Origin of the sequence: Streptomyces sp. NPDC059477 (assembly GCF_042749375.1) — a bacterium.
GTDB lineage: Bacteria > Actinomycetota > Actinomycetes > Streptomycetales > Streptomycetaceae > Streptomyces.
The window spans coordinates 1-53,147 of sequence record NZ_JBHYUG010000057.1 but is presented as its reverse complement, the minus strand read 5'-3'; the positions used below and the strand labels follow the sequence as shown (position 1 = coordinate 53,147).

Here is a 53,147-nt window from a genome sequence, read left to right as displayed (position 1 = left end):
GCAGGGGGGTGTGCGCCGGGGCAGCCGGGCGGAGCCGGGCGGCTGAGGGCCTCTGCTAGGCAGCCGAGCGAGGCCGCCCAGGCGGGGGGTGTGTGCTGGGGCGGCCGGGCGGAGCCGCGCGGCTGAGGGCCTCTGCTAGACAGCGGAGCGAGGCCGCCCAGGCAGGGGGCCTGTGCTGGGGCAGCCGGGCGGAGCCGCGCGACTGAGGGCCTGAGCTGGGCAGCCGAGCGAGGCCGCCCAGGCAGGGGGCGTGTGCTGGGCAGCCGGGCGAGGTCGCCCAGGTCGGGCCTGCGGACGAGGCCGAAGGCCGACCGGGGCGGACATCCATATCCGACCCCGAAGGACCGACCACGGCGGACATCCACAACGACACCGAAGGACCGACCAGGGCGGACATCTATAGCCGGCGCCGAAGGGCCAGCCGGGGCGGGCGTACGCGGTCGGGCCGGGGGCCCGCCGGGGGCGGACGCGAAGCGGCCCGCTGACGGGTGGCCGCCGACGGCGGGTGGGCCCCACGGGCGACGGTCACCGGTGATCTGGGTGGAAACGGGCGGGCGGGGTGGGAAAATCACTCCGGAAGCGCCGCAGGCTCCCGCTGGGCCCCCCGAGCCCGCAACCACGCCGTCATCTCCTCCGGCGGCATCGCGGCAGCGACCAGCCACCCCTGCACCGCATCACACCCGAGATCCCGCAGCCGCTCCCACGTCTCGTCGTCCTCCACCCCCTCCGCGACGACCAGCAGCCCCAGCGAATGCGCGAGATCGACCGTGCACCGCACGATCTCCGCGTCCTCGGTGTCCACCGCGAGCCGCGCCACGAACGACCGGTCGATCTTCAGCTCGCTCACCGGCAGCCGCCGCAGATGCACCAGCGACGAGTACCCCGTACCGAAGTCGTCCAGCGACATCTTCACCCCGTGCCCGGTCAGCCCGGCGAGGGTGTCCGCGGCCCGCTGCGGGTCCTCCAGGAGCACATGCTCCGTTATCTCCAGCTGGAGCGCCCCCGCGGGCACCCCGTGCCGGGCGAGGCGGGCGGCGACGGACCCGGCGAAGCCCGGCGTGTGCACATCGCGCGGCGAGACATTCACCGCGACCGGCACGAACAGCCCCTGCGCCCGCCACCGCGCGACCTGCGCGAGCGCGGTGTCCAGCACGTACTCCGTCAGATGCGGCATCAGCCCCGAGGACTCCGCGATGGCGATGAACTCGTCCGGCGGCACCTTCCCGCGCTCCGGGTGCACCCACCGCACGAGCGCCTCAAGCCCGGCGACCTCGCCGTCGAAGCGCACCTTGGGCTGGTAGTGGAGCCGCACCTCGTGGGCGTCCAGCGCGCGCCGCAGATCGGCCAGCAGCCCGAGCCGGTCCGGGGTGTTGGAGTCCCGCTTGGACTCGTAGACCTCCACGCCCGTACGGTCCCGCTTCGCCTGGTACATCGCGACATCCGCGCGCCGCAGCAGCCCCTCGGCGTCGAGCGCGTGATCGGGGAAGACGGCGACCCCGGCGCTGGCCTCCAGGACCAGGGTGAGTCCGTCGAGGTCGAGCGGGGAGCTGAGTTCGGCGACGATGGAACGGGCGATCCGGGTCGCGGACGTCGTCGAGTCGGCGACCGGCAGCAGGACGGCGAACTCGTCACCGCCGAGCCGCGCGACCTCCGCCCCGCGCGGCAGCGCCTTGCGCACCCGGTCGGCGGTCTGGAGCAGCAGCCGGTCCCCGGCGAGATGCCCGAGCGTGTCATTGACCGAACGGAACCGGTCGAGGTCGATCAGCATCAGGGCCGCGCGGGCGCCGATGCGTTCGGCGTCGTCCAGCGCGGTCCAGATGCGCTCCAGCAGCCACTGCCGGTTGGGCAGCCCGGTGAGCGGGTCGCGCAGTTGTTCCTCGGCGCGGGCGCGGGCCATCCACAAGGTGGAGTCGAGGGCGATGAGGGGCATCGCGAACAGCGGCAGCAGGATCGGCTTGGCGATGGCGATGACGCAGATCAGCGGCGCGATCCCGAGCAGGGCGAGGGCCACCAGGCCGTGTCTGATCAGGGTGGTCCGGGCGACGGTGGGCAGTTTCCCGGCGCGCGGGGTGTGCAGGTACCACAGCAGGGCGCGGGTGACGGCGAGATAGGCGAGCGCCACGAGGATCACGTCGGTGGCGGTGTAGAGGGTCCAGGTCTCGGGCAGCCAGGGCCGCTCCACCGAGGGCACCGGGCCGAAGAAGGACCGCAGCAGGGCGGCGGCGCCGATGCCGAGGATGTCGACCGCCCCGTTGAGCACGCCCTGCCGCCAGCGGTGGTGCCGGGCTATGCCGACCAGTACGACGACGGTGAGGCTGACCAGGCCGGCGGGCAGCCAGCCGTACAGCAGCAGTACGGCGAGGGTGAGGGCGGCGCCGGAACCGGTGCCGCCGCTCCAGCGGGCGCGGCCGAGCAGCACCAGATGGCCGACGACGATCCCGGTCAGCACCGCCAGCGACCAGCCGACCGCGCCGGACGGGAACAGCGCCTGGTGGGTGGTGAAGGCCCGGTAGAAGCCGGCGCCGAGGGCGAAGGCCGCCGCGGCGACGATCGCGGCGGGCAACGCGGGCCAGGACTGGTGCCGTTCGCCGTCGCCGTGACCGTCGGCCAGGGTGGCGCTGTGCAGGGCGGGCAGCGGCACGGTGACCGGCGCGCCCGCCGGAGTTCGCGCCCCCTCCCGCCCCGGTACGCCGGTGCGGGACAGCGCCGTCAGGCCCCCTCGCCAGACGCCGGCCAGTCGGCGCAGCCATGACTCCCGGGCGGCGCTCTCGGTCGGTTCCATTCCCGTCCCTCTCACGGCCGGCGGTGCCCACGCCACGCGGCCCGATGCCCGACATCCACCCACGGCACCGCGTCGAAAAGCCCTTTCCCCGGCTCCTGAACAGCACGGGGACTGCCCCGACCGCAGCTGGGCACGGCAGGCGCACATCTCAACAGTAGGCCGCGGAAGGCTTCCTCGGGCAGCGGTCGTCGACGGTTGCCCGAATGCGCCCCGGCCACCCTTATGCGTCTGATATGCGCCGAACGGGTGGCCTTCGACCGCTCTTTCGTGGACGCGCCGGGCCCGTCCCTCAGTCGCCGCTCGGCGCCTCCTCGACCGGAAGCGCGGCTTCCGACGCGGCCTCGGGCCCTTGTTCGAGCAGGATGGCGAACCCGTCCTCGTCCAGCACCGGCACCTTCAGCTGCATCGCCTTGTCATACTTCGATCCCGGATTGTCCCCTACGACGACGAATGCCGTCTTCTTCGAAACCGAACCGGTCACCTTTGCTCCACGCCGCTGGAGTTCCTCCTTCGCCCCGTCCCGCGTGTGGTGCTCCAGGGTGCCGGTCACCACCACCGTGAGCCCCTCCAGCGGACGCGGGCCCTCGTCCTCGGCGGAGCGCTCCTCCTCCATCCGGACGCCCGCGGCCTTCCACTTGCGCAGGATCTCGCGGTGCCAGTCCTCGGCGAACCACTCCTTGAGCGAGGCGGCGATGATCTCGCCCACACCATTGGTGTCGGCCAGCTCCTTCTCACTGGCCAGCTCGATTCTCTCGATCGAGCCGAACTCACGTGCGAGAGCCGCGGCGGCCACCGGGCCGACATGACGGATCGACAGCCCGGTCAGGAGCCGGGCCAGCGGGCGCTCCTTGGCGGCGGCGATGTTCTCCAGCATCGCGAGCGCGTTCTTCTTCGCCTCGCCCTGCTGGTTGGCGAAGACCGTGGCGATCTTCTCCTCGCCGGTCTTCGGGTCCCGCTTGGGCAGCCCGCTGTCCTGGTCCAGGACGTACGCCTTGATGGGCAGCAACTGCTCCACGGTCAGGTCGAACAGATCGCCCTCGTCGGCCAGCGGCGGGTCCGCCGGCTCCAGCGGCTTGGTGAGGGCGGCGGCGGCGACATAGCCGAAGTGCTCGATGTCCAGCGCCTTGCGGCCCGCGAGATAGAACAGCCGCTCCCGCAACTGCGCCGGGCACCCCTGCGCGTTCGGACAGCGCAGGTCGATGTCGCCCTCCTTCATCGGCCGCAGCGGCGTACCGCACTCGGGGCACTCGGCGGGCATCACGAACTCGCGCTCGCTGCCGTCGCGCAGATCGGCCACCGGACCGAGGATCTCGGGGATCACGTCACCGGCCTTGCGCAGCACCACCGTGTCCCCGATGAGCACGCCCTTGGCCTTGACCACCTCCTGGTTGTGCAGGGTGGCGAACTCGACCTCGGAACCGGCCACCGTCACCGGCTCCACCTGCGCGTACGGCGTGACCCGGCCGGTGCGGCCGACACCCACCCGGATGTTGAGCAGCTTGGTGTTGACCTCCTCCGGCGCGTACTTGTACGCGATCGCCCAGCGTGGCGCGCGGGCCGTGGAGCCGAGCCGTCCCTGGAGCCGGATCTCGTCCAGCTTGACGACCACACCGTCGATCTCGTGCTCCACCGAGTGGCGGTTCTCGCCGTAGTAGGCGATGAACGCCCGTACGGCGTCGAGGTCGTCGACCGCCCTGTTGTGCGGGGAGGTGGGCAGGCCCCAGGTCTTGAGCAGGGCGTACGCCTCCGAGAGCCGGTTGAGGCCGTCGAAGCCGGTGAGGGCGCCGATGCCGTGCACCACCATGTGCAGCGGGCGGGACGCGGTGACGCGCGGGTCCTTCTGGCGCAGCGAACCGGCCGCCGCGTTGCGCGGGTTGGCGAACGGCTTGTCACCGGCCTCCACCAGACGGGCGTTGAGCGCCGCGAACGCGTCCATCGGGAAGTAGACCTCGCCGCGGATCTCCACCAGGTCGGGGACCCGCTCGCCGTGCAGCCGCTCCGGGATGTCGGCGATCGTACGGACGTTGGGGGTGATGTCCTCGCCCGTGCGGCCGTCGCCGCGGGTCGCCGCGCGGGTGAGCCTGCCGTGCTCGTAGGTGAGATTGACCGCGAGGCCGTCGACCTTCAGCTCGCACAGGAAGTGGTACTCCTGCTCGCCCAGCTCGCGCGCGATGCGGTCCGCCCAGGCGGCCAGCTCCTCGTCGTTGAAGGTGTTGTCGAGCGACAGCATCCGCTCGCGGTGCTCGACGGCCGTGAACTCCGTCTCGTAGGACCCCGCGACCTTCTGGGTCGGGGAGTCGGGCGTACGCAGCTCCGGGTACCGCTCCTCCAGCGCCTCCAGGGTCTTCAGGAGCTGGTCGAACTCCGCGTCGCTGACGACGGGGGCGTCCTTCACGTAGTACCGGAAGCGGTGCTCCTCGACCTGCTCCGAGAGCTGGGCGTGCTGATCGCGTGCCTCGGCGGGCACCGCCGTCGTCTCCGCTTGCTTGTCGCCGGCCACCGTTTGGTCCTCCCGTTACTCTGGGTTGTCCGCGAGGGATCTCGCAGCCTGGACGCAGTGGGCGAGGGCCTTGCGCGCGTACTCGGGGGAAGCGCCCGCGAGGCCGCACGTCGGCGTGACCGTGACGGCATCCGCGAGCAGCCCCGGATGCAGCCCCAGCCTGCGCCACAGCGTCCTGACACCCATGACGCTACCGGCAGGGTCTGACAATGGGCCGTCCGTGCTCGGCACGACACCCGTGAACAGCCGGGTACCGGCCTCCACGGCCTCACCGATCACCTCGTCGTCACGCTCGGTGAGCAGCGAGAAGTCGAAGGAGACGCCCGTCGCCCCGGCCCTGCGCAGCAGCGCGAAGGGGACGTCCGGCGCGCAGGAGTGGACGACGACCGAGCCGGCCGGGCCGTCGGCGCCGTCGGGGTGCGCCCCGATCACCTCGCGCAAGGTGGCCTCCACGACCTGCCGGTCGACCGACCGGTGGGTCCGGTAGCCGCTGGCGGACCGCACGTGCCCGCGCAGCACCGGGGTGAGTGACGGCTCGTCGAGCTGGAGCACCAGCCGGGCGCCGGGGATACGACGCCGGATCTCCGCCAGATGCAGCCGCAGGCCCTCGGTGAGGGAGGCGGCGAGGTCGCGGCAGGCACCGGGGTCGGAGAGGACCGCCTCACCGCTGCGCAGCTCCAGTGCGGCGGCGAGGGTCCAGGGGCCGACCGCCTGGACCTTGAGCGGGCCCCGGTGGTCCTGCGTGCACTCCTCCAGCGCGTCCAGGTCCTCGCCGAGCCAGGAGCGGGCCCGCCTGGTGTCCCGTCCGGGCCGGTCACCGAGGCGCCAGCCGCTGGGCTCCACGCGCGCGTACAGCTCGACCAGGAGTCCTGCGGTGCGGCCGATCATGTCCGCGCCCGGGCCTCGGGCGGGCAGCTCGGGAAGGTACGGGAAGTCCTCGAAGGTACCGGTGACGGTCTTGGCGGCCTCTCGGGCGTCACCGCCGGGCATCGAACCGACGCCGGTTGCTCCGCCGTAGCGGGGAGTGTTGTCGCTCACCCCCGAAGCGTACGTAACCCTCCGGGCAGCGACCGCCACCTCTTCGCACCGGCCCGGACGACGCCCCCGGAACCCCGGTCACCGTCCTGGGGGCTCCGCCCCCAGACCCCCGGGCCTATGCCCACCCAGCGACCCGTCTCGGTCGGGCAAGAGGTGAGCGAGCACCCTCAAAGCGCGCCCCCTACCGCCCCGGCCGGATCGTCACGTCGTTCATCTCCGCGTCCCTCGGCAGGTCCAGTGCCGTCAGGATCGTCGTCGCGACCGACTCCGGGTCGATCCAGGCGGTGGGGTCGTACTCCTTGCCCTCCTGCTGATGGGTGCGGGCCTGCATGGGCGTCGCCGTGCGGCCGGGGTACACCGAGGTGACCCGCACCCCGTTCCCGTGCTCCTCGTGCCGCAGGGAGTCGGCGAGGGCCTTCAGGCCGTGCTTGGAGGCGGCGTACGCGGACCAGTCGGCAGCGGCCCGCAGCCCCGCGCCCGAGTTGACGAAGAGGACATGGCCACGGGCGGCCCGCAGCTGGGGCAGGAAGAGGCGGGTCAGCTCGGCGGGCGCGACGAGGTTGACGTCGAGCTGGTGGCGCCAGGCCTTGGGCGTGAGGTCGCCGACCGCGCCGAGGTCGATCACTCCGGCGATGTGCAGAAGGGAGTCCACCCGGTCGGGCAGCGACTGATGGGAGAACGCCCAGCTGAGCCGGGAGGGCTCGGCGAGGTCACCGACCAGGGTCCGGGCACCCGGGAACGCCGCCGCGAGCTGCTTGGCGCGACCCGCGTCGCGCGCGTGCAGCACGACATCGTCCCCGCGCGCGTGCAGCCGCCGGGCGACGGCCGCGCCGATACCGGAACCGGCCCCGGTGATCACATGTGTAGCCATGCCGTCATGCTCGCATCACCCCGAGGGGGTGTCAGACGACGCCCCGGCTCTCCTCCAGGTACGCCAGCGCCCCCACCGGCTCCTGGGCGAAGAACACCAGGTCCGACAGGGGAACCGGCAGGAATCCGTCGTCCTCCATGCGCCGGAACTGCTCCTTGAGCCCGTCGTAGAAACCGGCGGTGTTGAGCAGGACGACCGGCTTGTCGGTGCGCCGGTGCTTCTTCAGCTCCAGGATCTCGGTGGCCTCGTCGAGCGTGCCGGTGCCGCCGACCATGACCACCACCGCGTCCGCCTTGTCCAGGAGCAGCTTCTTGCGCTCGGCGAGGTCCCGGGCGATCACCATCTCGTCCGCGCCGGCCCGCGCCTTGGCCGCCAGGAACTCCACCGAGACCCCCACCAGGCGCCCGCCCGTCTCCTGGACCCCGTCGGCGACCACCTTCATCAGACCCGTGTCCGAACCGCCCCACACCAGCGTGTGCCCGCCCTTGCCCATCAGTTCCGCGAACTCCCGCGCGGGGCGGGTGTAGCGGTCGGCGAGATCGGCGGCGGAGAGGAAGACACAGATATTCACGGGAACACCGTACGAGGGAAGAAGCGGGGCCCGCCACGCGCTTTCCGTCATATGACCGACGGACACAGGATCACCATCGAGCCCAGCGAGCAGCGGGTACGGGCGGTGCACGGCGACCAGGTGCTCGCCGAGAGCGACCGCGCCCTCGTACTCCACGAAACCGGCTGTCCCCCGCGCTACTACATCCCGGCCGAGGACGTCCGCCTGGACCTCCTCGCCCCCTCCGAGACCCACACCCACTGCCCCTTCAAGGGCACGGCGTCCTACTGGTCGCTGCCGGACGCTCCCGATCTGGTGTGGTCGTATCCCGAGCCCAAGACCGGCGTGGCGCAGATCAAGGACCATCTGTGCTTCTACCGGGTCGAGGTGGATCGGACCCCGTAGATCAGACCGCCGCCGTCGCGCGCGTGGTGGCCGCGATCGTCGCCGAGCCCACCACGCGCGTGCCGTCGTACAGCACGATCGCCTGGCCGGGGGCCACCCCGCGCACGGGCTCGGTGAAGCGGACGCGCAGCTCCTCGCCGTCCACGACCTCCGCGCGGACCTCCGTCTCGCCGCCGTGGGCGCGGAGCTGGGCCGTGTAGGTGCCGGGGCCGGCGGGGGGCGTGCCGCACCAGCGGGGGCGGACGGCGGTGAGGGCGGTGACGTCGAGGGCGGCGGCCGGGCCGACCGTGACGGTGTTGTCGACCGGGGAGATGTCCAGGACGTAGCGCGGCTTGCCGTCGGGGGCCGGGGTGCCCAGGCGCAGGCCCTTGCGCTGGCCGATGGTGAAGCCGTAGGCGCCCTCATGGGTGCCGAGGCGGTTGCCGGACTCGTCCACGATGTCGCCCTCCGCCTTGCCCAGGCGGCCGGCGAGGAAGCCCTGGGTGTCGCCGTCGGCGATGAAGCAGATGTCGTGCGAGTCGGGCTTCTTGGCGACGGCCAGGCCGCGCCGCTCGGCCTCCGCGCGGATCTCGTCCTTGGTGGTGACGGTGTCGCCGAGCGGGAACAGCGCGTGCGCGAGCTGCCGGTCGTCCAGCACCCCGAGGACGTACGACTGGTCCTTGGCCATGTCCGAGGCGCGGTGCAGTTCACGGCTGCCGTCGGCGTTGACGATCACCTGGGCGTAGTGGCCGGTGCACACCGCGTCGAAGCCGAGGGCGAGGGCCTTGTCCAGCAGCGCCGCGAACTTGATCTTCTCGTTGCAGCGCAGGCACGGATTGGGTGTACGGCCCGCCTCGTACTCGGCGATGAAGTCCTCCACCACGTCCTCGCGGAAGCGGTCGGCGAGGTCCCAGACGTAGAACGGGATGCCGATGACGTCCGCCGCGCGGCGGGCGTCCCGGGAGTCCTCGATGGTGCAGCAGCCCCGCGCGCCCGTGCGGAAGGACTGCGGGTTCGCGGAGAGCGCGAGATGGACGCCGGTCACGTCGTGCCCCGCTTCGGCGGCACGGGCAGCGGCGACGGCGGAATCGACACCGCCGGACATGGCGGCGAGGACGCGAAGGGGACGGGAGCGCAGCGAGGTGTCAGTCATAACCCCTCAAGGGTAAGGGGGCGCGGGAACCAGGGCCCGCGAGTATCCGTTCTCGATCACATGAGGGAGCACATGGAGGAGCGCGTGGAGGAGACAAGGCCTCCCGGCTCCGGCGGGGGGATCGGCCGGCGGTCACTGTTCATCGGCGGTGCGGCGGTGGCGGTCGGCGCGGGCGCGTGGGCGGCGCACGACCAGTTGTCGCGCCTGTGGTGGCAGGTGCCCGGGGTGGAGAAGCCGCGGGTGGAGGGGGCGGTGGACTTCCAGGGGGCGCGCTGGGTGGCGGCGTCCTCGGCGAACTGGCGGCGCGCGGACCGCCCCGGCGACTACGCGGTGGACATGGTGATCGTCCATGTCACGCAGGGCAGCTACGCGAGTGCGGTGCGGGTCTTCCAGGACCCGGGGCACGGCGCGGCGGCGCACTACATCGTGAGCCAGGAGGGCGAGGTCACCCAGATGATCCGCGAGCTGGACGTGGCCTACCACGCGGGCAACCGGGACTACAACGAACGCAGTGTCGGCATCGAGCACGAGGGCTTCGTGGACCGCCCGGAGGACCTCACGGACGCGATGTACGAGGCGTCCGCGCTCCTGACCGCCGGAATATGCCGCCGCTACGACATACCCGTCGACCGCGAGCACATCATCGGCCACGTGGAGGTCCCGGGCACGGACCACACGGACCCGGGCCCCCACTGGGACTGGGACCGCTATCTGACCCTGGTGAGAAACGCCGTCACAGCGACACTGACACCGACACCGACACCTTCGGAGACGCCCTGAGCGCCAACCCCCCAGCGGGCCGCCACGGGGAATCGCCCTGTGCCCCACCCCCCTAGGGGCGCGGGGAACTGCGCGACCAGCCACGACGGCGCGGCAGTCCCCCACCACCGGCACCGCCTACCACCCACAACCTCAGCTGAGCCCCGCCGCCCGAGCCCGCTCCACAGCCGGCCCAATGGCCTTCGCCACAGCCTCCACATCCGCCCCCGTGGACGTATGCCCGAGAGAGAACCGCAACGTCCCCCGGGCCAGCTCCGCGTCCACCCCCGTGGCCAGCAGCACATGGCTGGGCTGCGCCACCCCCGCCGTACACGCGGACCCGGTGGAGCACTGGATCCCCTGCGCGTCCAGCAGCAACAGCAGCGAGTCCCCCTCGCACCCCGGAAAGGTGAAATGCGCGTTGGCGGGCAGCCGCCCCCCGGGCGCCGGATCCCCCCCGAGGATCGCGTCGGGCACAGCCGTGCGCACCGCGTCGACCAACTGGTCCCGCAGCGCGCCGATCTCGCGCGCGAACCCCTCCCGGTGCGCGGCGGCCAGCCGCCCGGCGACGGCGAAGGAGGCGACGGCGGGCACATCGAGCGTGCCGGAGCGCACATGCCGCTCCTGGCCACCCCCGTGCAGCACGGGTACGGGGGTGTACTCGCGGCCGAGCAGCAGCGCGCCGATGCCGTACGGCCCGCCGATCTTGTGCCCGGAGACGGTCATCGCGGCGAGTCCGGAGCCGGCGAAGTCGACCGGGACCTGCCCGAACGCCTGCACGGCGTCGGAGTGCAGCGGGATTCCGAACTCGGCGGCCACGTCGGCGAGTTCCCGGACCGGCAGCACGGTGCCGATCTCGTTGTTGGCCCACATGACCGTGGCGAGGGCGACGTCGTCCGGGTTGCGGGCGATGGCCTCACGCAGCGCGCCCGGGTGCACGCGCCCGTAGGCGTCGACCGGGAGGTACTCGACGGTCGCCCCCTCGTGCTCGCCGAGCCAGTGCACGGCGTCGAGGACGGCGTGATGCTCGACGGGGCTGGCGAGGACCCGGGTGCGGGCCGGGTCGGCGTCGCGGCGCGCCCAGTACAGGCCCTTCACGGCGAGATTGTCGGCCTCGGTGCCGCCCGAGGTGAGGACGACCTCGCTGGGGCGGGCGCCGAGCGCCTCCGCGAGGGTCTCCCGGGATTCCTCGACCGTACGCCGGGCCGCGCGGCCGGACGCGTGGAGGGACGAGGCATTGCCCGTGATGCCCAGCTGGGCGGTGAGTGCCTCTGCCGCCTCCGGGAGCATCGGAGTGGTCGCGGCGTGGTCGAGATAAGCCATGGTGTGCCGATTCTACGGCGCGGGGGCGGGCCCACGACGAGGGGGCCGACGGGTCCCGGCCGCCGCGCCCCTGGGTGATTCCGGAGAACAGTGGTCGACCGCACGGCATGGGTCACCCCCTCGGCGTCCGGCAGGCCCGGACGCGGAGGACCCGCCGGGCACTGCTGGACGCGGCCCTGGAGCTGCCGGCGGAACAGCACCTGAGCAGCCTCGGCCTGTGCGAGGTCACCCGTGCCGTGGGCGTCGCCCCGACGGCCTTCCAGGAGAACGCTTCGTCGTGACGGTCGACCTGATCGCCCGTCACGTCGCCGAGCACCCCGCTCACGTCCGTTTCCTCGCGCGCGAGCAGCACGGCGGGGTACGTCCGGTGCGCGAGGCGATCCGCTCCCGGCCGACCCGCCGAGCGCCGCCGCCCCCGTGATTCAGCCCGTCCACACCCGCGCCAGCTGCCGTGACTGCGCCACCAGCCGGTCCGCGCTGTCCCAGACCTCGGCGTCCTCCTCCAGGAAACCGCCGGCCAGATTGCGGGTGGTGATGGACACCCGCAGCGGGCCGGGAGCGGGACGGCAGCGGACGTGCACGGTCAGCTCGACCGTGGGGACCCAGCCCTTGATGCCCAGTTCGAAGGCGGTCGGCGGGAGGGCGTCCACCGCCAGCAGCAGGGACAGCGGGTCGGCGTCACGGCCGTCGGCCAGCCCGAACCAGGCGCGCATCTCCCCCTTGCCGGACGGCTGCCCCAGCACCCAGCCCAGCGTCGACGGGTCCAGCTTGATCATCAGACGGTCGGTGATCGCCGAGTTGCCCGGCAGGGGCGAGGGCGCGTCCTGGGGGCCGAGGCACTGCTCGACCGGCGGGATCGCGGGCGGCTTCGCCGACGTACGGACGTCGTCCGGGAGTCCGTCGAGGTCACCGTAAGAGGCCAGGACCCGGATCCGTTCGATCTCGCGGCCCTGGTCGTCGTACTGGAAGAGGGACGCCTGGCCGGTGGAGAGGGTGCGGCCGGAGCGGATCAGCTCCGTGCGGATCACGGCGGGGCCCGGCTGCGAGGCCGTCAGATAGTGCGCGGAGACGGTGAACGGATCGGGGTGCGGCAGGGCGTCCGCGAGGGCACGGCCCAGGGCGGCCAGCAGATAGCCGCCGTTGACGGCGTTGATGATCGTCCAGCCGGCGGCGAGGTCGAGGTCGTAGACGCCCTCGGAACGCCTGGTCACCGCCGTGTCGCGGTCGAACTCGCTGTCACCGATGGTCGCCTGGGATGCCTGTGCCATGCAGGCACCGTACATCAGTTCCATACTAAGCGGTAGCTTTGACTGGCGTCCCGAGTCGCCCGGCCCTCACGCCCCCTCCTCCTCCCGCACGGTCGACCGCCGGTTCCACGCCCGTGGCGCCCGCCAGTGGTAGCGCATCGCCAGCAGCCGCAGCACGAACGCCGTCAGTACCGCGAGTCCGCTGGTCAGCGGGGTCAGGGCGTCATAGTGGATGCAGGCCACCACCAGCAGGGCGCCGACGATCGCGGGGACGGCGTACAGATCGCGGTCCCAGCGCAGCAGCGAGGGGACCTCGTTCGCCAGGACGTCCCGCAGGACACCGCCGCCCACGGCGGTCGCGAGGCCGAGGGCAGCCGCCGCATGCAGGCCGAGTCCGTACTCGTACGCCTTGATCGTGCCCGTCACGCAGAACAGGCCGAGGCCCGCCGCGTCGAACACGTTCACGCCGGTCTGGATGCGCTCCACCTGGGGGTGGAGGAAGATCACCAGCAGGGCGGCGAACATCGGGGTGACGAAGTAGCCCACGTCCGTGAAGGCGGTCGGCGGCACCGCGCCGATCACCAGGTCCCGGAAGAGGCCGCCGCCGAGCGCGGTGACCTCGGCGAGGACGACGATGCCGAAGATGTCGAAGTTCTTGCGGACCGCCAGCAGGGCGCCGGAGATCGCGAAGACGAAGATGCCGATCAGGTCGAGCGTGTGCTGGACGGAAGGGCTGTAGAACGGTTCGAGCACCCTTCCATTCTTACCCAACCACAGGCCCCCACCTTACGAAAGAAGGCAGGGGCCTGGTGTGGCCTACTTCTCGTCGGGCGCCGGGGATGCGGGGGACTTCGGGGTGGCCGTCACCGAATCCTCGGAACCCGCCGCGTCCGCCGTACTCGCCCCCGCCGACTCCGCCGTACTCACCCCCGCCACGTCCGCCGTACTCGCCCCCGCCGACTCCGCCGGCACCTCGTCCGGTACCAGCTCCGCCGCCTTCTTCGCCGCGGTCAGCAGGACCGTGTCCTGCGGGGCCTGGTCCGCGAAGTTCTCCGGGTGGTGGCAGGCCACCTGCTGACCGGGGCGCAGCTCGATCAGCGGCGGCTCCTCGACCGTGCAGATCTCCGTCGCCTTCCAGCACCGGGTGTGGAAACGGCAGCCGCTCGGCGGCGAGATCGGCGAGGGGACGTCGCCGCGCAGCAGGATGCGCTCGCTCCTGGCGCCGCGGCGGGACGGGTCCGGGACCGGCACCGCCGACATCAGGGCCTTGGTGTACGGGTGCATCGGCGCCTGGTAGAGCGAGACCCGGTCGGCCAGCTCGACGATCTTGCCGAGGTACATCACCGCGATCCGGTCCGAGACATGCCGGACGACCGAGAGATCGTGCGCGATGATCACATAGGTCAGGCCGAGTTCCGCCTGGAGGTCGGCCATCAGATTCACGACCTGCGCCTGGATGGACACGTCCAGCGCGGAGACCGGCTCGTCCGCGACGACCAGCTTCGGCTTGAGGGCGAGCGCGCGGGCGATGCCGATGCGCTGGCGCTGGCCGCCGGAGAATTCGTGCGGGTAGCGGTTGTAGTGCTCGGGGCTCAGGCCGACCAGTTCCAGCAGCCGCTGGACCTCCTTCTTGACCCCGCCCTCGGGCTCCACGCCCTGGAGCCGGAACGGCGCCGAGACGATCCCGCCGATGGTGTGCCGCGGGTTGAGGGAGCCGTACGGGTCCTGGAAGATCATCTGGATGTCGCGGCGCAGCGGGCGCATCCCGGCCGGGTTCAGCGAGGTGATGTCCGTGCCCTCGAACTCGATCCGGCCGCCGGTCGGGTCCTGGAGCCGGGTGATGACCCGGCCCATGGTCGACTTGCCGCAGCCGGACTCGCCGACCACGCCGAGGGTCTCGCCCCGGCGCACCTCGAAGTCGAGGCCGTCGACCGCCTTGACGGCGCCGACCTGCCGCCGGAGCAGCCCCTTGCGGATCGGGAAGTGCTTCTGGAGGCCCTCGACCCTGAGGATCACCTCGCGCCCGCCGGACGGCTCCGCCTGACGCGGAATCCTGGACCCCACGCCCGGCCCGGCCGTGGCACCCTCGGTGGCAGTTCCCCCGGAGGCCTCCGTGACGGCTTCCCCAGGAGCCTCCGTGACGCCCCCGGTGACCTCCGCCGCGTCCACGACGGAGTTCGCATCCGTGACGCCCGTCGGTTCGTTCGTCGTGTCACTCACAGCTTCGGCGCAATCTCTTCGGTCCAGATCCGCGTACGGTCCTCGGTCGAGAGGTGGCAGGCGGACCAGTGTCCGCCGCCGACCTGCTGCAACTCGGGGCGCACGGTACGGGTGACATCGCCCTTGGGCACGTCCGCGTACGGGCAGCGGGGGTGGAAGGCACAGCCCGAGGGGACATTGATCAGGCTCGGCGGCTGGCCCTTGACCGGGACGAGCCGGTCGGAGGTCTCCCGGTCGATGCGGGGCATCGAGCCCAGCAGACCCCAGGTGTACGGGTGCTGGGGGCGTTCGAAGATCTCCTGGACGCCGCCCCGCTCCACGCACCGGCCGCCGTACATCACCAGGACCTCGTCGGCGATCTCGGCGACCACCCCCAGGTCGTGGGTGATCAGGACGACCGCGGAGCCGAACTCCTTCTGGAGGTCCCGGATGAGGTCGAGGATCTGTGCCTGGACAGTGACGTCCAGGGCGGTGGTCGGCTCGTCGGCGATGAGCAGTTCGGGGTTGTTGACCAGCGACATCGCGATCATCGCGCGCTGGCGCATCCCGCCGGAGAACTCGTGCGGGTAGCCGTCGACGCGCTTGGCGGGCTCGGGGATGCCGACCCGGTCGAGCATCTCGACGGCCCGCTTGCGGGCGGCCTTCTTGCTGACGCTGTGGTGGACGCGGTACGCCTCCACGATCTGGCTGCCGACCGTGTAGTACGGGTGCATCGCGGAGAGCGGATCCTGGAAGATCATCGCCATCTCGCGTCCGCGCAGCCGGCGGACCTCGTCGGGGTCGGCGGCGACGAGTTCCTTGCCGTCGAGCCAGATCTCGCCGGACATCCGGACGTTCTTGCCGCGGGCGCCGAGCCGGTGCAGCCCCATGATCGCCAGCGAGGTGACGGACTTGCCGGAGCCGGACTCGCCCACGATGGAGAGGGTCCTGCCCTTCTCCAGCGTGAAGCTGAGTCCGTCGACGGACTTGACCACACCGTCGTCCGTGGGGAAGTGCACCTTGAGGTCGCGGACCTCCAGGAAGGCCCGGGAGGTGCTCGCGGAGGCGGCGCCGGGGACGGTCTCGCCGGTCGCGGCACCGGTCGCGCCACTGGTCTTGGCACCGGTCTTGGCACCGGCCTCGGCGCCCGTCGTGGCGCCGGTCTTGGACAGTTCGGTCACGAGAGCCTCACCCGCGGGTCGGCGGCGGCGTACAACAGGTCCACCAGGAGATTTGCGATCACGACGAAGAAGGCGGCGAACAGGGTGACGCCGAGGATCGGGGGCAGGTCGTTGTCCTGGATCGACTGGACGGCGTACTCACCGATGCCGTGCAGCGAGAACACCGTCTCGGTGATCAGCGCGCCGCCGAGCAGCAGGCCGACGTCCATGCCGAACACGGTGATGATCGGGGTGAGCGCGGCGCGCAGCCCGTGCCGCAGCACGACCTTGCGTTCGCGCAGGCCCTTCGCTCGTGCCGTGCGGATGAAATCCTCGTTCATGGTCTCCAGCATCCCCGAGCGGGTGAGCCGCGCGTAGATGGCCGAGTAGAGCAGTGCGAGGGAACACCAGGCGGGGAAGAGGGTGTTGGCCCATTGCGAGGGGTTCTCGGTGAACGGCACATAGGTGCGTCCGAAGATCGGGAACTCGAAGGTGAACAGCAGCAGGGCCAGGTTGCCGGTGAAGAACATGGGCAGCGACACCCCGGCCAGGGCGATGCCCATGAAGGTGCGGTCGAGGAACGAGCCCGGCTTGAGGGCGGAGACCACACCCGCCGTCACCCCGGACAGCAGCCACAGCACCGCGGCGCCGACCGCCAGTGAGATCGTCACCGGCAGACGGGAGGTGAGCTGCGGCCAGACCTCGACATGCGTCTTGAAGGAGTAGCCGAAGCACGGCGCCTCACAGCGCGCCGTGGTGGGGCCGAGGTCGTAGGTGGCGCCTACCACAATCCCCTTGATGAAGTGCCAGAACTGGACGTAGACGGGCTGGTCCAGTCCGAGATTGCGCTTGACCGCGGCGATGTCCTCGGGCGTCGGGTTCTTCCCGATGTACTGCTGGGCCAGCTGGTCGACGGTCTGGCCGGCCATCCGCGGCAGCAGAAAGAAGATGCCGAAGGTGACCGCGGTGACGACCAGCAGCAGGATCACCGCGGCGATCGTCCGGCGGAGGATGTACGAGATCACGGGGACCGGCGCCGGTGCCCGCGGGCCGCGTGGCCCGCGGGCACCAATGCCTTCACCTGCCTTCCGGGGCTACTTCTTGGTCGTGCCGATGTTGAGGTAGTCGTACTGACCGCTGAAGGCCGCCGAGGACACCAGGTTGGTGAAGTTCGCCGGGCGGAACAGCAGGACCTTGAAGTAGGTCAGCGGGACGAGTGCCGCCTCTTCCATCGTCTTCTGGTCGATCTCCGTGTACATGTTGGTGCGCGCGGTCGGGTCCTCGGTCGCGATCGACTGCTCCAGCAGCTTGTTCACGTCCGCGTTGTCCAGCTGCGAGAGGTTGGTGTTGCCGGACGCGCCGATCGCGTCACCGTGCAGGATCTGCTGGAGGAAGCCGTAGCCGGACGGCCAGTCGGCACCCCACTGCATCATCATCAGGCCGACGTTCTGCTCCTTGTCGAACTCCGGCACACCCGCGTAGTCGGTGAAGTACTTGCCCGATGGGTACTGCTTCAGGCTGGCGTTGATGCCGACCTTCTTCAGCGAGTCGATGATCGCGGTCGCCGCGTCGATCTCCTGCGGGCGGTCGCTGCGCGCGGTGATGTTGGTGGTGATGGTCTCCTCGCCGCAGGCCGTCAGCTGCTCCTTGGCCTTGGCGACATCACCCTTGTTGTCCGGGGTGGCGTAGATGTCCGACTCGGCGTAGCCGGGGATGTCGGGCGGCAGGACGGTGGTGGCGATGTCACCGCGGATCGGACCGCCGTTGGCGGTCTGCACCGAGACCTTGTCGATGGCGTACTCGACGGCCTTGCGGCAGGCGACGTTGTCGAACGGGGCGAGTTCGGTGTTGATCGCCAGGTAGACCAGCCGGCCACCGTAGGTGTTGTCGGTGCTGGCCTTGAGGTCCTGGTCGTTGACGATCTTCGCCTGGGTGGCGGCCTGGACACCGGTACCGCCCAGGTCGATGGCCTCGCCGGCCATGACGTCCTGGTCGATGGTCTCGGGGTTGACCTTCAGGTTCACGACGATCTTGTCCGGGTACTGCTTGCGCAGCGGGTCGGTCGCCGCGTCCCAGTTCTCGTTGCGGACCAGGGTGACCTGCTTGCCCTCCTCGTAGCTCTCGAACTTGTACGAGCCGGAGGACACGATGTTCTTGACGTAGTCGATGCCGGTGTCCTTGGCCTGCGGCACCGGAGCCGTCTGCGGGGTGGCCACCAGGTAGTCGAACTCCTGGAAGGCGCGGTTGAGGTGGAAGACGACGGTGGTGTCGTCCGGCGTCTCGATCGACGCGAGCCCCTCGGCGCTCTTGTCCTTGTAGGGGCCCTTGTAGTCCTCGCCGCCCTCAAGGAACTGCTGGAAGTAGTTCGGGCCGAGGGAGAGCACGTCACGGGCGAAGTTGGAGCGCTCGACGGCGTACTTGACGTCCTTGGACGTGATCGCCGTGCCGTCCTGGTACTCCAGGCCCGAGCGCAGCTTGTACGTCCAGGTCTTGCCCCCGTCGCTGGGCACACCGGGGCTCTCGGCCAGGTCCGGGACCAGCTCGTTGCCCTTCTCGCCGGCGCCCGGCTGGAAGGTCATCAGCGGGCGGGCGTAGAGCCGGCTGAAGTTGTACATGTACGCGTAGTACGTGTTGCCGGGGTCGAACGAGTCCGGCACGTCCGCGTACTCGTAGGTGACCGTTCCGCCCTGCTGCGTCGAGGCGTTGACGACGTCCTTGGTCGCGGCGTCGGCGCCGGCGGCCGGCGTGTTGCTGCCGTCGTCGCCTCCGCCGTCATCGGCCTTGCTGCATCCCGCGAGCACCAGGCTCACGGAGCCGATGGCCGCCACCGCGGCCAGTGCTGACCTTCTCATGATGGTCTGCTTCCCCTCCATTGTCGGAAAAACTTTGCTGCGCTCCCGGTGAGGCCGCGGATCAGCGGCTGCGTGGGTCGAGAGCGTCACGGAGACCGTCGCCGAGCAGGTTGAACGCCAGGACGGTGATGAAGATGGCGAGACCGGGCACGATCATGTACTGGGGATCGACCTGGTAGTAGCTGACCGCCTGGTTGAGCATGCCGCCCCACGACGCCTGCGGGGGCTGGATACCGACACCGAGGAAGCTCAGGCTGGCCTCGAAGAGGATGTTGGTCGGGATGAGCAGCGTCGAGTAGACGATGATCGGGCCGACCAGGTTCGGGAGCAGCTCCCGGAAGAGGATGTACGGCCCCCGGGCGCCCATGCCCCGGGACGCGTCGACGAACTCGCGCTCGCGCAGGGCGAGGGTCTGACCGCGGACGATACGCCCCAGATAGGGCCAGTTGAAGAAGCCGATCACGAAGATCAGTACGCCGATGTGCAGCGGCAGCCCTTCCAGGCCGAACGCGCCGCCCTGGAGGGTCGCCGAGATGGCGATGGCGAAGAGCAGCAGCGGAAAGGCGAGGAAGGTGTCCATCAGCCGGCTGATGATCGTGTCGACCCGGCCGCCGTAGTAGCCGGCGACCACGCCGAGGATCGTGCCGATGGTGTTGGACAGGATGGTGGCGCCGAAGGCGACGACCAGGGAGACCCAGGAGCCCTCCAGGATCCGGGTGGCGATGTCCCGCCCGAACTTGGGCTCGACACCGAGCGGGTGATCCAGGCTCATCCCGCCGAAACCGCCCAGCGGCAGGGAGGTGTTGGGGTCGATCAGGTCCTGGTTGAGGGCGTTCGGGTCCAGGCCGAAGAGGGCCTGGATGGGGCGGGACAGAGCGGCGATCAGTACCAGCAGGACCACGATGACACCGCCCGCGACGGCGACTCTGTCCTTCTTGAAACGCGTCCAGGCGATCTGCCCCAGGGAGCGGCCTTCGATCTGTGCCTTGTCCACTCCCGAGAGCACGGCTTCCGGCTGCGCCTCGGCCGCCGTACCCGTGGTGTCGATCGGTGCGGTCACAGTGACCTGACCCCTCTCGCCGGTGGTGACCGGCCTACGCCTGCCGCTGTGTGCGGATTTGGTTCACTTGCTGGCCGGCACAGACCCGGATGGGGCCCGCGCTTCGGCGGTTCACACGACTTGTCGACATTGCCCGCGCCGATCCTGTCCGCGCGCTGTACCCCGGTACCTGGGTCGGGAGTCTTCAACGTCTTCGCGATCACCCGCCAGGTCTGCCGGGGAAAGTATGCGCAACCGTGATACTGCGCCGGGCAATCCGTTATCCGATCACCCGGTCACGGCTTTCGGATTCTCACCCTCGGCCCCCGGTGGTTGTCAACCCGCGTAGCGTGACCCGGCGTCGGGGCGCCCCAGGCGTGCGTGACCGGGGTGAATCACGACATTTACCGGGATCGAGGTGGTGTGGGGTGACGAGGCTCGGGCCGCCCGCGAGCGTCAGTACGCGCCCGGCGCGGGGTAGCCGTGGCCCACCCCTGGCGCCTGGGCCGGCGCGTGGGCCTCACGGTCGTAGAACGGGCGGGCGTTGGCCCGCATCCACATCGCGATCGGGCAGTACTCGTCCGACATGGCCACCGTCGACACCGGCAGCCCGTCCGGGCAGGCGCCGATCGACTGCTGCATCATCGCGCGCACCGCGTCGACGGCGGTCGGCGAGGTCTCGTACACCTCAAGACCGATGGCGAGATACGGCGCTCCGAGCGCCGGCTGCACCCAGGCGCGGCGCAGTGAGCGCAGCGCGGGGGTGCGGTGGGCGTTCTGCGCCAGCAGCGCGTAGAACTGGGGGACCTCGACGGCCGGCTCGGCCAGCCGCAGCGGTCCGGCGGGCTGGCGGTCCAGGCCGGTGGCGATCCGGCGCAGATCCAGCCACGGGATGCCGACGCCCCCGCCCGGCGCGTGCGGGTTGAGCCACAGGCCGTAGTGGTCGGGGTAGAGGGTGCGGGCCACATCGAGGGCGCCGACCACTTCGTACGAACGGTTCCAGCCGCTCGCCGACAGCTCCTGGGCGGAGGTCACACAGGGGGCGTACGCGTGACCGTCCACCTCCATGTTCCCGTACTGGGCGTCGGGGGAGCCGGCCTGGCCGTGCCAGAGCAGCATCCAGATCTGGCCCGCGGCCGGGGTCGCCAGGGCGTGCAGCAGCGCCTCGTAGCTGTCGTAGCGGCCCGGCGTCACCTGCCGCAGGGCGTGTTCGACCTGGCCGGTTGCGGCGGTGCCGCTCGCGCTCACTGTCTTCCCCGCCCCTTCGTGGCCTGCTTGCAACGCCCTTTTTTCGACCGCGACACTAGCTTACGTGGGCCTGCCGGATCGGGGGCCGCCGTGGACGCGCGGGCGCGGGTTCTCGGCGGCTCGCCCCGTGGATCTGCCCCCTGGGAGGCCGGCTCAGTGACCCTGTGTGTAGAACGGGCGGACCGTTTCGCGCATCCACTCGCCCACCGGGTCCTGGGTCACGTCCAACAGGACGAGATTGACCGGCCACTTGGGCGCCGCGCCCGTCACCGCGCGTTCCAGGGCGGCCAGCGGCAGGGCCCTGAGGTCGCCGTCGCGCTGGGTGAGTTCGACGCCGACGAACAGCACCGGGTCGGCGGTCTCGATGGCGGCGAGGCAGCGGCGGGCCGTCAGGACGACGCCGAGGGCGGCGAATTCGGCGGACGCGGCGGCCAGGAAGTCCACCGGGTCGTCCTGCCAGTCGGGTTCGAACAGCCGCACCCGGCCGCCGCTCGCCGGGCCGTCCAGCGCGCTGCGTCCCGCCCGGCACAGCTCCGCGACGGCGGGCGGCGGCAGCGGGATGCCCACCACTCCCCCGGGGTTGATCAGGATCCCGGCCTGCGGCGGCAGCCCGCGCGCGAACTCCACGGCGGGCGCGATGGTGTACGCCATGTGGTGCCCGACGACCTGGCGGAACTGTTCCTCGGAGCTGAACACCGGGACGTACGCCTGGCCGTCGATCTCCGTGGTGGGCAGGTCGAGGGGGCCGCTGCGCGGGCCACCGCCGTTCGGCAGCGGCACCCACAGAAAGCTGCGGCCGAGGACCTCGACGATCCGCCCTCCGGCCGACGGCACCCCGAGAGCGGCGGAGAGCACCTCCTCCAGCTCATTGCCGGGCCAGCCGCCATGCGGATGGGGGTGCGCCTGTGCCGGAAAGTCCGCGGGAAGATCCGCCGGGAAGTCCATCTGCCTACCGCCTGCCGAGTACCACGTACCACTGCGATCTGTGCCTGGAAAGGCTAACGGTTGCGGGGGCGGGGCGGGGCACGACCGGGGCGGGGCCCGGGACCGGTGGCGGGCGGCACCCGACGCCGGAGTCGCCGGGCCCTGGGCCGGGGTCGGTACCAGGGCCCCGCCTTCCGGCCGCCTACCCCGTGAACCCGATCCGGCGCAGGGTGTTCGCCGCGTCGCGGTCCAGGAGGACCGCTGAGCCGCAGGCGCGGGGGAGGTGGCCCTTCTGGATGCGGCGCAGGAGGCGGGAGGCGACGCCGCGGTGGCGGCGGAAGGCGTAGCGGGAGACGCCCCGGCCGCGTTCGCGCTGGCCCTGGAGGGCCTGTTCCGGGGTGACGTCGAGCAGCAGGATGTGCAGGCTGCCGCCGCGGCGGCGGGCCTCGCGGGCCAGCCAGGCGCGCACCCACGCCTGGGTCCCGCAGTCGTGCACGACGACGCCCTCGCCGCTGCGCAGGGCGCGGCGCAGTCCGGCGTAGTGGGCGAGGCGGACGAGAGGGCGGTAGGCGGTGTAGGGCAGGAAGCGCGGGGTGCGCTGGTCCCAGCGGTCGCGGGTGTCCTGGGAGTCGATGCGGAGCGTTTTCACCGTGCGCCGCATCAGGGTGGACTTGCCGCTGCCGGGCAGGCCGGTGACGACGACCAGGTCGCGGGGGCCGAAGAGCAGGGCGTGCGGGCTGTGGCCGGCCCGGTCGCGCAGGTCGCGCAGGACGGGGGACGGCAGCGGCCCGCACGCCTCCTGGGCCGGGGCGGTCGGCTGCTCGGGCAGCGCGGCGCCCGTGGTGGTCGCGTACGCCGTGGTCCTGTTCACCGTGATCGTCCTCCCCTGGGGCGGTTCACGAGGTTCCCTCCCCGTCGAGTGTAAAGAGAAGGTAATTCGCGGTGTCTCGTATTTCCGTGCGCATCGTGCAACAGCCCTGCCACAGAGAGCTGTCGCTGTCCGCCGCCGATCTCCGTGCCCACTCTGCGTGCCCACTGAGCGTGGCCTGTCAAACCTCCCCCTGCCGTCGCACACGGATGCGTGCAATGATGACGGCGCCAACTGCATACCGGCCGCTTGAATCCGCGCGGGAGAGTCCCCGGTGTCACCGGGGCGCCGAAGGAGCAAGTCCCTCCCTTGAATCTCTCAGGCCCCGTACCGCGCGGGCGAGGCACATCTGAAAAGCGAGCCGCCGCGGTGGCTCCACCCAAGGTGCAAACCGTGATCGCCGACGCGCTCGTCGACGGTCATGGCGAACCTCTCAGGTTCCGATGACAGATGGGGAGGAATGAGGAAGAACCAGAAAAACCTTCCTCACCCCACTCTGTATCCCCCTTTGCCTTGGGAGACCGACCGATGAGCAGTGCCGCACTCCGGCATACCGCACTCGACGCCCTCCATCGCTCGCTCGGCGCGACGATGACCGACTTCGCGGGCTGGGACATGCCCCTGCGCTACGGCTCCGAACGTGACGAGCATCTCGCCGTACGCACCCGGGCCGGGCTGTTCGACCTCTCCCACATGGGCGAGATCACCGTCACCGGCCCGCAGGCCGCCGGGCTGCTGAACTTCGCGCTGGTCGGCAACCTCGCCGCCGTCGGGGTCGGCCGCGCCCGCTACACCATGATCTGCCGCGCCGACGGCGGCATCCTGGACGACCTGATCGTCTACCGGCTGGCGGAGGCGGAGTATCTGGTCGTCGCCAACGCCTCCAACGCCCAGGTCGTCCTGGACGCGCTCACCGAGCGGGCCGCCGGTTTCGACGCCGAGGTCCGGGACGACCGTGACGCCTACGCGCTGCTCGCCGTCCAGGGACCCGAGTCCCCCGGCATCCTGAAGTCGCTCACCGACGCCGACCTCGACGGCCTGAAGTACTACGCCGGACTGCCCGGCACGGTCGCCGGGGTCCCGGCCCTGATCGCCCGTACCGGCTACACCGGCGAGGACGGGTTCGAGCTGTTCGTGAAGCCCGAGCACGCGGTCGCCGTGTGGCAGGCGCTGACCGAGGCCGGCGCCCCCGCGGGCCTGGTGCCGTGCGGGCTGTCCTGCCGGGACACCCTGCGCCTGGAGGCGGGCATGCCGCTGTACGGGCATGAGCTGTCCGCCGCGCTCACCCCCTTCGACGCCGGGCTCGGACGGGTCGTGAAGTTCGACAAGGACGGCGATTTCGTCGGGCGCGAGGCGCTCGCCGCGGCGGCGGAGAAGGCCGCGGCCGACCCGCCGCGCGTCCTGGTCGGGCTGATCGCCGAGGGCCGCCGGGTGCCGCGCGCCGGATACGCGGTGGTCGCGGGCGGCGACACCGTCGGCGAGGTCACCTCCGGCGCCCCCTCCCCCACCCTGGGCAGGCCGATCGCCATGGCCTACGTCGACGCCGCGCACGCCGCGCCCGGCACGGCGGGGGTCGGCGTGGACATCCGCGGCAGCCACGAGCCGTACGAGGTCGTGGCGCTGCCGTTCCACAAGCGCCGGAAGTAGCGGCGCCACGCCGATCGCGGTGGTCCCCGGTGATCTCCGTGACCGGCGTGACCGGCGTGTTCCCACTGGTCACCGGCGGTGTCAGCCGTCCCCCCTTCATCAGCGCTCCCTCGCGTACAGGAGAATTCAGGACATGAGCAACCCCAAGGAACTGCGTTACAGCAAGGAACACGAGTGGCTGTCGGCCGCCGACGAGAACGGCGTGGCGACGGTCGGCATCACCGAGTTCGCGGCCAACGCGCTCGGCGATGTCGTCTACGCCCAGCTCCCCGAGGCCGGTGTGGCGGTCACCGCCGGGGAGACCTGTGGCGAGCTGGAGTCCACCAAGTCGGTCTCCGACCTGTACTCGCCGGTGACCGGTGAGGTCGTGGAGTTCAACCAGGACGTGGTGGACGATCCGGCGCTGGTGAACTCGGCCCCCTTCGAGGGCGGCTGGCTGTTCAAGGTCAAGGTCACGGACGAGCCCGCCGAACTGCTCTCCGCCGACGAGTACACCGCCTTTTCCGCCGGCTGAGGAGTCGTACACCCGATGTCCGCACTGAACACCCCCCTGCATCAGCTCGACCCCGAGGTCGCCGCCGCCATCGACGCCGAGCTGCGGCGCCAGCAGTCCACGCTGGAGATGATCGCCTCCGAGAACTTCGCCCCGGTCGCGGTCATGGAGGCCCAGGGCTCGGTCCTGACCAACAAGTACGCCGAGGGTTACCCGGGCCGCCGCTACTACGGCGGCTGCGAGTACGTCGATGTCACCGAGCAGCTCGCGATCGACCGGGTCAAGGAGCTGTTCGGCGCCGAGTACGCCAATGTGCAGCCGCACTCGGGCGCCTCCGCCAACCAGGCCGCGCTGTTCGCCATCGCCCAGCCCGGGGACACCATCCTCGGCCTGGACCTGGCGCACGGCGGCCACCTCACGCACGGCATGCGGCTGAACTTCTCCGGCAAGCAGTTCGACGTCGTCGCCTACCACGTGGACGACGCCGGACTGGTCGACATGGCCGAGGTCGAGCGGCTCGCCAAGGAACACCGGCCGAAGGTGATCATCGCGGGCTGGTCGGCGTACCCGCGCGAGCTGGACTTCGCCGAGTTCCGCCGGATCGCCGACGAGACCGGGGCGTACCTCTGGGTCGACATGGCCCACTTCGCGGGGCTGGTCGCGGCGGGGCTGCACGCCAACCCGGTGCCGTACGCCGATGTCGTCACCTCCACCACGCACAAGACGCTGGGCGGTCCGCGCGGCGGGATCATCCTGGCCCGCTCCAAGGAGTTCGCGAAGAAGCTGAACTCCGCGGTCTTCCCCGGCTTCCAGGGCGGCCCGCTGGAGCATGTGATCGCCGCCAAGGCCGTCTCGTTCAAGGTGGCGGCGAGCGACGAGTTCAAGGAGCGCCAGCGGCGTACGGTGGACGGTGCGCGCGTCCTCGCCGAGCGGCTGCTCGCCGAGGACGCCCGCGCGGCCGGGGTGGCCGTGGCGTCCGGCGGCACGGACGTGCATCTGGTCCTGGTCGATCTGCGCGCCTCCGAGCTGGACGGGCAGCAGGCCGAGGACCGGCTCCACGAGGTCGGCATCACGGTCAACCGCAACGCCGTACCGAACGACCCGCGTCCGCCGATGGTGACCTCGGGCCTGCGCATCGGCACCCCGGCCCTGGCCACCCGCGGCTTCACGGCCGAGGACTTCACCGAGGTCGCGGACGTGATCGCGCGGGCCCTCACGGCACCGTCCCCCTTCCCGGAGGACACCGCGCGGGCGCTCAGGGCCCGGGTCACCGCCCTGGCCGACAAGCACCCGCTGTACCCCACTCTCGACCAGTAGTTCCCCGGTGGGGGCATCCGACGACGTGTGCCCCCACCCCCTCAGGAGGAGTTCCCGTGGCCATCTCGGTGTTCGACCTGTTCTCGATCGGCATCGGCCCGTCCAGCTCCCACACGGTCGGCCCGCTGCGCGCCGCCCGCATGTTCGCGCGCCGCCTGCGCAACGAGGACGTGCTGCCCGCCGTCGCCCGCGTGCGCTGCGAGCTGTACGGCTCCCTCGGCGCGACCGGCCACGGCCACGGCACCCCCAAGGCGGTGCTGCTCGGCCTGGAGGGCGACTCGCCCCGCACGGTGGACGTCGAGACGGCCGACGAACGGGTGGAGTCGGTCAGGGCCGGCGGACGGCTGAAGCTGCTCGGCGAGCACGAGATCGCCTTCGACCTCGCCGCCGATCTCAAGCTGCACCGCCGCAAGGCCCTCCCGTACCACGCCAACGGCATGACGCTGTGGGCGTACGACGCGAGTGGTACCGAGCTGCTGACGAAGACGTACTACTCGGTCGGCGGCGGCTTCGTGGTCGACGAGGACGCGGTCGGCGCCGACCGCATCAAGCTCGACGACACGGTCCTGAAGTACCCCTTCCGCACGGGCGACGAGCTGCTGCGTCTGACGAAGGAGACCGGCCTGTCGATCTCCGCCCTCATGCTGGAGAACGAGCGGGCCTGGCGCACCGAGGACGAGATCCGCGCGGGCCTCCTCGACATCTGGCGGGTGATGCGGGCGTGCGTGGCGCGCGGCATGTCCCGCGAGGGCATCCTGCCGGGCGGCCTGAAGGTGCGCCGCCGGGCCGCGACCACCGCCCGCAAGCTGCGCTCCGAGGGGGACGCCAAGGCGCTGGCCATGGAGTGGCTCACGCTGTACGCGATGGCCGTGAACGAGGAGAACGCGGCGGGCGGCCGGGTGGTGACCGCCCCCACGAACGGCGCCGCCGGCATCATCCCGGCGGTGCTGCACTACTACCTGGACTTCGTGCCGGGCGCGGACGAGGACGGCGTGGTCCGCTTCCTGCTCGCCGCGGGCGCGATCGGCATGCTGTTCAAGGAGAACGCGTCGATCTCGGGCGCCGAGGTCGGCTGCCAGGGCGAGGTGGGCTCCGCGTGCTCGATGGCGGCCGGCGCGCTCGCCGAGGTGCTGGGCGGTTCCCCGGAGCAGGTGGAGAACGCCGCCGAGATCGGCATGGAACACAATCTGGGCCTGACCTGCGACCCGGTCGGCGGCCTGGTCCAGATCCCGTGCATCGAGCGCAACGGCATGGCCGCGGTGAAGGCGGTCACGGCGGCCCGGATGGCGATGCGCGGCGACGGCAGCCACAAGGTGTCCCTGGACAAGGTCATCAAGACGATGAAGGACACGGGCGCCGACATGTCGGTGAAGTACAAGGAGACGGCGCGCGGGGGGCTCGCGGTCAACATCATCGAGTGCTGACGAGCGCCCGGGTCAGCGCCGCCGATCCCGGGCAAGGGCCCTGTGACAACGTCAACTCCCCTTCTCTCCCCCCACGGACCATTCAGGGAGTCCCCGTGCTCAAGGGCATCGATGTCAGTTCCCACCAGTCTTCGGACTACGACACCGCCGGTCTGTCCTTCGTCTTCATCAAGGCGACGGAGGGCCGCAGCTACGTCAACCCCAAACTCACCGACCAGACCAAACACGGCCGGGACGCGGGTCTGGTCGTCGGCTTCTACCACTTCCTGTGGCCCGGCAACCTCACCGCCCAGGCCGAGTACTTCGTCGCCAAGGCCCCCGACAAGCGCGGCGACATCCTCGCCGTCGACTGGGAGAACACGAGCGACGGCACCCACGCCTCGAACGCGGAGAAGGACACCTTCATCAAGAAGGTGAAGGCACTGCGCCCGAACAACAAGGTCATTCTCTATTGCAACCGCAGTTTCTGGCTGCATGTGGACACCACCTCGTACGCGGGCGACGGCCTGTGGATCGCCGACTATGTGACGGCGGGCGAGCCCCGTATCGAGGCCAGGTGGCGCTTCCATCAGTACACCGACACCCCGCTCGACAAGAACGTCGGCGATTTCTCCTCCAAGGCCGCCCTCAAGGACTGGGCCACCGTCTGAGCGGCGTCACCCCACCCGCCGCCCCACCCCCGCCAGCAGTCGGCGCAGCAGGTACGAGTGGATGCTGGTGCCGATGACCAGGTGGCGGTAGAGGCCGCCCCGGGTGCCGGGGAAGGCCGCCCGGGTCTCGGCTCGCAGTTGGGAGCGGTGCGGGGTGAGGGGGGTGAGGTGGAAGGTGAGGGTGTAGGAGGAGAAGCGGTGGGCGCCCGCCAGGGCCAGCGTGGTGGGCGGGGTGGCCGTCACCACCCGGAAGCCCGGAAGGGTGGCGCCCTCGGCCAGCGGGCGGGGGCCGGTGGCGGTCGCCGGGTCGCAGCCGATCAGGTGGGCGTAGCGGGTCGCGAAGCCGGTGGCATAGGCGCCCTCCACCGCTTCGGTCAGCGCCCGCCACACCGCGTCCGGCGGTGCCGCGACGATCGTCGAGTGCTCGTCCACGAAGGGGTACCGGCTGGTGGTCATGGCCCGATCCTCCCCGGTAACGAAAAAAGGGGGGAGGGCATCCGTACGGACGCCCTCCCCGCTCCTTGTCACTTGTTCAGGTGCGCCCAGAACTCGTCGAACGACAGGAGCTTGTCCGCGTTGAGGTCGCGGCTCGCGATGATCGCCTCGGCGACCGCCTCGGTGACATTCCAGTCGCCCCCCTGCGCGAGAGCGGTCTTCAGCTCGGCGGCGGTGATCTGGCCGTCACCGTTCGTGTCGATCCGCTCGAACTCCTTGCGCGCTTCCTCGATGTCAGCCACCGATCCGCCCCTTCGTCGTACCTCTATCGTGTGTGCGAAGGTCAGATTATCGGTCGGCCCGGTGTCGCACGGCGGCGACCACCCAGCCGAACTCCGCCCGGTGCGCCGTGGGCTCCCCGCCCTTCACCCGGGCCAGCAACTCACGGTAACGGGCCACCCGGTCGTCGGTCATCGCCTCCAGCCGTTCCAGTACGGCGGTCCAGTCGATGTCCGGGCGGGAGGAGGTGCCCGAGGCTCCCGAGTCGTCAGCGCCGCCCGCGTCCTGCGCGCCCAGCAGTTCCCGCAGGATCTCCGCCGCCTCCGGTGACTCGGGGGCGACGCCCCGCGCGCGGGCCCGCGCGCCGAGCTGGACCAGGCGCCGGGCGAACCACATCGACGCCCCGGCCGGTGCGTCCCGCTCCCTGCCCCCGGCCGCGTTGAACTCCGCCGCCTGCCGCATCCGCGTCCTGAACTCGGGGTCCTGGAGCAGTTCCGCCAGCTCCACCCACGCGTCCACCTGCTCCGGCGTCGGCTCGTCCGGCAGGTCCACGGCCATGGTGCGCATTCGCTCCCGGATCACCGGGTCGGCGGTGTCCAGGCCGTGGAACATCTCCTCCACGAACTCCTCAAGAATCCGCGCCCGTTCGGCGGCCGACAGCCGCGCCAGCTTGTTCATCAAGGTCATCTCCTCCGCGCTCGCACCGCGCCTCGCCACGGTCGACAGCACCGCACGGGTCACCTTCAGCGCCCTGATCCGCGCGTCCAGCGCCACCACATGCGCCGCCGCCACATCCGCGACCGTGGCCTCGCCGTCCAGCACCCGGCGTACGTCCTGAAGGCCGAGGCCCAGTTCGCGCAGGGTGCGGATCAGTTCCAGGCGGGCCACGGACTCGGCGTCGTAGAGGCGGTAGCCGCCCGAGGAGCGGCCCGCGGGGTGCAGGACGCCCTCGTCGGACCAGTAGCGGATGGTCCGTACGGACAGTCCGGTGGCGCGGGCCAGGGTGCCGATGGGGAAAAGTCCGGTGCCGTGGTCGATCATGTGTGTGAGTGTGGGCCTTCCAGTGGGTGGAGACTCAAGGGAGCGGGCAGGGGAGCGAGAGAGGCGGGCGCTGTGGAGAAGCTGCGGGACATTCTGGACGCCGCGGCCAGAGGTGCCTTCCCGCCGCCCGACGGCACCACCACCGTCGTGCCCCAGGACAGCCCGCGAGACGCCGGGGTGCTGGCCTTCACCGCGCACTCGGTGGTCTTCACGGACGAGGACCCCGCCTGGGTGTACGACACCCTGGCCGCCACGCCCGCCGACCCGCTCGCGGCGCCCATGCACCCGTCCTTCCTGGCCGCCTTCATGGCCCGTACGGGCCGCCGCACCGACACCATCGACGTCATGACGGTGGCCGGGCCGCTGCCGGGCAAGCCCGTCCTCGCCCTGCGGGAGATCGGCGATCCCACCCATCCGCGGGTCGTCAGCTCCCTGCTGCGCCGCGACGCGGTCCGGGTGTGGACGGCGCCCGAGGGCGGGCTGCTGGTGCTGGGCCGCGGGGTCGGCGGGCGCCTGGAGGCGGCGGTGGAGGTGGACGCGGGGGTACGGCGGCGGGGGCTGGGGCGGCGGCTGGCGACGGCGGCGCGGCAGCTGGCCGGGGGCGAGCCGGTGTGGGCGCAGATCTCGGCGGGGAACGCCCGCAGTCTGCGGGCGTTCCAGGCGGCCGGTTACCGTGCGGTGGGCTCGGAGGCCCTGTTCACCGCCGGGGGGTGAGTGATCAGTGCCAGGGCTCGAAGTGCGGGTTGCTCTCGCAGCCGCTCATGTTCTCGGTCTTGGTCGCCTTGTCCACCGGGCACACCCCGATGATGTACTTCCGGTCGATCCCGCCGGGGAAGGCCACCTCGACCTGGTCGGCCCACTTGTGGGTGTCGCCGATGGTCTTGTTCACGTCGACGCCGCCGGGGGCGTCGATGTAGTAGTTGTAGCCGGACTTCCACCAGTTCTTGTACAGGTCGTGGTCGTAGGTGGTGGACACGTACGGCGAGGGCTGGTTGACCAGGACGTACTGCTCGATGTCGTACTGGCCGCTGACGACGTCCTTCGGGTGGAAGCCCTGTTCGAAGACGACCGACGGGCCGCGGCCGTCGCTGCGGTAGAGCGTGCCGCAGCTGGTGCGCCACACCGGCTCGGGGGTGATCCGGTCCACGTCGGCGCGGCGGTCCGCGGCGGCCGTCAGCTTGTCCTCGAACTGCACGGGACACGCGGCGGGCACCCCCGCGACGGCGGGCGCGGCCACGGCCCGCGCTGCCACGGCCCGTGCGGGGGCCGCCTTCGTGGTGTCGGCGGGGGCGGTCGTCGCGGCGCTGGTGGCGAGCACGGCGGACAGGGACAGGACGGCGGCGGCGCAGCGGCGCCGCAGCTTCGTAGTGATCATGGACGGTACGATCCCGGCTCGCGCGGGGCGCCGGGGGGACCGTCACCCGTACGACGGCGTGTTGCCCAACTGCCGTTGTCCGCAGGGGGGATGGGCCGCCGGCCTCAGCGGTCGGCGACCCGCATCTCGAACCAGGTGGTCTTGCCCCGGGGCAGCAGGTCCACGCCCCAGCGGTCGGCGAGCTTGTCGACGAGGAACAGGCCCCGGCCGCTGATGTCCAGCTCCTGCACCGGCATCAGACAGGGCAGCCCGCGTGAGGGGTCGCGGACCTCGACCCGGATCCAGCCCCGGCGCCGGCGCATCCGCAGTCCGAAGACGCGGGCCCCGGTGTGCCGGACGGCGTTGCCGACGAGTTCGGAGACCAGCAGGACCGCGTCCTCGGTGAGCTTGGGGGTGCAGCCCCATTCACGCAGGGCGACGACCTGGGCGAGGCGGCGGGCGGTGGCGGCGGACTCGGGGCGGGAGGGGAGGGCGACCTCCGCCTCCGTGGGATTCCCGAACAACTCCAGCGCCTTGAGCGCCCGTTCGTCCTCGACCGCGGGCGACCAGCGCGCCGCGGTCGCACGGCCGTGTCCCCGCGGCTGTTCGATGCCGTCCAGCCCCGCCATGGACCCATCATGGCCGCCAAGTGGCCCGCGCGGGGCCGTTCCGGTGGAATACGCCCCCCGGAACCAACCATTCCGGGAGTGGTGATCGGCATATGCCATCGGCAGTTCGGACCCGTTGACAGCCCCTCCGACCTGCGGAGACGGCTCGGAAGATGGCAACAGACGGTCTCCCTCGACGCGGCGGGCTTAAGGCTGCCTTAAGGCTGCCACAAACCGCCCCATCGAGGGACCCGGAATCAGACATCGCGTCAATTACCAGCCCCACCGGGTGTGTTCAGAGGAACGTCGCCTTGCCGGGGCCGTCCGCGACGAAGCTGCGCATGCCCCGCTCGCGGTCCTCGGTGGCGAACAGCCCGGCGAACCAGGTGCGCTCCACCGCGAGCCCGGTCTCGATGCCGCTGTCCAGACCCGCGTCCACCGACTCCTTCGCCGCGCGCAGTGCCAGCGCCGGGCCCTTGGCGAGCTTCGCGGCCCAGGCGTGCGCCTGCGCGTACACCTCGTCGGCGGGCACCACCCGGTCCACCAGGCCGAGGGTGAGCGCCTCGGCGGCCCTGACCTGACGGCCGGTGAAGATCAGGTCCTTGGCCCTGGACGGGCCGATCAGCCGGGCGAGGCGCTGGGTGCCGCCCGCGCCGGGGATCAGGCCGAGCAGGATCTCCGGCTGGCCGAGCTTGGCGTTGTCGGCGGCGATCCGGTAGTCCGCGCACAAAGCCAGTTCGCAGCCGCCGCCCAGCGCGTACCCGGTCACGGCCGCCACCACCGGCTTGGGGATCCGGGCGATGGCCGTGAAGGCGTCCTGGAGGCCGCGGGAGCGCAGGACCATCGCGGTGTGGTCCATGTTCTCCATCTCCTTGATGTCCGCTCCGGCCGCGAACACCTTCTCACCGCCGTAGATCACCACCGTGCGGACGTCCTCACGGGCGGTGACCTCCTCGGCGAGTTCCTTGAGCCGGTCCTGGGTGGCGACATCCAGCGCGTTCATCGGCGGACGGTCGAGCCGGAGCGTGCCGACGCCTTCGGCGACTTCGAGAGTGACGGTCATGGCAGCAGGTTAACGGCGCCTAACGTCCGGGCCCCGGTGCGGTCCGTCACACCGGGTCCGGGTCGGGGTCCGGTCGGGCATCGGGCCGGGCGGGGGCTACGCCGTCCAGTCCGCCCATGACATGTTCCAGCCGTTGAGGCCGTTGTCGGGGGCGATCGTGGCGTCGTCGGAGTTCTTCACCTCGACCACGTCACCGAGCAAGGAGTTGTCGAAGAACCAGGCGCCCGGTGCCGTCGCGTCCCAGGCGCCCTGGACATCGCGCAGCCCGATGCAGCCGTGGCTGGCGTTGCGGTTGCCGAAGGCGTCGCCGGCCCAGTAGTTGCCGTGGAGGAAGGTGCCGGAGTCGCTCAGGCGCATGGCGTGGGGCACGTCCGGGATGTCGTACTCGCCCTCGTAGCCGACCGTGGCGCCGTCCATCCGGGTCTCCTTCAGCTTCTCGCTGATGACCATCTTGCCGTTCCAGGTCTCGTAGCCGGGGGCGCCGGTGGTGATGGGGAGGGTCTTGACGACCTTGCCGTCGCGCATGACCTTCATGGTGAGGTTCTCGGCGTCGACCACGGAGACCTGGTCGCGGCCGATGGTGAAGGAGACGGTCTTCGCCTGCTCGCCGTAGACGCCGGGGCGGCCCTCGACGCCGTCGAGGCCGAGCCGGACGGTGACCTCGGTGCCGGCCTTCCAGTACGTCTCGGGCCGGAAGTCGAGGCGGTCGTCGCCGAACCAGTGGCCCTGGACGTCGACGGCCGGTTCGGTGGTGATCTCGATGGCCTTCTCGACGTCCGCCGGGTTGGTGATGCCCCGGTCGAAGCGGATCGAGAACGGCATCCCGACCCCGACGGTCGAGCCGTCCTCGGGGGTGAACGTGCCGAGGAAGGTGTTCTTCGGGGTCAGGGTGGTGAAGCCGGACTCCTGGGTGGCGGTGCGGCCCTCGGGGTCCTGGGCGGTGGCGCGCACCTGGTAGGCGGTGGACGCGGCGAGATGCCGGGCCGGTGTCCAGGAGGTGCCGTCGGCGGAGATCTGCCCGTCGACCTTCGTACCGTCGCCGTCCTGGACGACGACCTCGGTGAGTGTGCCCTTCGCCGCGGTGACCTTGAGGTCGCCGCTGGTGTCCACCGACTCGGTGCCGTCCTTCGGGGCGATGGTGACGACCGCCTGCGACTCCTTGCTCTGTGCCGCCGTGGAGTCCTTGCCGCTGCCCTTGCCCTCGTCGGTGCCCGGTCCCGGGCCCGGCTCCGAGCCGCCGCCGCAGGCGGTCACCGCCAGCAGGACGGCCCCCGCGAACAGTGCACCGAGCCGCCCGCGCCCACGGCGTGCGCGCGTCCCGCGCGTCCCAACCGACGCCCCCGATATCGGTCCCGCTGTCACGTTCCCTCTCCCCTCCCCGGCCTTCACCGGGCCCGCGGCCGGCGCGTCCCACGCGCGCATGGCGCATGTTAACCGGCCGGTCAGGAGGGTCGACCGGACCCGCGTGTCACCGTTCGGTCCCAACCCCGGCGACCGGGCGGCCCGCCAACCCCGGCCGCCCGGCAGGCCACTTCAGGGGCCGCTGCCCCAACCGCTCACTTCACCGCGCTGCCCGCCGTCCACCGCTTCCAGTCCAGGTTCCAGCCGCCGAGCCCGTTGTCGGCGGCCACCGTGCGGTCCTTGCTGCCGACCACCTCGACCACATCGCCCACGAGGCTGCGGTCGAAGAACCAGCCCGCCGGGGTGTCCGCGCCGCCGCCCCGCACATCGCGCAGCCCGATACAGCCGTGACTGATGTTGCTGGTGCCGAACACCGACTCGTCCTTCCAGTAGTTGCCGTGCAGGAAGGTGCCGGACTCGGTCAGCCGCATGGCGTGCGGCACGTCCGGGATGTCGTACTCGCTCTTGCCGTCGGCCTTCTTGAAACCGACGCTCGCGCCGTTCATCCGGGTCACCTCGAACATCTCGGTGACGACCATCCTGCCGTTGTACGTGGGGGCCTTGTCGCTGCCCGCGGTGACCGGCACGGTGGCGAGGAGTTCGCCGTCGCGGCGGACCTGCATGGTGTGGGCGGCGGCGTCCACGAGGGAGACCTGGCCGCGGCCGACGGTGAAGGTGACCGTCTTGTGCTGGAGCCCGTACACGCCCGGCGCGCCCTCGACGTCGCGCAGCCGCAGGTCGACGGTGACACGGGTGCCGGGGGTCCAGTAGCGCTCGGGGCGGAAGTCCAGACGGTCGGCGCCGAACCAGTGCGGGCGGATGTCGACCGGGGGGTCCGCGGTGATCCGCACGGCCCGTTCGACGGCCGCGCGGTGGGTGATCTCGCGGTTGAAGTCCAGGGAGACGATCATTCCGGTGCCGACGGTGGCGCGGTGCTCGGGGGTGACGTACGCGAGGAACCGCTCGGCGGGGACGTGGGTGGTGAAGCCGGTGTGCCGGGAGAGGCGGCGGCCGTCCTCGTCCAAGGCCACCGCGTGGACCGTGTACCGCGCGGCCAGCGCGAGGCGGGGGTCCTCGGCCGTCCAGGTCCGGCCGTCGGCCGAGAACCGGCCGGGGACCTCGCTGTCCTGCGCGTCCTGGGATCTGACGACCCGTACCGACTCCAGCCGGCCGTCCGGCACCCGGACGAAGAGCGGGGAGCCGGGGCGTACGTCCTTCTGGTGGTCGTCGGGGGTGATGCGGATGACGTCCTTGGGGGCGGGGGGTCCGCCGAGCATCTCGTCCACCGCGACACCGCTCGCGGTGCAGCCGGCCACCGCCGCCAGCAGTGCGGCCCAGGTCAGTAGGGCGGCCAGAACGGCCCCCGCGCGCCGCGCGCGCCCGTGTGCGTGGTTCACGAAAGTGCACAACGACCATGCCCGCCCCGGGAAACGTGAGTGCGAGGCACGCTCTGGGCAGAACAGGGGGAGGACGACATGACGGGCAGGCCCGGTCGGGACGCCGGGACCCCGGCCGACCGCGTCGTGCCATGAGCCGCGGGAGGCGCCCAGGTGTCCAGCGCAGCCGAGCAGGAGGCGGTGGCGGAGCAGTGCGCCACCGCGCGGGAACGGCCGGCCGTACCCGGTGTCCGGCCCCGGCCGCCGGAGGTGCCGGTGCGGCCGGGCGCCTCGACGCCGCTGGGCGCCCGGTTCCGGGTCGGCGCGGACGGGGTGGCGGGCACCAACTTCGCGCTGTGGGCGGGCGGGGCGGAGGCCGTCGAGCTGTGTCTGTTCGACGAGCGGGACCGGGAGACCCGGGCCCGGCTGACCGAACTGACCCACGAGATCTGGCACGGCTTCGTGCCGGGCGTGCTGCCCGGCCAGCGCTACGGCTACCGGGTGCACGGCCGCTGGGACCCCTGGACCGGCGCCCGCTGGAACCCGGCGAAGCTGCTGCTGGACCCGTACGCCCGCGCCGTGGACGGCGACTTCGCGCTGCCGCCGGAGGTGTACGGGCATGTCCGGGACTGGCCCCAGCAGCAGGCCGCCGACACCGTCCGCGACGAACGGGACTCGGCGCCGTACGTCCCGAAGGGGGTCGTCGTCCACGATGACGACGACTGGGCGGACGACCGGCGGCCGAAGACGCCGTGGGCGGACTCGGTGATCTACGAACTGCATGTGCGCGGGTTCACCAAACTGCACCCCGGCGTGCCCGGGGAACTGCGCGGGACGTACGCCGGGCTCGCCCACCCCGCCGCCATAGAACACCTGGTGAACCTGGGCGTCACGGCGGTGGAGCTGCTGCCGGTGCATCAGTTCGCGCACGAGGACCATCTGCTGCGCCGGGGCCTGAGGAACTACTGGGGCTACAACTCCATCGGCTATTTCGCGCCGCACGCGGGCTACGCGGCCACCGGCACCGCCGGACAGCAGGTCGGCGAGTTCAAGCGGATGGTACGGGCGCTGCACGCGGCCGGGATCGAGGTGATCCTGGACGTGGTCTACAACCACACGGCCGAGGGGGGCGAGCGGGGCCCCACCCTCTCCCTGAAGGGCATCGACAACCGCGGCTACTACCGGTTGCAGAGCGACGCCCGGCGCTACACCGACTACACCGGCTGCGGCAACACCCTGCACGTCGTCCAGCCGCACGTCCTGCGGCTGATCACGGACTCGCTGCGCTACTGGGTCACCGAGATGGGCGTGGACGGCTTCCGTTTCGACCTCGCGGCGGCGCTCGCCCGCTCGATGCACGACGTCGACATGCTCTCCCCCTTCCTCGCGGTGATCGCCCAGGACCCGGTGCTGCGCCGGGTGAAGCTGATCGCCGAACCGTGGGACGTGGGCTCCGGCGGCTACCAGGTGGGTGCCTTCCCGCCGCTGTGGACCGAGTGGAACGACCGCTACCGCGACACCGTCCGGGACTTCTGGCGGCACGCGCTGCCGGACGTCCGGGAGATGGGCTACCGGCTGTCCGGGTCCAGCGATCTGTACGCGTGGGGCGGGCGGCGTCCCTACGCCTCCGTCAACTTCGTCACCGCGCACGACGGTTTCACGCTGCGCGACCTGGTGTCGTACCAGCGCAAGCACAACGAGGACAACGGCGAGGACGGCCGGGACGGCACCGACGACAACCGGTCCTTCAACTGCGGCGCCGAGGGCGAGAGCGACGATGCGGAGGTGGGCGCGCTCCGGCGCCGCCAGCTGCGCAATCTGCTGACCACCCTGCTGCTGTCGACGGGCGTGCCGATGCTGGTCGCGGGCGACGAGATGGGGCGCACCCAGGGCGGCAACAACAACGCCTACTGCCAGGACAACGCGGTCGGCTGGCTGGACTGGGGGCTCCTGGCGGAGCCGGGCTGGCGGGAGCTGTGCGCGCTGACCGCGCGGCTGATCGCGCTGCGCCACCGGCATCCGGTGCTGCGCCGCCGGGCGTTCTTCTCCGGGCGGGCGCACTCGGCGGACGGGCTGCGGGATCTGGCCTGGTTCACCGCGCGGGGCATGGAGATGACCGAGGGCGACTGGTACGCGCCCGCCGCGACCCTCGGCATGTATCTGTCCGGGCGGGACATACCGGGCCGGGACGAGAACGGGGCGCCGATCGTCGACGACAGCTTCCTCGCCGTGCTGCACGCCGGGGCGGAGCCGGTGGAGTTCGTGCTGCCGGGGGCGCCTTGGGCGCAGGCGTACGAGGTGGTCGTCGACACGTCCGAGGAGGAGGGGCGGGGCGCGGGGCCCGGGGTGGTGCTTCCGGCGGGGGTGGCGGTGACCGTGCCGGGGCGGGCGGTGCTGTTGCTGCGGGTGGCGGAGTGAAGCAGGGGTGCGGCGGGGGGTGTGACGTGGGGCGGGAGGTGTGATCTGGGGCGGGGGGTGTGACGTGGGCCCGCGTCAGCCGAGGATGCCCCGGTCGTAGGCGACCGCCACCGCCGCCGCGCGGTCCTTGACGCCCAGCTTGGCGTAGAGGTGGGTGAGGTGGGTCTTGACCGTGGCCTCGCTGATGAAGAGCGTGCGGGCGATCTCGCGGTTGGGGGTGCCCCTGGCGACCAGGGCGAGCACCTCGCGCTCCCGGGCGGACAGCGGCTCGCTGCCCCCTGCCCCGGGGGTGCGCACGGCCGAGACCAGCCGGGAGGCGACGGCCGGGGACAGCACCGTACGGCCCTGGGCGGCGGCGCGGACGGCGGTGAACAGCTCGTCGCGGGGCGCGTCCTTGAGGAGGTAGCCGGTGGCGCCCGCCTCGATCGCGGGCAGGGTGTCGGAGTCGGTGTCGTACGTCGTGAGGACCAGGACCTTGGCGCGGGCGCCGCGCCGGGTCAGCTCGGCGATGGCGGCGACGCCCCCGCCGCCCGGCATCCGCAGGTCCATGAGGATCACGTCCGGGTCGAGGGCGAGGGCCCGCGCGACCGCCTCCACCCCGTCGGCGGCCTCGCCGAGGACGGTGAAGCCGGGGGCGGAGTCGAACATGCCGCGCAGCCCGTCCCGTACGACGGGATGGTCGTCCACGACGAGGAGCGTGATCTCGGGGGCGTCATCGCGGCTACTCATGGCGGACCAACGGTACGCGAGCCGACAGGGCCGTGCCGCCGCCCGGCTCGGACTCCACGGCGAGGGAGCCGGCCATGCGGGCGGCGCGGGCGCGCATGCCGTCGAGGCCGAAGCCACCGGTGCGGGTGCGGGCGGGCAGCGCGGCCGGGTCGAAGCCGCGGCCGTCGTCGCGGATGTCGAGGACCACCTCGTCGCCCATGAAGGACAGCGTGACGCCGACGCGGGTGGCCGACGCGTGCCGGGCGGCGTTGGACAGCGCCTCCTGGGCGATCCGCAGCAGGGTCGCGGACAGCTCGTCGTGCAGTTGCTCGGCGGTGCCGGTGAGGGTGAAACCGGCCCGCACCCCGGTGCGGTCGCCCCAGTCGGTGACCGTCTTCTTCAGCGCCTCGGGCAGTCCGTCGCTGTCCAGCGCCACCGGGGCGAGGTTGTGCACCGAGCGGCGGGCCTCGCCGAGGCTGTGCCGGGCCAGGTCGGCGGCGCGCTCCAGATGGACCCGGGCGAGCTCCGGGTCGGGGGTGCCCGCGACGACCTGGAGCTGGGCGATGATGCCGGTCAGGCCCTGGGCGATGGTGTCGTGGATCTCGGCGGCGAGCCGGCGCCGCTCGTCGGCGACCCCGGCCTCCCGGGCCTGCACCAGCAGCTGGGCGTGCAGCGCCCTGTTCTCGTCCAGGGCCCTGTGGAGGGCGGTGTTGGTGCGTTCCAGTTCGGCGATGGTGGCGACGCGTTCCCGGGCGCGTTCCTCGTCCTTGGCGGAGAAGTGGGCGATCACCAGGTACAGCGCGGTGTTGGCGGTGACCAGTCCGGCGAGCACCACGGCGTGGCTGAGGTCGCGCAGGGGCAGCCCGCCGGCCTGGGAGACGGAGATGGCGACGCCGGTGAGGAACACGCCCCACCACTGGGCGCGGTGGCCCCTGATCAGCTCGCCCACGTCGAAGAAGCCGGCCGCCGCGGCGAACCCGAAGCAGGGGTTCAGATAGATCAGGGCGGCGATGACGACCCAGCGGACCAGGAAGAAGGCCGCGCCGAGCGGGGACGGGACGATCGGCCGCCCGGCCCGCTCCGCGCGCAGCCGGGCCCGGTCGAAGGACTCCTGGAGCACGACGGCGGTGAGCACCAGGGCGGCGGCCGTCCACCGCTCGGACCGGCCGGGCATCAGCTCCGGGGCGGTGGCCGCCGACAGGAGCGTGCCGACGGCCAGCAGTCCGTACGGCCCCCATCTGCGGAACTGCCGCCATCTGCGGTCGGTCTCCTGCTCGGACTGGCTCATCGGTCCAGTCTGCACGTCGGGCCGCCTGCTCCCGGCGGAGGTCCGGTCCACGCGTCGGGCCGGTCCGGTGTGCATCTCTGGCCGCCCTACTCCCACCGGAACCAGCGGACGGCCGCCGCCGACAGCAGCACCGCCCAGCCGGCCAGCACGCCGAGGTGGACCCAGCTGGGCCAGTCGCCGGCCGCGGCCTCGCGCAGTGCCTCGGCGGCGGCCCCGAACGGGGTGCAGCGCACGATGTCCGCCAGCAGGTCCGGCATGGCCTGCACCGGCAGCCACACGCCCGCGCAGAACATCATCGGGAACAGCACCGCCGTACCGATCGCGGTGGCGATCCGCACATTCGGGGCGAGCGCCGAGATCAGGGCGCCCATGGCGAGCGAGACCAGCACTCCGCACAGCAGCGCGAGCGCGTAGCCGTACGGCTGCCGGGGCAGTGCCACGTCGAACACGAGCCGTCCGATCAGCAGCGGGACCAGGGCGGCGAGCACGCCGGCCAGGCCGTGCACCAGGGTGTGCGCGGCCAGCAGCGCGGTCGGCCGGACCGGGGTGGTGGACATCCGGCGCAGCACGCCCTGTTCCCGGTAGGCGGTCAGCGCGGCGGGCATCGCCTGGGTCCCGGCGACGATCATCCCGAGCAGCACGGCGATGCCCACGTAGATGTCCACGAGCCGCAGGCCGTCCAGCGTCTCCTGTGGCTCGCGGTACGACGGGATGGAACCCACGATGGCCAGCAGCAGCGGCGGGAAGACCAGGATCCAGAAGAGCGAGCCGGGTTCGCGGGCGAACAGCCGGACCTCGGTGCGCAGGACGGCGGTGTTCATGAGGTCTCCGTGAGGTCCAGGAACGCGTCGTCGAGCGTGGCGTCGCTGACGCGCAGTTGGTGGGCGGTGATCCGGCGGCGGGCGAGCAGGGTGAGCACGGCGTCCACGGTCGCGTCGGTGCCGGTGAGGGTGAGCCGGCCGTCCCGCTCCTCGGCCAGGGCCAGCGCGGGCAGCGCGTGCAGCGCGTCCCGGTCCAGCGGCGCGGACGGGGTGAAGCTGATGACCGTACGGCCCGCCGAGCGGCGGATCAGGCCCTCGGGAGTGTCCAGGGCGGCGATCCGGCCCCGGTCGATCACCGCGATCCGGTCGCACAGCCGCTGGGCCTCCTCCATGAAGTGGGTGACCAGCAGCACGGTGACGCCCCGGTCGCGGATGTCCTCGATGAGCTGCCAGGTGTCGCGGCGGGCGCGCGGGTCCAGGCCGGTGGTCAGCTCGTCCAGGACGACGAACCGCGGGTCGCCGATCAGCGCGAGCGCGATGAACAGCCGCTGCTGCTGGCCGCCGCTGAGCTTGCCGAAGGCGATCGGGAGCCGGTCGGTGAGGCCGAGCCGTTCGACCAGCGGGCGCCAGTCGGCGGGGTGCGGATAGAAGGACGTGTACAGCTCCAGCGCCTCGCGGACGGTGAGCTTGGCCTGGAGGCGGCTCTGCTGGAGCTGGGCGCCGAGGACGCGGGCGACCTGCTCGTGGTCGGTGACGGGGTCGAGCCCGGCGACCCGGACCCGGCCGGAGTCGGGGATGCGCAGGCCCTCGACGCATTCGACGGTGGTGGTCTTGCCGGCGCCGTTGGGGCCGAGGATGCCGAAGATCTCGCCCTCCTCGACGGTGAAGGAGACTCCGTCGACCACGGGCCGGCCGCCGTAGGACTTGCGCAGTTCGCTGACTTCGATGACGGGCATGGCCCCAGCGTCGCGCCGGGGGCGGGGGCGGCACATCGGACGACCCGCTCGACCTGGCATCCACCGATCGGTTGATGCGGCGGTACGACCCCGGCCCGCGAGGCCGTGAGAAGCGTCATATCCGCAGGTCGTAGGACTTAAGACCGAGTCTGCCCCGGGCGAAACCCACTGGGCAGTGTCAGTGGCAATCCGTAGGCTCACTCCTGATGTCGACGAAGCATGCACACACCAACGAGCCGCAGGGCCGGTCAGCCGTACGCAGCCTGCTGCGGCTGTGGCCGTATGTACGGCCGGTACGGGCGCGGTTGTTCACGGCCGCGTTCGTCGCGATCATCGCCTCCTGCACGGGGCTGGTGATCCCCCTCGTACTCAAGTGGCTGGTGGACGGGCCCGTCACCGACCGGGACACGGCCGGGGTGTGGCTCGGGGCGCTGTTCCTGCTGCTGCTCGGGATCGCCGAGGCCGTGCTGTTCTGGGTCCGGCGGTGGCTGGTGGCCCGGCCGCTGGCCCGGGTCGAGGCGGACATGCGGGCCGCGCTGTACGGGCATCTCCAGCGGCTGCCGGTGGCCTTCCACGACCGCTGGCCCTCGGGGCAGTTGCTGTCGCGGGGCACCACGGATCTGATGCTGCTGCGGATGTTCCTCGCCTTTCCGCTGACGTTTCTGCTGGTCAACGGGGTGACGATTCTGGTCGGCGTGATCATCATGCTGATCCAGGACTGGACGCTCGGGCTGGTGATCCTGGGCCCGGTGATCCCCGTCATCGTCACCTGCGTCGTCTTCGAGAAGCGGTACGCGGGCGTGGCGCGGCTCGCGCAGGACCAGGTCGGCGATCTGACGACGGTCGTCGAGGAGAGTGTGCTCGGCGTCCGGATCATCAAGGGCTTCGGGCGTCATCGCAGCCAGGCGCGGGCGTTCCGGGATCTGTCGCGGAAGCTGCGCGGCACGGAGTTGCGCAAGGCGCGGCTGCTGGCGGCGATCTGGGGCGTCATCATCGTCCTGCCGGAGATCGCCATCGGGTCGGCGCTGGTGGTGGGGGTCGTCCAGGTCGCGGACGGTGTGCTGTCGGCGGGCACGCTGGTGGCGTTCCTGTCGACGGCCCTCGCGCTGCGCTGGCCGGTCGACTCGATCGGCTTCCTGCTGGCGATGAGCCAGGAGGCGGCGACGGCGACGGACCGGTATTTCGAGGTGATGGACGCGGAGGAGGAGTCGGGGACGGGGGTGCGGCCGGTCTCTCCGAGGGGGGCGGTGGAGGGGGTGGGCCTTGTCACGCCGAGGGGGGCGGTGAAGGGGGTGGGCCTTGTCACTTCGGGGGAGTCGGCGGAGGGCGTGGGCCTTGTCAGGCCGGGGGAGGCCGGGGAAGGGGGGCGTGTTGTTGCGCCGAGGGAGTCTGTGGAAGGGGTACGCCTTGTCGCGGCGGGGGACGCGGCCGGGGGCGCGCTGCGGGAGGCGGCGGGGGGCGCCCTGGAGGGGGCGGCCGGGGTCGAGCCGAGCGGTGGCGCCGAGTGCGCCCTGGGGGGTGCGGCCGAGGTCGACCCGGAGGAGGCGGCCGGGGTCGCCGCGAGCAACGCGGCCGAGGTCGCCCCGAAGAGGACAGCCGGGATCGACCCCAGTGACGCCGTCAAGCTCGCCCCGGAGGGGGCGGCCGGGGTCAACCCGAGCGGTACCGCCGAGTACGCCCCGGAGGGGGCGGCCGGGGTCCTGCCGGGCCTGGTGTTCCACGACGTCACCTTTCGTTACCCCGACGCGGCGCCCGACGCCCCGCCCGTGCTGAGCGGCATAGACCTGCGAATACGGCCCGGCGAGTCCATGGCCCTGGTGGGCGCGACCGGCAGCGGAAAGACCACCCTCACGGCGCTCGTCCCCCGGCTGCACGAGATCACCGACGGCCGGATCACCCTCGACGGCGTGGACATCACGGCGATGCCCCGCGAGGAACTCCGCGCGGCGGTGGCCGTCGCCTTCGAGGAACCCACCCTGTTCTCGGCCAGCGTCGGCGAGAACGTCCTCATGGGCGCGGGCGGGGACGCCGGTGACGCCGAGCTGAACCGCGCGCTGGCCGTCGCCCAGGCCGACTTCGCCCACGCCCTCCCGCAGGGCACCGACACCCAGGTCGGTGAGCAGGGCCTGAGCCTGTCCGGCGGACAGCGGCAGCGGCTGGCACTCGCGCGGGCCGTGGTGGGGCGCCCGCGTTTCCTGGTCCTGGACGACCCGCTGTCCGCGCTGGACGTGCACACCGAGGCCGCCGTGGAGGCCGCGCTGCGGCAGGTGCTCGCCGACACCACCGCCCTGATCGTGGCCCACCGCCCGTCCACCGTGCTGCTCGCCGACCGGGTGGCCCTGCTGTCCGGCGGCCGGATCACCGCGGTCGGCACCCATCAGGAACTGCTGCGCGGCAATGCGGAGTACGCCCATCTGATGTCGGGGGTGGACGCGGATCCGCCTGCGGGAGACAGCCCGGCAACGGACTTCGGAAAGGACGGCGAGCGATGACCGCGCCGACGACGACCAGCGCCGTCACCGACGACGAACCCGACCTCCCCCGTCCCCCGGACCCCGACGACGCCTTCGACCAGGACGTCCTGCCCTCCCCGCCGGGTGCCACCGGCCGCCTGCTGCGGTCGCTGCTGGCCCCGCTGAAGGCCCGGGTGGCGCTGACCGCCGTAGTGCTGCTGCTCGGGCAGGCGGCGGTGCAGGCGGGCCCGCTGCTGGTGGCGTACGCCATCGACCGTGCCGTACCGGCGCTGCGCGAGGACGGTGACAAGGGGCCGCTGATCGCGGTGGGCGTCGGCTATCTGCTGTGCGCGCTGGCGTCCGGGCTGCTCCAGTCGGCGTTCATCACGTCCGCCGCGCATGTCAACCAGAATGTGCTGCTGGACCTGCGGGGCCGGATCTTCCGGCACGCGCAGGCGCTGAGTGTCGACTTCCACGAGCGGTACACCTCGGGGCGGCTGATCTCCCGGTCCACCACGGACGTGGAGTCGCTGCGCGAGCTGCTGGACGAGGGCCTGCAAGAACTGATCACGGTGGTCCTGTCGTTCGTGTACATCTCGGCGATGCTGCTCTGGCTGGATGTGGGGCTCGGCGCGCTGGCGGTGGCGTCGTTCGTGCCGCTGTACGGGCTGGTGCGGATGTACCAGCGGCGGGCGGGACGGATCTACCGGGTGCGGTCGACGGCCATCGCGGCGGTGATCGTGAAGTTCGTGGAGACGATGAACGGCATCCGCCCGGTGCGCGCGTTCCGCCGGGAGGCGGCGAACGAGGCCGACTTCCGGGTCCTGAACCGGCGCCACGAGCGCACCAACGGGGACGCGCTGCTGGAGATGGCCCGCTATGTGGTCGGCTCCCGGCTGACGGCCAACACGGCGGTCGCGGGGATCGTGCTGTGGGGCGCGTACCAGGTGGCGGACGGGACGCTGGCGCTGGGTGTGCTGGCGGCGGCGGTGCTGTATCTGCGGCGGCTGTACGACCCGATCGACCGGCTGGCGATGTTCCTCAACTCCTACCAGTCGGCGGCGGCGTCGCTGGAGAAGATCGCCGGACTGCTGGCGCAGACCCCGTCGGTGCCGGAGCCGGAGCAGCCGCGTGCGCTGCCGCCGCTCGCGTCGGCCGGGCGGCCCGGCCGTGAGGTGGTCTTCGACGGTGTCCGGTTCGCGTACCGCACGGGCGGTGAGGTGCTGCCCCGGTTCTCCCTCACCCTCCCGGCGGGGCAGACCGTCGCGGTCGTCGGCACCACCGGCGCCGGGAAGTCCACGCTGGCGAAGCTGCTGGCCCGGTTCTACGACCCGACCGACGGCCGGGTGCTGCTGGACGGCGTGGATCTGCGCGACCTCGGCATACCCGAACTGCGGCGCGGGGTGGTGATGGTGACGCAGGAGGCGTTCCTGTTCTCCGGCACGGTCGCCGAGAACATCGCGATCGGCCGCCCGGACGCCTCCCGCGAGGACATCGAGCGCGCGGCGAAGGCGATCGGCGCGCACGATTTCATCAGCGCCCTGCCCGACGGCTACGACACCGACGTCCGCAAGCGCGGCGGCCGGATCTCGGCCGGGCAGCGCCAGCTCGTCGCGTTCGCGCGCGCGTTGCTCGCCGATCCGGCGGTGCTGATCCTCGACGAGGCGACGAGTTCGCTGGACGTGCCGGGCGAGCGGGCCGTGCAGCGGGCGATGGCCACGGTCCTCAAGGGCCGTACGGCGGTGGTGATCGCGCACCGGCTGTCCACGGTCGAGATCGCCGACCGGGTGCTGGTGATGGAGCACGGCAGGGTGGTGGAGGACGGCACCCCGGCGGACCTGATCGCCGGGACGGGCCGGTTCGCGGAGCTGCACCGGGCGTGGCGCGAGAGCCTGGCGTGAGACGTGAGGCTGACGCACCGGGCGTGACGCCGAGGCGCGGCTGAGACGTGAAGCGGAGGCCGAGGCGTGAGGCGTAGGACGTGAGAGAGGAATCACCCCGATGGACTCCGACGGGCCCGTGGTGCTGGTCCCCGCCGCCCTGTGGGGGGTGACCGCCTGTCTGGCGCAGATCACCGCCGTCGTGATCGCCCTCCGGGCCCGGCGGCGGGATCCCGGGCACGGGAGCTGGAATCCCTTCGCCCCGCGCTTCCCCCTCGCGGCGGCGAGCGCGGTCGCCGGAGCCGCCGTCGCCCTCCTCGCCACGGCCTGCCTCGGCCTTGCCGACACGGGCGGCTTCGACCTCCTCGACACCGCCTTCGGCGTCCTGTGGCCCGCCGCCGCCGGGGTCGCCCTCGACCAGATCGGCACCCGGCGCCTGTCGTCCTGGCCCCGCCCGGCCGGACCCGCGTTCGCCGCCACCGGGGCACTGCTCTTCGGCCTCGCGTCGGCCGTGGACGCGTGAGGGGACGGGGGAACACGATCGACGCGTACGGCGACCCCGGCCCGCCCGGCAGGCACCACGCAGCCACTCCCCACCCGACCACCACCCGAGCGGGGCACACATGATCGACACGTACGGCGACCCCGGCACCCCCGACCGGCGCGGGCCCGCCCGGTATCTGTGGTGGCTGGTCCGCAGCCAGGCGGGCCGGTCGGTGGCCGGGGCGCTGCTCGCCAGTGTCTGGATGGTGCTGCTCGCGGCGACGCCGTTCCTGATGGCGCGGGCGGTGGACCAAGGTCTCACGAAGGGCGACTACCCGGTGCTGGCGTTCTGGTGCGCGGCGCTGGTCGGGGTCGGCGTGGTGAACGCGTGGCTGAGCATCATGCGGCACCGCACGATGACCCGGGTCCGGATGGACGCCAACTTCCGTACGGTCAAGGTGGTCGTGGATCACTCGGTGCGCCTGGGCGCCCGGCTGGGCCCGCAGACCGGGGCCGGTGAGGTGACCACGATCGGCGTCGGTGACGTACAGACGATCGCCGGCGCGCTGACGGTCATCGGACCCGGTGTCGGCTCGGTCATCGCGTATGCGGTGGTCGCCGCCGCGCTGCTGTCGGTCTCGGGGCAGCTCGCGGCCGTGATCCTGCTCGGGCTGCCGGTGCTGGTGCTGCTGGTCGGGCCGCCGATGCGCCGGCTCCAGGGGCGGGAGGCGGAGTACCGCGAGGTGCAGGGCCTGCTGACGGCCCGGATCGGCGATCTGGCGGGCGGGCTGCGGGTGCTCAACGGGCTGGGCGGCAAGGGCCTGTTCGCGGACGCGTTCCGCGCCGACTCGGGGCGGCTGCGGGCGCAGGGCTACCGGGTGGGCGCGGTCACCAGCTGGTTGCAGGCGCTCGGCCTCGGACTGCCTGTCGTGTTCCTGGCGGTGGTGAGCTGGCTGGCGGCCCGGCTCGCCGCACAGGGCCAGCTCACGGTGGGGGAACTGGCGGCGGTGTACGGCTATGTCGCGGTGCTGGTGATCCCGATGGCGTTCCTGGTGGAGTGCGGCTATCTGATCAGCCGGGGCCTGGTCGCCGCCGGGCGGGTCGTACGGTTCCTGCGGCTGGAGCCCGCCGCCGACACGGGCGACGCGGACGCCCCCGCCGAGCCGTCGGCGCTGCACGACCCCGGGTCGGGCGTGCGGGTGCTGCCCGGCCGGCTCACGGCACTGGCCGCCGCGCACCCGGCCGACGCCACGGAGATCCTCGAACGCCTCGCCCGTTACACGCCGTCGGCGGCGACCTGGGGCGGGGTCCGGCTGGACCGCGTCCCGCTGGCCCAGGTCCGCGCCCGTATCCTGCTCGCCGACCATGAGGCCGACCTGTTCGCGGGCCCGCTGCGCGAGGTGGTGAACGCCCGGGACCGCTCGGACACCGCCCTGGCGGACGCCGTACGCACGGCCGCCGCGCAGGACATAGTCCAGGGCCTGCCCGACGGCGTGGACTCCCCGATCGACGCCCAGGGCCGCAACCTCTCCGGCGGCCAGCGCCAGCGCGTCCGGCTCGTACGGGCCCTGCTCGCCGACCCGGAGATCCTGCTCGCGATCGAGCCGACATCGGCCCTGGACGCCCACACGGAGGCGACGATCGCCGAGCGCCTGCGGGCGGCCCGGGCGGGCCGTACGACGGTGGTGACGACGACGTCCCCGCTGGTCCTGGACCAGGCGGACACGGTGATCCACGTGGTCGACGGCAAGGCGACGGCCACCGGCCCGCACCACCACCTCCTGAAGACCGAGCCGACCTACCGCGCCCTGGTGGCCCGGGACATGGAGGACCTTCCCCAGTGACCGCGCACCAGCCGCCCCAGGGGCACGGAGACGGGCAGCAACCCTCCAACGGACGCGAGCGGCAACCCCGTCAGGGGCGCGGGGAACTGCGCGACCAGCCACAACGCACCGGCACCGGCACCGCCCCCACCACCCCACCCCACCACCTCCCCATCGCCACCCCCAAGGCGGTCCGCCGCGCGGCGAAGACCCTGGTCACGGCGGACACCCCCCTCTTCACCACAGTCATCGCCCTCAACTCCGCCGCCGCCCTCGCGGGCCTCGCGGGCCCCTGGCTGCTGGGCCGCATCATCGACGAGGTCCGCGACGGCGCCGACGTGGGCACGATCGACCGCCTCGCCCTGGGCATCCTCATGGCCGCCCTGGCCCAGCTCCTCCTCTCCCGCTGGGCCCGCTACGCGGCTCACCGCTTCGGCGAACGCACCCTCGCCCGGATCCGCGAACGTTTCGTGGACCGCGTCCTCACCCTCCCCGCGTCGACCGTGGAACGCGCCGGCACCGGCGATCTGACGGCCCGCGGCACGGCGGACGTGGCGGCCGTCGGCACCACCCTGCGCGACGCCGCCCCGGAACTCTTCGTCAGCGGCATCCAGGCGGCGTTCCTGCTGATCGCGGTGTTCACCCTGAACCCCCTCTTCGGCGTCCTGGGCGTGTTCTGCCTGCTGCCGATCCACCTGGTGCTGCGCTGGTATCTGCGCAGGGCGCGGGACGGCTATCTCGCCGAGGGCGCGGCCACCTCCCAGGTCGCGGAGGCGGTCGCGGCGACGGCGGCGGGCGCCCGCACGATCGAGGCGTTCGGGCTGGGCCGGGAGCGGATCGCCGCGAGCCGGGAGCGGCTGGAGACCTCGCGCCGGGCCCGCTTCCACACGCTGTATCTGCGCACGGTGTTCTTCCCGGCCGTCGAGGTGTCGTACATCCTGCCGGTGGCCGGGGTGCTGCTGATCGGCGGGGCGCTGCACATGAACGGCTCGATGAGTCTGGGCGCGGTGGTGACGGCGGCGCTGTATCTCCAGCAGTTGTCCGGCCCGCTGGACGAGATCCTGGTGCGGGTGGAACAACTCCAGAGCAGCGGGGCGTCGTTCGCCCGGGTGGAGGGGCTGGCGCAGGCCCCGAGGGCCGCCGCGGCGGCGGACGCGCCCGTCCCGGCGGACGACCGGATCGACGTACGGGGCGCGCGGTACGCGTACGACCGGGGCGGCGAGGTGCTGCGCGGGGTGGATCTGACGGTCCGGCCGGGTGAGCGGCTGGCGGTGGTGGGGCGGTCGGGGGCGGGCAAGACGACGCTGAGCCGGCTGCTGGCGGGCGTGGACGCGCCGAGCGCGGGCACGGTGACGGTGGGCGGGGTGCCGGTCGCGGCGCTGGATCCGGAGCAGTTGCGGCGTCAGGTGGTGCTGGTCACGCAGGAGCACCATGTGTTCCTCGGTACGGTCCGCGACAATCTGCTGATCGCCGAGCCCGGGGCGACGGACGAGCAGGTGTGGGCGGCGCTGGCGGCGGTCGGCGCGCGGGAGTGGGCGCGGGCGCTGCCGGAGGGCCTGGACACCCGGCTCGGCGGGGCCGGTCACCCCACGGACGGTTCGCGCGCCCAGCAACTGGCCCTGGCCCGGGTGGTGCTGGCCGATCCGCACACCCTGATCCTGGACGAGGCGACGGCGCTGCTGGACCCGACGACGGCCCGGCACACGGAGCGGGCGCTGGCGGCCGTGCTGAAGGGACGTACGGTCATCGCGATCGCGCACCGGCTGCACACCGCGCACGACGCGGACCGGGTGGCGGTGATAAAGGACGGCCGGCTCAGTGAACTGGGCACGCACGACGAACTGGTGGCGGCGGGCGGCGCGTACGCGAGGCTGTGGCACACGTGGCACGGGGAGACACGGGAGGACCCGGCGGGGACGCGTCCTTGACCCGCCCGCGTCCCCACTTGACCTGCCCATGATTAGCTCATGAACAGCCCTTGATTCCCCGCCGGCATCGGCACCTGTGGATGATCCGCCGCGCTCGCCTCCGTATAGCGGACGTGAACTCCTGGACAACGGACGAGTTCCGGCCAACCTATTGACGCGCTCCTGACAATAGGTGGCCTTCAGTGCCACCCTTCCCAAGGCCCCTCACGGCAACCCCACGTACCTCGCCGCGAGTTCTACGGGCCGTACGCATCTGGTGTCCCGTTCTGCCCGGACGACCCCTCGGCCGCCCGGTCTCCCCGGCCGCGCGACCCGTGGCCACGCAGAAGGAGTCAGTGTTGAGCAGTACTTCCTCCCACAGACCCGCCCCCCACACCCCCCGCCGTCGCCGGGTCGCCACCGTCGCCCTGGTCGGCGTCGCCGCCTTCCTGGCCGCCGCCGTGCAGGTCGGCGGAGCGACCGCCGCCCCCGGCCAGGCCCCCGCGGCGCCGATCGGCGCGGCGGACCCCGGCGCCCTGCCCGCCGACCTCACCCCCGCCCAGCGCACCGCGCTGATCCGCGAGGCCGACGCCGGGAAGACCGCCACCGCGGCCGAACTCGGCCTCGGCGCCAAGGAGAAGCTGGTCGTCCGGGATGTGGTCAAGGACCAGGACGGCACCGTGCACACCCGCTACGAGCGGACGTACGGCGGGCTGCCCGTGCTCGGCGGTGACCTGGTCGTCTCCACGGCGAAGGACGGCACGACCGAGAGCACGGTCAAGGCCACCCGCGCGAAGATCGAGGTGTCGTCGCTGACGCCGACCCTCGCCGGCGCGAAGGCGGAGAGCCAGGCGCTCGCCGAGGCCCGCGCCGGGAACGCGGAGAACCCGGCCATCGAGACCGCGCCGCGCAAGGTGATCTGGGCGGCCGAGGGCACCCCGACGCTCGCGTACGAGACGGTCGTCGGCGGCCTCCAGGAGGACGGCACCCCGCAGGAGCTGCACGTCGTCACGGACGCGAGCACCGGCGAGCAGCTGTTCGAGTGGCAGGCGGTGCGCAACGGCACGGGCAACACCCAGTACAGCGGCACGGTCCCGCTGACCAGCACGCAGTCCGGGACGACGTACAACCTCACCGACGGGGCGCGCGGCAACCACCGTACGTACAACCTCAACCGGGCCACCTCCGGCACCGGCACGCTGTTCTCCGGGGCGGACGACGTCTGGGGCAACGGCACCGCCGCCAACCTGGAGACGGCCGGTGCCGACGCGCACTACGGCGCCGCGCTGACCTGGGACTACTACAAGAACGTGCACGGCCGCAACGGCATCCGCGGTGACGGCGTCGGCGCCTACTCGCGGGTCCACTACGGCAACAACTACATCAACGCGTTCTGGTCGGACAGCTGCTTCTGCATGACGTACGGGGACGGCGCGGGCAACGCCAAGCCGCTCACCTCGATCGACGTGGCCGGCCACGAGATGACCCACGGCCTCACCGCCGCGACCGCGGGCCTGATCTACAGCGGCGAGTCCGGCGGCCTGAACGAGGCGACCTCGGACATCCTCGGCACGACCGTCGAGTTCTACGCCAACAACTCCTCCGACGTGGGCGACTACCTCATCGGCGAGAAGATCGACATCAACGGCAACGGCACGCCGCTGCGCTACATGGACCAGCCGAGCAAGGACGGCGCGTCCAAGGACAGCTGGTACTCCGGCATCGGCTCGATCGACGTGCACTACTCCTCGGGCCCCGCGAACCACTTCTTCTACCTGCTCAGCGAGGGCAGCGGCACCAAGGTGATCAACGGTGTCAGCTACAACTCGCCGACCTCGGACGGCCTGCCGGTGACCGGCATCGGCCGGGCGAAGGCGGAGCAGATCTGGTTCAAGGCGCTGACCACCAAGTTCACCACCACGACCAACTACGCGGCGGCCCGCACCGGCACGCTCGCGGTGGCCGGTGAGCTGTACGGCGCCACCTCCGCCGAGTACAAGGCGGTGCAGGACGCGTGGGCGGCCGTCGCGGTCGGCACCCGCTCCGGCAACCCGCCCGGCGGCGGCACGTCCTTCGAGTCCACCACCGATGTGGCCATCCCGGACAACGCCGCGGCCGTCAACTCCCCGATCACCGTCACCGGCCGCACCGGCAACGCCCCGGCGGCGCTCGCGGTCGAGGTGGACATCGTCCACACCTGGCGCGGCGACCTGGTGATCGACCTGGTGGCCCCCGACGGCACCCTGTACCGCCTGAAGAACTCCAGCAGCTCCGACTCGGCGGACAACGTCCAGGAGACCTACACGGTCAACGCCTCGGCGGAAGTCGCCAACGGCACCTGGCAACTCCGCGTCCAGGACGTGGCGTCCCAGGACACCGGCTACATCAACAGCTGGAAGCTGACGTTCCCGTAGCCTCCGTGTTCCCGGGGCGGCGGTGGTCCCCGCCCCGGTAACGAAGTGGCACAGGGCGGCACCCATGGCCC

Annotated in this window: 44 protein-coding genes, 1 pseudogene and 1 riboswitch; of the genes and pseudogenes, 16 read left to right on the top strand and 29 right to left on the bottom strand. The window is 71.9% G+C overall.

Going from position 1 to position 53,147, the window contains the following annotated elements; genetic code table 11:
* Positions 1-568: 568 nt before the first annotated feature.
* The 5 genes from ACFXAZ_RS25875 to ACFXAZ_RS25855 form a co-directional block, all read right to left on the bottom strand.
* Positions 569-2,782, bottom strand: a complete 2,214-nt coding sequence (locus tag ACFXAZ_RS25875; protein WP_384595820.1) for a putative bifunctional diguanylate cyclase/phosphodiesterase — start codon at positions 2,780-2,782, stop codon at positions 569-571.
* 289 nt (positions 2,783-3,071) lie between these two features.
* Entirely contained in the window at positions 3,072-5,282 is a 2,211-nt protein-coding gene (gene ligA, locus ACFXAZ_RS25870) for an NAD-dependent DNA ligase LigA (protein WP_384595817.1), read from the bottom strand.
* Positions 5,283-5,297: 15 nt separating this feature from the next.
* The gene (locus ACFXAZ_RS25865; RefSeq protein WP_384595814.1) at positions 5,298-6,320 is read right to left on the bottom strand and encodes a methionine synthase; all 1,023 of its coding nucleotides are present in this window, start codon (positions 6,318-6,320) and stop codon (positions 5,298-5,300) included.
* Between the two features lie 181 nt (positions 6,321-6,501).
* Complete coding sequence (locus ACFXAZ_RS25860) at positions 6,502-7,191, bottom strand: SDR family oxidoreductase (protein ID WP_384595811.1); 690 nt, start codon at positions 7,189-7,191, stop codon at positions 6,502-6,504.
* Positions 7,192-7,222: 31 nt separating this feature from the next.
* A complete protein-coding gene (locus ACFXAZ_RS25855; protein WP_384595809.1) occupies positions 7,223-7,762 on the bottom strand; it encodes a TIGR00730 family Rossman fold protein in 540 nt (179 codons plus the stop codon).
* Between the two features lie 51 nt (positions 7,763-7,813).
* Here ACFXAZ_RS25855 and ACFXAZ_RS25850 point away from each other — a divergent pair, with 51 nt between their 5' ends.
* Positions 7,814-8,146 carry a DUF427 domain-containing protein gene (locus tag ACFXAZ_RS25850; protein WP_384595806.1) on the top strand — a complete coding sequence of 111 codons (333 nt, stop codon included), beginning with the start codon at positions 7,814-7,816 and terminating at the stop codon, positions 8,144-8,146.
* A gap of 1 nt (position 8,147) precedes the next feature.
* Here the strand turns inward: ACFXAZ_RS25850 and mnmA are convergent, their stop codons facing one another.
* A complete protein-coding gene (mnmA, locus tag ACFXAZ_RS25845; RefSeq protein WP_384595803.1) occupies positions 8,148-9,278 on the bottom strand; it encodes a tRNA 2-thiouridine(34) synthase MnmA in 1,131 nt (376 codons plus the stop codon).
* Positions 9,279-9,350: 72 nt separating this feature from the next.
* On the opposite strand from mnmA, the gene ACFXAZ_RS25840 reads away from it, so the two are divergent.
* Entirely contained in the window at positions 9,351-10,058 is a 708-nt protein-coding gene (locus ACFXAZ_RS25840; RefSeq protein ID WP_384595800.1) for an N-acetylmuramoyl-L-alanine amidase, read from the top strand.
* Between the two features lie 132 nt (positions 10,059-10,190).
* Here ACFXAZ_RS25840 and ACFXAZ_RS25835 read toward each other — a convergent pair whose 3' ends face one another.
* Positions 10,191-11,360: a cysteine desulfurase family protein gene (locus ACFXAZ_RS25835; protein WP_384595798.1), complete on the bottom strand. Its 1,170-nt coding sequence runs from the start codon at positions 11,358-11,360 to the stop codon at positions 10,191-10,193.
* A 107-nt stretch (positions 11,361-11,467) separates the two neighbouring features.
* Between ACFXAZ_RS25835 and ACFXAZ_RS25830 the strand changes: the two are divergent.
* Positions 11,468-11,742 (top strand): annotated as a pseudogene (locus ACFXAZ_RS25830) (TetR family transcriptional regulator); the annotation flags it as partial.
* Between the two features lie 40 nt (positions 11,743-11,782).
* Here ACFXAZ_RS25830 and ACFXAZ_RS25825 read toward each other — a convergent pair.
* From ACFXAZ_RS25825 to ACFXAZ_RS25780, 10 genes are all read right to left on the bottom strand, one after another.
* Entirely contained in the window at positions 11,783-12,628 is an 846-nt protein-coding gene (locus ACFXAZ_RS25825; RefSeq protein ID WP_384595795.1) for a thioesterase family protein, read from the bottom strand.
* Positions 12,629-12,694: 66 nt separating this feature from the next.
* On the bottom strand, positions 12,695-13,360 hold the full coding sequence (locus tag ACFXAZ_RS25820; RefSeq protein WP_384595792.1) for a trimeric intracellular cation channel family protein: 666 nt from the start codon (positions 13,358-13,360) through the stop codon (positions 12,695-12,697).
* Between the two features lie 63 nt (positions 13,361-13,423).
* Positions 13,424-14,671: an ABC transporter ATP-binding protein gene (locus ACFXAZ_RS25815; protein ID WP_384595826.1), complete on the bottom strand. Its 1,248-nt coding sequence runs from the start codon at positions 14,669-14,671 to the stop codon at positions 13,424-13,426.
* A gap of 152 nt (positions 14,672-14,823) precedes the next feature.
* Positions 14,824-15,987 carry an ABC transporter ATP-binding protein gene (locus ACFXAZ_RS25810; protein WP_384595789.1) on the bottom strand — a complete coding sequence of 388 codons (1,164 nt, stop codon included), beginning with the start codon at positions 15,985-15,987 and terminating at the stop codon, positions 14,824-14,826.
* On the bottom strand, positions 15,984-16,991 hold the full coding sequence (locus ACFXAZ_RS25805) for an ABC transporter permease (RefSeq protein WP_384595786.1): 1,008 nt from the start codon (positions 16,989-16,991) through the stop codon (positions 15,984-15,986). The genes ACFXAZ_RS25810 and ACFXAZ_RS25805 overlap by 4 nt, the downstream gene beginning before the upstream one ends.
* Positions 16,992-17,060: 69 nt before the next feature.
* Positions 17,061-18,839, bottom strand: coding sequence for an ABC transporter substrate-binding protein (locus ACFXAZ_RS25800; RefSeq protein WP_384595783.1), 1,779 nt, complete (start codon positions 18,837-18,839; stop codon positions 17,061-17,063).
* 40 nt (positions 18,840-18,879) lie between these two features.
* Positions 18,880-19,878: an ABC transporter permease gene (locus ACFXAZ_RS25795; RefSeq protein ID WP_384595780.1), complete on the bottom strand. Its 999-nt coding sequence runs from the start codon at positions 19,876-19,878 to the stop codon at positions 18,880-18,882.
* 435 nt (positions 19,879-20,313) lie between these two features.
* Positions 20,314-21,105 carry an enhanced serine sensitivity protein SseB C-terminal domain-containing protein gene (locus ACFXAZ_RS25790; RefSeq protein WP_384595777.1) on the bottom strand — a complete coding sequence of 264 codons (792 nt, stop codon included), beginning with the start codon at positions 21,103-21,105 and terminating at the stop codon, positions 20,314-20,316.
* A 153-nt stretch (positions 21,106-21,258) separates the two neighbouring features.
* On the bottom strand, positions 21,259-22,050 hold the full coding sequence (locus tag ACFXAZ_RS25785) for an enhanced serine sensitivity protein SseB (RefSeq protein WP_384595774.1): 792 nt from the start codon (positions 22,048-22,050) through the stop codon (positions 21,259-21,261).
* A gap of 181 nt (positions 22,051-22,231) precedes the next feature.
* Positions 22,232-22,900, bottom strand: coding sequence for an AAA family ATPase (locus ACFXAZ_RS25780; protein WP_384595771.1), 669 nt, complete (start codon positions 22,898-22,900; stop codon positions 22,232-22,234).
* Positions 22,901-23,147: 247 nt separating this feature from the next.
* A riboswitch (glycine riboswitch) is annotated at positions 23,148-23,240 on the top strand.
* Positions 23,241-23,425: 185 nt separating this feature from the next.
* Here ACFXAZ_RS25780 and gcvT point away from each other — a divergent pair.
* The 5 genes from gcvT to ACFXAZ_RS25755 all read left to right on the top strand — a co-directional run bounded on the left by gcvT (position 23,426) and on the right by ACFXAZ_RS25755 (position 28,428).
* The gene (gene gcvT, locus ACFXAZ_RS25775; protein ID WP_384595768.1) at positions 23,426-24,544 is read left to right on the top strand and encodes a glycine cleavage system aminomethyltransferase GcvT; all 1,119 of its coding nucleotides are present in this window, start codon (positions 23,426-23,428) and stop codon (positions 24,542-24,544) included.
* 133 nt (positions 24,545-24,677) lie between these two features.
* The gene (gcvH, locus tag ACFXAZ_RS25770) at positions 24,678-25,058 is read left to right on the top strand and encodes a glycine cleavage system protein GcvH (RefSeq protein WP_384595765.1); all 381 of its coding nucleotides are present in this window, start codon (positions 24,678-24,680) and stop codon (positions 25,056-25,058) included.
* A 15-nt stretch (positions 25,059-25,073) separates the two neighbouring features.
* Positions 25,074-26,354 carry a serine hydroxymethyltransferase gene (glyA, locus tag ACFXAZ_RS25765; protein ID WP_384595762.1) on the top strand — a complete coding sequence of 427 codons (1,281 nt, stop codon included), beginning with the start codon at positions 25,074-25,076 and terminating at the stop codon, positions 26,352-26,354.
* A 56-nt stretch (positions 26,355-26,410) separates the two neighbouring features.
* Positions 26,411-27,778, top strand: a complete 1,368-nt coding sequence (locus tag ACFXAZ_RS25760; protein ID WP_384595759.1) for an L-serine ammonia-lyase — start codon at positions 26,411-26,413, stop codon at positions 27,776-27,778.
* Positions 27,779-27,873: 95 nt separating this feature from the next.
* Entirely contained in the window at positions 27,874-28,428 is a 555-nt protein-coding gene (locus ACFXAZ_RS25755; protein WP_384595756.1) for a glycoside hydrolase family 25 protein, read from the top strand.
* A gap of 6 nt (positions 28,429-28,434) precedes the next feature.
* Here the strand turns inward: ACFXAZ_RS25755 and ACFXAZ_RS25750 are convergent, their stop codons facing one another.
* From ACFXAZ_RS25750 to ACFXAZ_RS25740, 3 genes are all read right to left on the bottom strand, one after another.
* Positions 28,435-28,884: a hypothetical protein gene (locus tag ACFXAZ_RS25750; protein ID WP_384595753.1), complete on the bottom strand. Its 450-nt coding sequence runs from the start codon at positions 28,882-28,884 to the stop codon at positions 28,435-28,437.
* 68 nt (positions 28,885-28,952) lie between these two features.
* Positions 28,953-29,165 carry an EF-hand domain-containing protein gene (locus tag ACFXAZ_RS25745; protein WP_382685432.1) on the bottom strand — a complete coding sequence of 71 codons (213 nt, stop codon included), beginning with the start codon at positions 29,163-29,165 and terminating at the stop codon, positions 28,953-28,955.
* A gap of 46 nt (positions 29,166-29,211) precedes the next feature.
* Positions 29,212-30,183 (bottom strand): MerR family transcriptional regulator, encoded by a 972-nt coding sequence (locus ACFXAZ_RS25740; protein WP_384595750.1) that lies wholly within the window; start codon positions 30,181-30,183, stop codon positions 29,212-29,214.
* 72 nt (positions 30,184-30,255) lie between these two features.
* Here ACFXAZ_RS25740 and ACFXAZ_RS25735 point away from each other — a divergent pair, with 72 nt between their 5' ends.
* Positions 30,256-30,897, top strand: a complete 642-nt coding sequence (locus ACFXAZ_RS25735; protein WP_384595747.1) for a GNAT family N-acetyltransferase — start codon at positions 30,256-30,258, stop codon at positions 30,895-30,897.
* A gap of 4 nt (positions 30,898-30,901) precedes the next feature.
* On the opposite strand, the gene ACFXAZ_RS25730 is transcribed toward ACFXAZ_RS25735, so the two are convergent.
* The 5 genes from ACFXAZ_RS25730 to ACFXAZ_RS25710 form a co-directional block, all read right to left on the bottom strand.
* Positions 30,902-31,558, bottom strand: a complete 657-nt coding sequence (locus ACFXAZ_RS25730; protein WP_384595744.1) for an ADP-ribosyltransferase — start codon at positions 31,556-31,558, stop codon at positions 30,902-30,904.
* Positions 31,559-31,662: 104 nt separating this feature from the next.
* Positions 31,663-32,166, bottom strand: a complete 504-nt coding sequence (locus ACFXAZ_RS25725) for an ATP-binding protein (RefSeq protein WP_382685440.1) — start codon at positions 32,164-32,166, stop codon at positions 31,663-31,665.
* A 274-nt stretch (positions 32,167-32,440) separates the two neighbouring features.
* Positions 32,441-33,208 (bottom strand): enoyl-CoA hydratase/isomerase family protein, encoded by a 768-nt coding sequence (locus tag ACFXAZ_RS25720; protein WP_384595741.1) that lies wholly within the window; start codon positions 33,206-33,208, stop codon positions 32,441-32,443.
* A gap of 96 nt (positions 33,209-33,304) precedes the next feature.
* Positions 33,305-34,570, bottom strand: a complete 1,266-nt coding sequence (locus tag ACFXAZ_RS25715) for an Ig-like domain-containing protein (RefSeq protein WP_384595738.1) — start codon at positions 34,568-34,570, stop codon at positions 33,305-33,307.
* A gap of 194 nt (positions 34,571-34,764) precedes the next feature.
* On the bottom strand, positions 34,765-36,006 hold the full coding sequence (locus ACFXAZ_RS25710) for an Ig-like domain-containing protein (protein ID WP_384595734.1): 1,242 nt from the start codon (positions 36,004-36,006) through the stop codon (positions 34,765-34,767).
* A 153-nt stretch (positions 36,007-36,159) separates the two neighbouring features.
* Here ACFXAZ_RS25710 and glgX point away from each other — a divergent pair, with 153 nt between their 5' ends.
* Positions 36,160-38,403 carry a glycogen debranching protein GlgX gene (glgX, locus tag ACFXAZ_RS25705; RefSeq protein WP_384595731.1) on the top strand — a complete coding sequence of 748 codons (2,244 nt, stop codon included), beginning with the start codon at positions 36,160-36,162 and terminating at the stop codon, positions 38,401-38,403.
* A gap of 75 nt (positions 38,404-38,478) precedes the next feature.
* Here glgX and ACFXAZ_RS25700 read toward each other — a convergent pair whose 3' ends face one another.
* From ACFXAZ_RS25700 to ACFXAZ_RS25685, 4 genes are all read right to left on the bottom strand, one after another.
* On the bottom strand, positions 38,479-39,132 hold the full coding sequence (locus tag ACFXAZ_RS25700) for a response regulator (RefSeq protein WP_384595728.1): 654 nt from the start codon (positions 39,130-39,132) through the stop codon (positions 38,479-38,481).
* Positions 39,125-40,399 carry a sensor histidine kinase gene (locus ACFXAZ_RS25695; RefSeq protein ID WP_384595725.1) on the bottom strand — a complete coding sequence of 425 codons (1,275 nt, stop codon included), beginning with the start codon at positions 40,397-40,399 and terminating at the stop codon, positions 39,125-39,127. Before ACFXAZ_RS25695 ends, ACFXAZ_RS25700 begins: the two co-directional genes overlap by 8 nt.
* Positions 40,400-40,485: 86 nt before the next feature.
* The gene (locus ACFXAZ_RS25690) at positions 40,486-41,220 is read right to left on the bottom strand and encodes an ABC transporter permease (protein WP_384595722.1); all 735 of its coding nucleotides are present in this window, start codon (positions 41,218-41,220) and stop codon (positions 40,486-40,488) included.
* Entirely contained in the window at positions 41,217-42,116 is a 900-nt protein-coding gene (locus ACFXAZ_RS25685; RefSeq protein ID WP_384595719.1) for an ABC transporter ATP-binding protein, read from the bottom strand. Before ACFXAZ_RS25685 ends, ACFXAZ_RS25690 begins: the two co-directional genes overlap by 4 nt.
* Before the next feature lie 206 nt (positions 42,117-42,322).
* Between ACFXAZ_RS25685 and ACFXAZ_RS25680 the strand changes: the two genes are divergently transcribed.
* From ACFXAZ_RS25680 to ACFXAZ_RS25655, 6 genes are all read left to right on the top strand, one after another.
* The gene (locus ACFXAZ_RS25680; RefSeq protein ID WP_384595716.1) at positions 42,323-44,608 is read left to right on the top strand and encodes an ABC transporter ATP-binding protein; all 2,286 of its coding nucleotides are present in this window, start codon (positions 42,323-42,325) and stop codon (positions 44,606-44,608) included.
* Positions 44,605-46,470, top strand: a complete 1,866-nt coding sequence (locus ACFXAZ_RS25675) for an ABC transporter ATP-binding protein (RefSeq protein WP_384595713.1) — start codon at positions 44,605-44,607, stop codon at positions 46,468-46,470. The genes ACFXAZ_RS25680 and ACFXAZ_RS25675 overlap by 4 nt, the downstream gene beginning before the upstream one ends.
* Before the next feature lie 100 nt (positions 46,471-46,570).
* Positions 46,571-46,972: a hypothetical protein gene (locus tag ACFXAZ_RS25670; RefSeq protein WP_384595710.1), complete on the top strand. Its 402-nt coding sequence runs from the start codon at positions 46,571-46,573 to the stop codon at positions 46,970-46,972.
* Positions 46,973-47,072: 100 nt separating this feature from the next.
* Complete coding sequence (locus ACFXAZ_RS25665) at positions 47,073-48,776, top strand: ABC transporter transmembrane domain-containing protein (RefSeq protein ID WP_384595707.1); 1,704 nt, start codon at positions 47,073-47,075, stop codon at positions 48,774-48,776.
* 152 nt (positions 48,777-48,928) lie between these two features.
* Positions 48,929-50,683, top strand: a complete 1,755-nt coding sequence (locus ACFXAZ_RS25660) for an ABC transporter ATP-binding protein (RefSeq protein WP_384595823.1) — start codon at positions 48,929-48,931, stop codon at positions 50,681-50,683.
* Positions 50,684-51,021: 338 nt separating this feature from the next.
* Positions 51,022-53,076 (top strand): M4 family metallopeptidase, encoded by a 2,055-nt coding sequence (locus ACFXAZ_RS25655; protein WP_384595705.1) that lies wholly within the window; start codon positions 51,022-51,024, stop codon positions 53,074-53,076.
* Positions 53,077-53,147 lie beyond the last annotated feature (71 nt).

What these genes read in the sequence shown, in the direction of transcription:
- ACFXAZ_RS25665 (WP_384595707.1), top strand. Translation starts at nt 47,073, where the DNA reads ATGATCGACACGTACGGCGACCCCGGCACCCCCGACCGGCGCGGGCCC.
- mnmA (WP_384595803.1), bottom strand. Translation starts at nt 9,278, where the DNA reads ATGACTGACACCTCGCTGCGCTCCCGTCCCCTTCGCGTCCTCGCCGCC.
- ACFXAZ_RS25740 (WP_384595750.1), bottom strand. Translation starts at nt 30,183, where the DNA reads ATGATCGACCACGGCACCGGACTTTTCCCCATCGGCACCCTGGCCCGC.
- gcvT (WP_384595768.1), top strand. Translation starts at nt 23,426, where the DNA reads ATGAGCAGTGCCGCACTCCGGCATACCGCACTCGACGCCCTCCATCGC.
- ACFXAZ_RS25725 (WP_382685440.1), bottom strand. Translation starts at nt 32,166, where the DNA reads ATGGCGGGGCTGGACGGCATCGAACAGCCGCGGGGACACGGCCGTGCG.
- gcvH (WP_384595765.1), top strand. Translation starts at nt 24,678, where the DNA reads ATGAGCAACCCCAAGGAACTGCGTTACAGCAAGGAACACGAGTGGCTG.
- ACFXAZ_RS25825 (WP_384595795.1), bottom strand. Translation starts at nt 12,628, where the DNA reads ATGGCACAGGCATCCCAGGCGACCATCGGTGACAGCGAGTTCGACCGC.
- ACFXAZ_RS25860 (WP_384595811.1), bottom strand. Translation starts at nt 7,191, where the DNA reads ATGGCTACACATGTGATCACCGGGGCCGGTTCCGGTATCGGCGCGGCC.
- ACFXAZ_RS25685 (WP_384595719.1), bottom strand. Translation starts at nt 42,116, where the DNA reads ATGCCCGTCATCGAAGTCAGCGAACTGCGCAAGTCCTACGGCGGCCGG.
- ACFXAZ_RS25750 (WP_384595753.1), bottom strand. Translation starts at nt 28,884, where the DNA reads ATGACCACCAGCCGGTACCCCTTCGTGGACGAGCACTCGACGATCGTC.
- ACFXAZ_RS25875 (WP_384595820.1), bottom strand. Translation starts at nt 2,782, where the DNA reads ATGGAACCGACCGAGAGCGCCGCCCGGGAGTCATGGCTGCGCCGACTG.
- ACFXAZ_RS25800 (WP_384595783.1), bottom strand. Translation starts at nt 18,839, where the DNA reads ATGGAGGGGAAGCAGACCATCATGAGAAGGTCAGCACTGGCCGCGGTG.
- ACFXAZ_RS25670 (WP_384595710.1), top strand. Translation starts at nt 46,571, where the DNA reads ATGGACTCCGACGGGCCCGTGGTGCTGGTCCCCGCCGCCCTGTGGGGG.
- ACFXAZ_RS25835 (WP_384595798.1), bottom strand. Translation starts at nt 11,360, where the DNA reads ATGGCTTATCTCGACCACGCCGCGACCACTCCGATGCTCCCGGAGGCG.
- ACFXAZ_RS25700 (WP_384595728.1), bottom strand. Translation starts at nt 39,132, where the DNA reads ATGAGTAGCCGCGATGACGCCCCCGAGATCACGCTCCTCGTCGTGGAC.
- ACFXAZ_RS25730 (WP_384595744.1), bottom strand. Translation starts at nt 31,558, where the DNA reads ATGATCACTACGAAGCTGCGGCGCCGCTGCGCCGCCGCCGTCCTGTCC.
- glyA (WP_384595762.1), top strand. Translation starts at nt 25,074, where the DNA reads ATGTCCGCACTGAACACCCCCCTGCATCAGCTCGACCCCGAGGTCGCC.
- ACFXAZ_RS25785 (WP_384595774.1), bottom strand. Translation starts at nt 22,050, where the DNA reads ATGGACTTCCCGGCGGATCTTCCCGCGGACTTTCCGGCACAGGCGCAC.
- ACFXAZ_RS25850 (WP_384595806.1), top strand. Translation starts at nt 7,814, where the DNA reads ATGACCGACGGACACAGGATCACCATCGAGCCCAGCGAGCAGCGGGTA.
- ACFXAZ_RS25675 (WP_384595713.1), top strand. Translation starts at nt 44,605, where the DNA reads ATGACCGCGCCGACGACGACCAGCGCCGTCACCGACGACGAACCCGAC.
- ACFXAZ_RS25695 (WP_384595725.1), bottom strand. Translation starts at nt 40,399, where the DNA reads ATGAGCCAGTCCGAGCAGGAGACCGACCGCAGATGGCGGCAGTTCCGC.
- ACFXAZ_RS25720 (WP_384595741.1), bottom strand. Translation starts at nt 33,208, where the DNA reads ATGACCGTCACTCTCGAAGTCGCCGAAGGCGTCGGCACGCTCCGGCTC.
- ACFXAZ_RS25840 (WP_384595800.1), top strand. Translation starts at nt 9,351, where the DNA reads ATGGAGGAGCGCGTGGAGGAGACAAGGCCTCCCGGCTCCGGCGGGGGG.
- ACFXAZ_RS25690 (WP_384595722.1), bottom strand. Translation starts at nt 41,220, where the DNA reads ATGAACACCGCCGTCCTGCGCACCGAGGTCCGGCTGTTCGCCCGCGAA.
- ACFXAZ_RS25680 (WP_384595716.1), top strand. Translation starts at nt 42,323, where the DNA reads ATGTCGACGAAGCATGCACACACCAACGAGCCGCAGGGCCGGTCAGCC.